This is a genomic window from Marinomonas polaris DSM 16579 (assembly GCF_900129155.1).
GTDB classification, from domain to species: domain Bacteria; phylum Pseudomonadota; class Gammaproteobacteria; order Pseudomonadales; family Marinomonadaceae; genus Marinomonas; species Marinomonas polaris.
Genome location: NZ_FQVF01000005.1, coordinates 1 through 56,380, shown reverse-complemented (window position 1 = coordinate 56,380; position 56,380 = coordinate 1). Strand labels below are relative to the sequence as shown.

62 protein-coding genes are annotated in these 56,380 nt (G+C 42.5%); 23 read left to right on the top strand and 39 right to left on the bottom strand.

Annotation, left to right across the window (positions count from 1 at the left end):
• Positions 1–362: 362 nt before the first annotated feature.
• From BUA59_RS05730 to BUA59_RS05690, 9 genes are all read right to left on the bottom strand, one after another.
• Complete coding sequence (locus BUA59_RS05730) at positions 363–887, bottom strand: hypothetical protein (RefSeq protein WP_072838779.1); 525 nt, start codon at positions 885–887, stop codon at positions 363–365.
• Positions 887–1,417 carry a hypothetical protein gene (locus BUA59_RS05725; protein WP_072838778.1) on the bottom strand — a complete coding sequence of 177 codons (531 nt, stop codon included), beginning with the start codon at positions 1,415–1,417 and terminating at the stop codon, positions 887–889. The genes BUA59_RS05730 and BUA59_RS05725 overlap by 1 nt, the downstream gene beginning before the upstream one ends.
• Before the next feature lie 279 nt (positions 1,418–1,696).
• Positions 1,697–2,065, bottom strand: coding sequence for a cupin domain-containing protein (locus BUA59_RS05720; RefSeq protein WP_072838777.1), 369 nt, complete (start codon positions 2,063–2,065; stop codon positions 1,697–1,699).
• Positions 2,066–2,312: 247 nt separating this feature from the next.
• Positions 2,313–3,539 carry an allantoate amidohydrolase gene (locus BUA59_RS05715; protein ID WP_072838776.1) on the bottom strand — a complete coding sequence of 409 codons (1,227 nt, stop codon included), beginning with the start codon at positions 3,537–3,539 and terminating at the stop codon, positions 2,313–2,315.
• Entirely contained in the window at positions 3,539–4,759 is a 1,221-nt protein-coding gene (locus BUA59_RS05710; protein WP_072838775.1) for a pyridoxal-phosphate-dependent aminotransferase family protein, read from the bottom strand. Before BUA59_RS05710 ends, BUA59_RS05715 begins: the two co-directional genes overlap by 1 nt.
• Before the next feature lie 9 nt (positions 4,760–4,768).
• Positions 4,769–5,587 (bottom strand): sulfite exporter TauE/SafE family protein, encoded by an 819-nt coding sequence (locus BUA59_RS05705; protein ID WP_072838774.1) that lies wholly within the window; start codon positions 5,585–5,587, stop codon positions 4,769–4,771.
• Between the two features lie 61 nt (positions 5,588–5,648).
• A complete protein-coding gene (locus BUA59_RS05700) occupies positions 5,649–7,286 on the bottom strand; it encodes a gamma-glutamyltransferase family protein (RefSeq protein WP_072838773.1) in 1,638 nt (545 codons plus the stop codon).
• Positions 7,283–8,506 carry an amidase gene (locus tag BUA59_RS05695; RefSeq protein ID WP_072838772.1) on the bottom strand — a complete coding sequence of 408 codons (1,224 nt, stop codon included), beginning with the start codon at positions 8,504–8,506 and terminating at the stop codon, positions 7,283–7,285. Before BUA59_RS05695 ends, BUA59_RS05700 begins: the two co-directional genes overlap by 4 nt.
• Positions 8,507–8,632: 126 nt before the next feature.
• The gene (locus BUA59_RS05690; protein ID WP_072838771.1) at positions 8,633–9,451 is read right to left on the bottom strand and encodes a MurR/RpiR family transcriptional regulator; all 819 of its coding nucleotides are present in this window, start codon (positions 9,449–9,451) and stop codon (positions 8,633–8,635) included.
• Between the two features lie 358 nt (positions 9,452–9,809).
• On the opposite strand from BUA59_RS05690, the gene BUA59_RS05685 reads away from it, so the two are divergent.
• Genes BUA59_RS05685 through BUA59_RS05670 form a run of 4 tightly spaced genes read left to right on the top strand, consistent with a single transcriptional unit; the run spans position 9,810 to position 12,675 of the window.
• On the top strand, positions 9,810–10,601 hold the full coding sequence (locus BUA59_RS05685; protein WP_072838770.1) for a transporter substrate-binding domain-containing protein: 792 nt from the start codon (positions 9,810–9,812) through the stop codon (positions 10,599–10,601).
• A gap of 10 nt (positions 10,602–10,611) precedes the next feature.
• Complete coding sequence (locus BUA59_RS05680; protein WP_072838769.1) at positions 10,612–11,274, top strand: amino acid ABC transporter permease; 663 nt, start codon at positions 10,612–10,614, stop codon at positions 11,272–11,274.
• Between the two features lie 35 nt (positions 11,275–11,309).
• Complete coding sequence (locus BUA59_RS05675; protein WP_072838768.1) at positions 11,310–11,960, top strand: amino acid ABC transporter permease; 651 nt, start codon at positions 11,310–11,312, stop codon at positions 11,958–11,960.
• Positions 11,947–12,675, top strand: a complete 729-nt coding sequence (locus tag BUA59_RS05670; protein ID WP_072838767.1) for an amino acid ABC transporter ATP-binding protein — start codon at positions 11,947–11,949, stop codon at positions 12,673–12,675. Before BUA59_RS05675 ends, BUA59_RS05670 begins: the two co-directional genes overlap by 14 nt.
• A gap of 117 nt (positions 12,676–12,792) precedes the next feature.
• Here the strand turns inward: BUA59_RS05670 and BUA59_RS05665 are convergent, their stop codons facing one another.
• From BUA59_RS05665 to BUA59_RS05635, 8 genes are all read right to left on the bottom strand, one after another.
• A complete protein-coding gene (locus tag BUA59_RS05665) occupies positions 12,793–13,407 on the bottom strand; it encodes a hypothetical protein (protein ID WP_072838766.1) in 615 nt (204 codons plus the stop codon).
• Positions 13,408–13,705: 298 nt separating this feature from the next.
• On the bottom strand, positions 13,706–14,242 hold the full coding sequence (locus BUA59_RS05660) for a hypothetical protein (RefSeq protein WP_139248844.1): 537 nt from the start codon (positions 14,240–14,242) through the stop codon (positions 13,706–13,708).
• Positions 14,243–14,419: 177 nt separating this feature from the next.
• Positions 14,420–14,668: a hypothetical protein gene (locus BUA59_RS23805; protein WP_175550752.1), complete on the bottom strand. Its 249-nt coding sequence runs from the start codon at positions 14,666–14,668 to the stop codon at positions 14,420–14,422.
• Positions 14,669–14,737: 69 nt separating this feature from the next.
• Positions 14,738–15,271: a shikimate kinase gene (locus BUA59_RS05655; RefSeq protein WP_072838764.1), complete on the bottom strand. Its 534-nt coding sequence runs from the start codon at positions 15,269–15,271 to the stop codon at positions 14,738–14,740.
• A gap of 133 nt (positions 15,272–15,404) precedes the next feature.
• Positions 15,405–15,830 carry an N-acetyltransferase gene (locus BUA59_RS05650; protein ID WP_072838763.1) on the bottom strand — a complete coding sequence of 142 codons (426 nt, stop codon included), beginning with the start codon at positions 15,828–15,830 and terminating at the stop codon, positions 15,405–15,407.
• A 309-nt stretch (positions 15,831–16,139) separates the two neighbouring features.
• Positions 16,140–16,535 carry a VOC family protein gene (locus BUA59_RS05645; protein WP_072838762.1) on the bottom strand — a complete coding sequence of 132 codons (396 nt, stop codon included), beginning with the start codon at positions 16,533–16,535 and terminating at the stop codon, positions 16,140–16,142.
• Between the two features lie 65 nt (positions 16,536–16,600).
• Positions 16,601–17,167 carry a hypothetical protein gene (locus tag BUA59_RS05640; protein WP_072838761.1) on the bottom strand — a complete coding sequence of 189 codons (567 nt, stop codon included), beginning with the start codon at positions 17,165–17,167 and terminating at the stop codon, positions 16,601–16,603.
• 13 nt (positions 17,168–17,180) lie between these two features.
• Positions 17,181–17,534, bottom strand: coding sequence for a DUF805 domain-containing protein (locus tag BUA59_RS05635; RefSeq protein ID WP_072838760.1), 354 nt, complete (start codon positions 17,532–17,534; stop codon positions 17,181–17,183).
• 220 nt (positions 17,535–17,754) lie between these two features.
• Between BUA59_RS05635 and BUA59_RS05630 the strand changes: the two genes are divergently transcribed.
• Positions 17,755–18,804: a helix-turn-helix domain-containing protein gene (locus BUA59_RS05630; RefSeq protein ID WP_072838759.1), complete on the top strand. Its 1,050-nt coding sequence runs from the start codon at positions 17,755–17,757 to the stop codon at positions 18,802–18,804.
• Here the strand turns inward: BUA59_RS05630 and BUA59_RS05625 are convergent.
• Positions 18,801–19,817, bottom strand: coding sequence for an alpha/beta hydrolase family protein (locus tag BUA59_RS05625; protein ID WP_072838758.1), 1,017 nt, complete (start codon positions 19,815–19,817; stop codon positions 18,801–18,803). The genes BUA59_RS05630 and BUA59_RS05625 overlap by 4 nt on opposite strands.
• A gap of 233 nt (positions 19,818–20,050) precedes the next feature.
• Between BUA59_RS05625 and BUA59_RS05620 the strand changes: the two genes are divergently transcribed.
• Positions 20,051–20,683: a helix-turn-helix transcriptional regulator gene (locus tag BUA59_RS05620; protein WP_084122209.1), complete on the top strand. Its 633-nt coding sequence runs from the start codon at positions 20,051–20,053 to the stop codon at positions 20,681–20,683.
• Between the two features lie 45 nt (positions 20,684–20,728).
• Here BUA59_RS05620 and BUA59_RS05615 read toward each other — a convergent pair whose 3' ends face one another.
• The 3 genes from BUA59_RS05615 to BUA59_RS05605 all read right to left on the bottom strand — a co-directional run bounded on the left by BUA59_RS05615 (position 20,729) and on the right by BUA59_RS05605 (position 22,197).
• The gene (locus tag BUA59_RS05615) at positions 20,729–21,037 is read right to left on the bottom strand and encodes a 4a-hydroxytetrahydrobiopterin dehydratase (RefSeq protein WP_072838757.1); all 309 of its coding nucleotides are present in this window, start codon (positions 21,035–21,037) and stop codon (positions 20,729–20,731) included.
• A gap of 147 nt (positions 21,038–21,184) precedes the next feature.
• Entirely contained in the window at positions 21,185–21,607 is a 423-nt protein-coding gene (locus BUA59_RS05610; protein ID WP_072838756.1) for an organic hydroperoxide resistance protein, read from the bottom strand.
• Positions 21,608–21,744: 137 nt separating this feature from the next.
• Positions 21,745–22,197: a MarR family winged helix-turn-helix transcriptional regulator gene (locus BUA59_RS05605; protein ID WP_072838755.1), complete on the bottom strand. Its 453-nt coding sequence runs from the start codon at positions 22,195–22,197 to the stop codon at positions 21,745–21,747.
• A gap of 206 nt (positions 22,198–22,403) precedes the next feature.
• On the opposite strand from BUA59_RS05605, the gene BUA59_RS05600 reads away from it, so the two are divergent.
• The 5 genes from BUA59_RS05600 to BUA59_RS05580 all read left to right on the top strand — a co-directional run bounded on the left by BUA59_RS05600 (position 22,404) and on the right by BUA59_RS05580 (position 26,016).
• On the top strand, positions 22,404–23,012 hold the full coding sequence (locus BUA59_RS05600) for a PepSY domain-containing protein (protein WP_072838754.1): 609 nt from the start codon (positions 22,404–22,406) through the stop codon (positions 23,010–23,012).
• Between the two features lie 122 nt (positions 23,013–23,134).
• A complete protein-coding gene (locus tag BUA59_RS05595; RefSeq protein ID WP_072838753.1) occupies positions 23,135–23,824 on the top strand; it encodes a response regulator transcription factor in 690 nt (229 codons plus the stop codon).
• Complete coding sequence (locus tag BUA59_RS05590) at positions 23,754–25,154, top strand: sensor histidine kinase (protein ID WP_072838752.1); 1,401 nt, start codon at positions 23,754–23,756, stop codon at positions 25,152–25,154. The genes BUA59_RS05595 and BUA59_RS05590 overlap by 71 nt, the downstream gene beginning before the upstream one ends.
• Before the next feature lie 61 nt (positions 25,155–25,215).
• Positions 25,216–25,728 carry a GNAT family N-acetyltransferase gene (locus tag BUA59_RS05585; protein WP_072838751.1) on the top strand — a complete coding sequence of 171 codons (513 nt, stop codon included), beginning with the start codon at positions 25,216–25,218 and terminating at the stop codon, positions 25,726–25,728.
• Between the two features lie 12 nt (positions 25,729–25,740).
• Complete coding sequence (locus tag BUA59_RS05580) at positions 25,741–26,016, top strand: putative quinol monooxygenase (protein ID WP_072838750.1); 276 nt, start codon at positions 25,741–25,743, stop codon at positions 26,014–26,016.
• 26 nt (positions 26,017–26,042) lie between these two features.
• Here the strand turns inward: BUA59_RS05580 and BUA59_RS05575 are convergent, their stop codons facing one another.
• Both BUA59_RS05575 and BUA59_RS05570 read right to left on the bottom strand, forming a co-directional pair.
• A complete protein-coding gene (locus BUA59_RS05575; protein ID WP_072838749.1) occupies positions 26,043–26,801 on the bottom strand; it encodes a restriction endonuclease in 759 nt (252 codons plus the stop codon).
• A 105-nt stretch (positions 26,802–26,906) separates the two neighbouring features.
• Entirely contained in the window at positions 26,907–27,764 is an 858-nt protein-coding gene (locus BUA59_RS05570) for a LysR family transcriptional regulator (RefSeq protein WP_072838748.1), read from the bottom strand.
• A 228-nt stretch (positions 27,765–27,992) separates the two neighbouring features.
• Here BUA59_RS05570 and BUA59_RS05565 point away from each other — a divergent pair, with 228 nt between their 5' ends.
• The gene (locus tag BUA59_RS05565) at positions 27,993–28,622 is read left to right on the top strand and encodes a glutathione S-transferase family protein (protein ID WP_072838747.1); all 630 of its coding nucleotides are present in this window, start codon (positions 27,993–27,995) and stop codon (positions 28,620–28,622) included.
• Positions 28,623–28,681: 59 nt separating this feature from the next.
• On the opposite strand, the gene BUA59_RS05560 is transcribed toward BUA59_RS05565, so the two are convergent.
• Entirely contained in the window at positions 28,682–29,149 is a 468-nt protein-coding gene (locus BUA59_RS05560; protein WP_072838746.1) for an OsmC family protein, read from the bottom strand.
• A 326-nt stretch (positions 29,150–29,475) separates the two neighbouring features.
• Between BUA59_RS05560 and BUA59_RS05555 the strand changes: the two genes are divergently transcribed.
• A complete protein-coding gene (locus BUA59_RS05555; RefSeq protein WP_072838745.1) occupies positions 29,476–31,092 on the top strand; it encodes a methyl-accepting chemotaxis protein in 1,617 nt (538 codons plus the stop codon).
• A 70-nt stretch (positions 31,093–31,162) separates the two neighbouring features.
• Here the strand turns inward: BUA59_RS05555 and BUA59_RS05550 are convergent, their stop codons facing one another.
• Genes BUA59_RS05550 through pspA form a run of 5 tightly spaced genes read right to left on the bottom strand, consistent with a single transcriptional unit; the run spans position 31,163 to position 33,968 of the window.
• On the bottom strand, positions 31,163–32,272 hold the full coding sequence (locus BUA59_RS05550) for an MbnH family di-heme enzyme (RefSeq protein ID WP_072838744.1): 1,110 nt from the start codon (positions 32,270–32,272) through the stop codon (positions 31,163–31,165).
• Between the two features lie 23 nt (positions 32,273–32,295).
• Positions 32,296–32,478, bottom strand: coding sequence for a hypothetical protein (locus BUA59_RS05545; RefSeq protein ID WP_072838743.1), 183 nt, complete (start codon positions 32,476–32,478; stop codon positions 32,296–32,298).
• 33 nt (positions 32,479–32,511) lie between these two features.
• Complete coding sequence (gene pspC / locus BUA59_RS05540; protein WP_084122207.1) at positions 32,512–32,961, bottom strand: envelope stress response membrane protein PspC; 450 nt, start codon at positions 32,959–32,961, stop codon at positions 32,512–32,514.
• A 48-nt stretch (positions 32,962–33,009) separates the two neighbouring features.
• Complete coding sequence (pspB, locus tag BUA59_RS05535) at positions 33,010–33,258, bottom strand: envelope stress response membrane protein PspB (protein WP_072838742.1); 249 nt, start codon at positions 33,256–33,258, stop codon at positions 33,010–33,012.
• Positions 33,259–33,296: 38 nt separating this feature from the next.
• Positions 33,297–33,968, bottom strand: coding sequence for a phage shock protein PspA (pspA, locus tag BUA59_RS05530; protein ID WP_072838741.1), 672 nt, complete (start codon positions 33,966–33,968; stop codon positions 33,297–33,299).
• A 216-nt stretch (positions 33,969–34,184) separates the two neighbouring features.
• Here pspA and pspF point away from each other — a divergent pair, with 216 nt between their 5' ends.
• The 6 genes from pspF to leuA all read left to right on the top strand — a co-directional run bounded on the left by pspF (position 34,185) and on the right by leuA (position 41,472).
• The gene (pspF, locus tag BUA59_RS05525) at positions 34,185–35,195 is read left to right on the top strand and encodes a phage shock protein operon transcriptional activator (protein ID WP_072838740.1); all 1,011 of its coding nucleotides are present in this window, start codon (positions 34,185–34,187) and stop codon (positions 35,193–35,195) included.
• Between the two features lie 234 nt (positions 35,196–35,429).
• Positions 35,430–36,281, top strand: a complete 852-nt coding sequence (locus BUA59_RS05520) for an ABC transporter ATP-binding protein (protein WP_084122205.1) — start codon at positions 35,430–35,432, stop codon at positions 36,279–36,281.
• Positions 36,282–36,293: 12 nt separating this feature from the next.
• Positions 36,294–37,277: an ABC transporter substrate-binding protein gene (locus BUA59_RS05515; protein WP_072838739.1), complete on the top strand. Its 984-nt coding sequence runs from the start codon at positions 36,294–36,296 to the stop codon at positions 37,275–37,277.
• A complete protein-coding gene (locus BUA59_RS05510) occupies positions 37,274–38,332 on the top strand; it encodes a FecCD family ABC transporter permease (protein ID WP_072838738.1) in 1,059 nt (352 codons plus the stop codon). The genes BUA59_RS05515 and BUA59_RS05510 overlap by 4 nt, the downstream gene beginning before the upstream one ends.
• A gap of 220 nt (positions 38,333–38,552) precedes the next feature.
• Positions 38,553–39,443: a diguanylate cyclase gene (locus BUA59_RS05505; protein ID WP_072838737.1), complete on the top strand. Its 891-nt coding sequence runs from the start codon at positions 38,553–38,555 to the stop codon at positions 39,441–39,443.
• Positions 39,444–39,795: 352 nt separating this feature from the next.
• Positions 39,796–41,472: a 2-isopropylmalate synthase gene (gene leuA / locus BUA59_RS05500; protein WP_072838736.1), complete on the top strand. Its 1,677-nt coding sequence runs from the start codon at positions 39,796–39,798 to the stop codon at positions 41,470–41,472.
• 23 nt (positions 41,473–41,495) lie between these two features.
• Here leuA and BUA59_RS05495 read toward each other — a convergent pair whose 3' ends face one another.
• Positions 41,496–42,257: an AraC family transcriptional regulator gene (locus BUA59_RS05495; RefSeq protein ID WP_072838735.1), complete on the bottom strand. Its 762-nt coding sequence runs from the start codon at positions 42,255–42,257 to the stop codon at positions 41,496–41,498.
• 164 nt (positions 42,258–42,421) lie between these two features.
• Between BUA59_RS05495 and BUA59_RS05490 the strand changes: the two genes are divergently transcribed.
• Complete coding sequence (locus BUA59_RS05490; protein ID WP_072838734.1) at positions 42,422–43,540, top strand: PA0069 family radical SAM protein; 1,119 nt, start codon at positions 42,422–42,424, stop codon at positions 43,538–43,540.
• A gap of 86 nt (positions 43,541–43,626) precedes the next feature.
• On the opposite strand, the gene BUA59_RS05485 is transcribed toward BUA59_RS05490, so the two are convergent.
• From BUA59_RS05485 to BUA59_RS05465, 5 genes are all read right to left on the bottom strand, one after another.
• A complete protein-coding gene (locus tag BUA59_RS05485) occupies positions 43,627–44,943 on the bottom strand; it encodes a methyl-accepting chemotaxis protein (RefSeq protein ID WP_072838733.1) in 1,317 nt (438 codons plus the stop codon).
• A gap of 155 nt (positions 44,944–45,098) precedes the next feature.
• A complete protein-coding gene (locus BUA59_RS05480) occupies positions 45,099–45,377 on the bottom strand; it encodes a putative antibiotic biosynthesis monooxygenase (RefSeq protein WP_072838732.1) in 279 nt (92 codons plus the stop codon).
• On the bottom strand, positions 45,374–46,606 hold the full coding sequence (locus BUA59_RS05475; RefSeq protein ID WP_072838731.1) for an MFS transporter: 1,233 nt from the start codon (positions 46,604–46,606) through the stop codon (positions 45,374–45,376). The genes BUA59_RS05480 and BUA59_RS05475 overlap by 4 nt, the downstream gene beginning before the upstream one ends.
• Complete coding sequence (locus tag BUA59_RS05470) at positions 46,606–47,634, bottom strand: class I SAM-dependent methyltransferase (RefSeq protein WP_072838730.1); 1,029 nt, start codon at positions 47,632–47,634, stop codon at positions 46,606–46,608. The genes BUA59_RS05475 and BUA59_RS05470 overlap by 1 nt, the downstream gene beginning before the upstream one ends.
• 13 nt (positions 47,635–47,647) lie before the next feature.
• Positions 47,648–49,660, bottom strand: coding sequence for a TonB-dependent receptor (locus BUA59_RS05465; RefSeq protein WP_072838729.1), 2,013 nt, complete (start codon positions 49,658–49,660; stop codon positions 47,648–47,650).
• A gap of 158 nt (positions 49,661–49,818) precedes the next feature.
• Here BUA59_RS05465 and BUA59_RS05460 point away from each other — a divergent pair, with 158 nt between their 5' ends.
• Positions 49,819–50,757: a helix-turn-helix domain-containing protein gene (locus BUA59_RS05460; RefSeq protein WP_072838986.1), complete on the top strand. Its 939-nt coding sequence runs from the start codon at positions 49,819–49,821 to the stop codon at positions 50,755–50,757.
• Positions 50,758–50,835: 78 nt separating this feature from the next.
• Entirely contained in the window at positions 50,836–51,885 is a 1,050-nt protein-coding gene (locus BUA59_RS05455) for a peptidase M42 (protein WP_072838728.1), read from the top strand.
• A 103-nt stretch (positions 51,886–51,988) separates the two neighbouring features.
• Here the strand turns inward: BUA59_RS05455 and BUA59_RS05450 are convergent, their stop codons facing one another.
• The 3 genes from BUA59_RS05450 to BUA59_RS05440 all read right to left on the bottom strand — a co-directional run bounded on the left by BUA59_RS05450 (position 51,989) and on the right by BUA59_RS05440 (position 54,876).
• Complete coding sequence (locus BUA59_RS05450) at positions 51,989–53,047, bottom strand: methionine synthase (protein ID WP_072838727.1); 1,059 nt, start codon at positions 53,045–53,047, stop codon at positions 51,989–51,991.
• Positions 53,048–53,104: 57 nt separating this feature from the next.
• Positions 53,105–54,079 carry a DUF1852 domain-containing protein gene (locus BUA59_RS05445; protein WP_072838726.1) on the bottom strand — a complete coding sequence of 325 codons (975 nt, stop codon included), beginning with the start codon at positions 54,077–54,079 and terminating at the stop codon, positions 53,105–53,107.
• A 269-nt stretch (positions 54,080–54,348) separates the two neighbouring features.
• Positions 54,349–54,876 carry a DUF7482 domain-containing protein gene (locus tag BUA59_RS05440; RefSeq protein WP_072838725.1) on the bottom strand — a complete coding sequence of 176 codons (528 nt, stop codon included), beginning with the start codon at positions 54,874–54,876 and terminating at the stop codon, positions 54,349–54,351.
• Positions 54,877–54,987: 111 nt separating this feature from the next.
• On the opposite strand from BUA59_RS05440, the gene BUA59_RS05435 reads away from it, so the two are divergent.
• On the top strand, positions 54,988–55,881 hold the full coding sequence (locus BUA59_RS05435; RefSeq protein WP_072838724.1) for a LysR family transcriptional regulator: 894 nt from the start codon (positions 54,988–54,990) through the stop codon (positions 55,879–55,881).
• Between the two features lie 378 nt (positions 55,882–56,259).
• Here the strand turns inward: BUA59_RS05435 and BUA59_RS05430 are convergent.
• Positions 56,260–56,380, bottom strand: a 121-nt coding sequence (locus BUA59_RS05430; RefSeq protein WP_139248842.1) for a transposase domain-containing protein, incomplete at its 5' end; no start/stop codon positions are given.

Below are 56,380 nucleotides of genomic sequence, written 5' to 3'. Positions count from 1 at the left end.
GTTAACAAATAGCGGCGCTGAAAGATACGGAACAGCCAAAATCGTTATAGTAACAATTATCATCCTCATAAGCATTAAGCGTGACGTAAAAGACTAAATTGAAAGCAATAAAAAAGCCTGAATCATTCGATTCAGGCTTTTAAGAATTACTAATAAATTCAGCTTTATACATGTCCTTTCATATGGATCAAGCAAGCATTGTCTAAATTTCCATACTCCGTAAAGCCTCGTGGTAAGAAACTAACTAAATCAAGAAACATGTGTGGCTGGGTGCCCAACATAGAAATTTGATAAAACTGACTTTGAAAGGGTATATCTTTAATAACAGCAACTACAGTCATACAAACCTTCACTAAAAAAAATTAAAACTGCCTTGAAGGTAAAATACGAATCCCATTAAAGTTATATTTTTGATCACCTACACGTATTTCCAAACCACTAAGAACAAAAGGAGCAACTTTATCAATCTCTATTTCAAAGACTTTTTGCACTTCTTGTTCAACCACAATTTTAGACTTTGTTGTCTTGGTATAGCTTTCTGACTCAAGAAAGATAGGTGTTTGTAAACGACTTGGTTGATCGATCGTCATAGTCTGGCTATTCATAACCAGTGGGGCAGAATCCGTTGATCTCACACCAATAATCAATGAAATTACCCAAGTTTCTCTTTTGGTAGGCATGAAAGGAACAAAGCTCTTCACTCTCTCGACTCGAGTATAACTACTACTTATAGATATAGTAGATTCATCACACAAGATGGTCATCGCGTTGCTTTTTTCACCTATAATTTGGCAGCTTTTCTCTTCTCCACTTTTTTCAAATGAAACTCGAGTGCCGCAAGCGGCCAATAACAAAGCCATCAAGGCAAGCATTAGTGATTTTTTCATTAGCAATTCCACGGATTAAGGAAGACATCCTCGTCCTTCTTAAAAGTAATGTTTTCAATTGGGTATGCCACCCCGTTTATGACAATCTCTAAACCTTGTAGAGTGAAGACTTCTTTATAATCACCTGAGGCTTTAATGCTGATGTCGCTAAAATAAAAACTGTCAGGAACAACTGAATGAAAGTATGAAGAATCCGATTCCTTAACCTCTAAAATTTTTGCTTCGTTTCCATCCTGAAGTATTGAGAATTGATCACTAATGACAGAATGAGACTTTTTAGAGCTAGTATGGACAAGTAATGTTTGACTCTCTTTATCAGAGAGCAAAGTAACCTCTACCTTAGTCTCGCCCAAAAAGAATAACAATAACTCCTCAGGTCCAACTCTATTATGACACCATGATGGAACAACCTTAGCCCCAGACTGATCAGAATAAGGCCGATTAAAGTGTTCGTGAGAAGTGCAACCCACCAAAGGTAAGATAGTGAGCCATAAAAAATGTTTTAAATTACTCAGCCGAGCTAATTGCATAATTAATAAATCCAAACATTAGAGGGGATGCATATATCTGTCACGAGCTAAACCTAAATCTATACTGTCCGCGAACTCAATTTAGCCTCAGTTTATAACCCACTATTGAAATCTCTACCATTAGGATAACGAAGCTTGCATCAACCTCTTACTCAGATACAAGTAAGTAGGCGATTGTCACTACTAAACATTTTGCAGGTAATTACTGGCGAGGAAACTGGTCTATGCTTAGGTGTAAGTCTTAAAACAAAGACATACTTTAAGAAACGGATATTAGATTTAGCCAAACACCACACCATCCGGTAAGGTCACAAAAATCGAGTGCCTGACTTCGTTGAATAATGCCTTACTGCAATGGCCTTCGCCTTCCGTGTCTTCTAACAACACAACATCGCCCGCGCCAAATTGGCGGGTTTCACCGGACGATACCATGAACTCGCAACGGCCTTTGATGATGAACAAAAGCTGGCGCTGTGGCGCTGGATGCCATTTGAAGTCATAGTCGCTTGGCGTTTCACGAAAAATCATATCGCCTACTGGAAAGCGCTCAGACAAAAAGCCAATTGGACCGCCATCGCGGACATCAAGATTTACTTCTCCGAACTGGCTTTTGCCCTGATCGTCGTTAAAAATGCGCGTAAATTTCATCGAATAATCCTCTATTTACCGTAATCATAAGCGTCTATGCAATTCAATTGGCTTGCGCATTGTCTCGTTCCTCGACACGTCAGCGCCAATTAAACGCATGGACGCTTTTAACCGAAGAAGGCTAACTCCCCAGCATAACGTGAAAGCGATTCTTCGAGCTTGCTCGGGGAGCGAAACGTTATACTGGGGAGTCAATTTCACATCCAATCAGAGAGCGAGGCGTTATGCTGAGTAGCCACAAAAACCGTTAGGCCAAACTCTGTAATGTCTGACTCAACACGGCCAAGGTCACCGCCACATCTGGTGTATCAATCGCTTCCGCTGGGTGATGACTAATGCCTTTGTCGCAACGCATAAACAGCATAGCCACAGGGCAAATGTCGGCAATCGCCATAGCGTCGTGTCCCGCACCAGAGAATAGAGTATGTACTGGGATATTCTGTGCTTCGATGGCGTTGCGTAGCACGCTTTGCAATTTGTCATCACAATGCACGGCGTTAGCTGCATGGGTCGCTTTGCGTTCAATACGCACATTACGACGTGCAGCAATGGCTTCTAATTCTAGCAATATTTCGTCGAGTGCTATGTCGCGTTTGTCATCGAATTCGCTGCGAATGTCGAGAGAAAATCCCGTGTTACCAGAAATCACATTAACGCCATTGGGACGATTTTGAATACGTCCAACAGTGGCAACAATGCCATGATTTTGAGCGACTCGTTCTACCGCAAGAATCATCTCACTGCTGGCGCAAAGGGCATCTTGGCGTAGATTCATCGGCACAGTACCAGCGTGCCCAGCCATACCGGTAATATTAAATTCAAAGCGTTTTGCCCCAGCGATTGCGCTAACGACACCCACTGGCAAATCCAATTGTTCTAATACTGGTCCTTGTTCAATATGAAGCTCAAGGTAACCAAGCAGATTGTCGGTTTCGATGGCGGCATTAGGAATACTCGCAAAGTCCGAACCAAAGTCTTTTAATGCTTGTGCTAGGCTAATGCCATCACTGTCTTTTAAATCGGCCCAGCTTGTTGGCCATTGACCTGTTAGCGCGCGACTGCCAAGTAATGTAGAGCTAAAACGCGTGCCTTCTTCGTCACCAAATCCCACCACGTCGAGGTGAAATGGCAGACGAATGCCAGCTTGATTCATCGCTGCGATCAAGGTGACGGGGGTGATCACGCCTAACATGCCATCGTATTGGCCGCCATTTGGCACTGTATCCAAATGACTGCCCATGATAAAACGCGGCGCGCCTGTGTTGGCGGCTTGCCAGCGTCCCCAAAGATTCCCCGCTTCATCCTGCCAAGTTTGCATACCTGCGTCTTGCATCCAGCCGCCCACCAATCCATTGGCTTGTTTATGTTCTTTGGTGAGATAACGACGATCTAGGCAATCATCGCTTTGACTGATTTTGCCAAGTTCGTCACAGCGGTCCATGACCAACTGAGCGAGTTTGCCGTAATCTGTCATTATTTTTCTCCTGCGTAAACCGACATGGCCGCGTCTACCGCAGCGCCGGCTGGTAACGCAAAACCAGCACGACGAAGTACGGTTTCTAGCGACTGCAAGGTATGCAAAACAGCGTCTTGGCGAGCGTTGTAACCCATGGTTCCAATACGCCACACCTTGCCTTTTAATGGACCAAAGCTGGTGCCTATTTCGATGTTAAAGATGGTCAATAAATCATGGCGAATTTTTTCGCCATCGACGTTATCAGGAATATGCACGCCCACTACGTTGGTCATCTTGTGTTTCAAGTTACCAAATGGCTTCAAGCCCATGGCTAGAACGCCTTGTAGCATGGCATCGCCTGCTAACTGATGGCGCTGAATTACCGCATCTTGGCCTTCGTTAAGTAGCTGAATCGCACATTCACGAGAACCAAACAACATGGTTGCGGCTTCCGTATGATGGTTCAAACGCTCGTCGCCCCAATAATCCATGATCATTGGCAAATCAAAATAGTTAGAGCGAATGCGCATACCGGATGACCCTTGGTGATGCGCATCGCGAATGCCTGCTTCCACATGAGCGCGTTTGCGTACACAAGACACAAAGCGATCACTTAGCGTAATTGGTGCGCTGCCTGATGGGCCACCCAAGCACTTCTGTAATCCAACCGACACAGCGTCGATTTTCCACGCGTCAACTTCCAACGGATTACCACCAATAGAAGCTGTCGCATCGGTGTAAAACAACACATCGTGAGCACGACAAATCTCGCCTAGCTCTTCTAATGGTTGGAACATAGTGGTCGAAGTATCGCCCTGTACAATCGCCAATAGTTTTGGCTGTACTTTTTTGATCGCGTCTTCAATTTGCTGCGGATCAAAGACTTCACCCCAAGGCACTTCGATAGTATGAACTTCGGCATCGGCGCGCTCAGCAATCTCAGCCAACAAATGACCAAAGCGACCAAAGATAGGAATCAGCACTTTATCGCCTGGTTCTAAGCAAGACACCAAAGCCGCTTCAATCCCAGCGCGAGAAGTACCATCAATCAAAAAGGTTTGCTGGTTTTTGGTATTAAAAACTCGGCGATACAATTCCATGACTTCGTTCATGTAACTGGTCATGGTTGGATCGTATTGGCCCACTAACTGAGTCGACATAGCCGACAACACGCGTGGATAGCAGTTAATCGGGCCGGGGCCCATTAATAATCTTGGAGGTAATGAAAGTGGCTGCATAATAATCTCCTAACCTAAAACCTGATAAAGCATCTTGATGCCAGTGAATATCAACACAACAGCGAAGACTTTCTTCAACTTAGAAGCATCTAAACGATGAGCTAATCCCGCGCCAACAGGTGCAAACAAAACCGTCAATGGAATGATGCAAATAACGCCAATTAGGTTAACTAAGCCGACTGTGCCATAAGGCGCATCAACAGGGCTTTGACCAAAAATCAGCATAGTTAATGCCGCTGGCAATGAAATGATCAAGCCAACCGCTGCGGCCGTACCAACAGCACGATGCGCGGGGTAGTTGCAAAACGTCAGAGTTGGGACGGTCAATGTGCCGCCGCCGATGCCAACCATTGAGCTAAAAAAGCCTATACACGTCGCCATGACACTTTGACCCGCATTGCCCGGTAAGGATTTGAACACGCCGTCTTTTTTGCCAAGCAACATATTCAATGCTGATAAAGTAGCAATAATACCGAACAGCAAAGATAACCATTGGCCATCAACACGTGTAACAACGAAACTACCGACCATCACACCTAAGAAGATGAAAAAGCCCCAACGTTTTAGCAAGTCGAAATCAACATTGCCCTTGGCATTATGGGAACGGATCGAGCTAATGGAAGTAGGAATAATGGTTGCCAATGAGGTCGCCGTGGCAACTAACATGGCAGAATCCGCACTAACGCCCATACCTTGGTACAAGAAATACAACACAGGCACGATAACAATACCGCCGCCAACACCTAACAAACCGGCTAAAATCCCACCCACCACACCAGTGGCCATCATGGCGAGAATCATGGAATAGTTTTCCATTATGAATGACATTTTTCTGTTTTCTCCTAAGTGAGATGATTACTAACTAAAGTGTTACTAAATCTGACTGTTTCTAAATATCAGTGCTATCGATGGCCAAGCCATCACTTCTTGGGTCCGTTGCAGCTTCGGTATGACCTTCCGGATGAAGCACAACCGCGCCAGCGTGACCCATTAATTCATTACATGAATCGACGATAACCAAATCGTGACCGCGCTTAACCAGCTCATCGGCGACTATATCGGCAAAGTCTCGTTCGATTTTCAGATTATGGCTAACGTCACCCCAAGTCCGACCAAGTAACCAACGACCTTCGCTGATGGCTTGATCTAACGGCATTTGATGATAAACATAACGGCTAAACAAGGCTGCTTGAGTCTGTGGCTGACCTTCGCCCCCCATGGTGCCGTAACTCATACGACGACCATCCTTTAATTCGGCAAAAGCAGGATTCAGTGTATGAAAAGGTTTGAGGTTCGGCCCAAGCTCTTGCAGAGAACCTTTTTCCAACGAAAACGACGAACCACGGTTGTTCCACACAATACCAGTGGAAGGACTGACTACGCCGCAGCCAAATTCCCAATACAAACTCTGAATATAGCTAACCATTCGACCTTCACTATCACAAGCGCCCATCCAAATGGTGTCGCCATGTTTGGCTTGATGTGGCCAAGGTTGCGCTCGCTCTAAAGCGATTTCGTGACACATTTTTTCTAGCTGTTCTTCATCCAATAAAGACGATAAATCCATTGCTAGACGAGATTCGTCAGTCACAAATTGGTTACGAGCGATAAAGGCTTGTTTGGTACATTCAATCAGTAAATGCGCCATGTCTGTGACCGTTTTGCCTTGCGTATAAAGCTTGTCATACAAGGCCAAAATCAATAAAGACGCGATGCCTTGTGTCGGCGCAGGCAGATTATAAAGAGAGCCGACGCTGGTTTTGACCTGCAAAGGTTCTACGCGTTTTGCCTGATAAGAATGAAAATCCGCCAAGCGAATCGGCGAGCCTGCGCTGGCTAAATCTTTCGCCAAACGTGTGGCAATATCACCATGATAAAAATCGTCTAAGCCTTTTTCAGCAAGTTGTTCTAGCGTTCTTGCCAGTACTGGCAAGGCCAACATATCGCCTTGTTCGTAAATGCTACCAGCGTTCAAAAATGCCTCAGCGAAACCCTGCACACTTACCAAGTCAGCAAAGGTTTTATTGCTTGCATCGACGTAGGTTTTTGTCACGTCACTGCCGTTTTTCGCTAATTGAATGGCATCATCAAGCAAGGTCGATAACGGCAATTTTTGTGCATTGGAGGCGGCTTGCCAAGCTTGGCTCACTACCAAGGCTTCTTGCCAACCTGCAACAGCTCCCGCCATCGTCAATGCGGCTTTGCCACCTCGTGCTGGAATGCTGTCGTGGCCTTTATAAAAATCCAGTGTCGCCAGTTGCGCCGCTTTACCAGAAGCATCAATGCCAATTGGTTCTTTACCCGGCTCACTAATCAACCAAAAACCATCGCCACCCAAACCATTCATGTGTGGATAAACCACCGCAATCGTCGCGGCAGCAGCAACCATGGCTTCTATTGCTGTACCACCTTGCTCAAGAATTTTTCGCCCTGTTTCTGTAGCTTTGAAATGCGGCGCGGTAAAAGCAATGTCGTTCTTTTTTATGTTATTCGTGTGTGAGTCATTATTGGGATTCAAAGTACTCATGACGCCGACTCCATTAAGTGTTTTGCGAATTCAATCAGCGCTAAATCTGTGCCTTTTGAACCCACTAAGGACAAGCCACATGGTGCGCCATTTAAGGTACAAACCGGTAAATGCAATTGCGGAAGACCGGCTAATCCTGCAATGGCAGTAATATCCATTAATTGATTACGATAAGCGGCAAGCTCGTCGTCGGCCACATCAAATAAAGGTGCTAAACCGGGGGTGGTCGGAATGATAAGAACTGATCCTTCGATTTCGTTTTCTAGCCAATCCGTAAAGCGCTGTCTTTGCTGTTTTGCCGCAGCAACATCGGCTTCAGAAATAGTTTGGCTCCATTCGAAACGCGACTGAATATCTGGTGCAAAAACGGAGGAAGTGTCAACACCAGCTAGGCCTTTAAGATCATTAATCCACTTGCCATGTTCATGCCAAATTTCCGCACCTTGCAAAGTTCGAAATGTCTCGCTGGTTTTCCACGCTTTGGTGTCAATAACGATAGAGGATTCTTTAGGAAAACGCTTTTGTTCACGCCACGTTTTCAGCTGTGTTTTTAGCTCTTTTACGTGGGCAACTTGATCAATTAAATTATTGGTAATCAATACGTTACTAAATTCTTTAGGGAGCTTACTCTTCAGCAGAACACGGGCTGTTTTTTCTAGTGTGGCTAAGTCTCTCGTGAGCCAACCAACCGTATCGAAAGAGGGTGCAAGGGCAACCATGTTATCGGACGGAATCACGCCATGCGTCGGACGTAATCCAAACAAACCATTGTAACTGGCTGGCACTCGAATCGAGCCGCCCGTATCTGTGCCTAAACCTATATCGGCAAGATCAGATGACACAGCCACCGCCGAACCCGATGACGACCCGCCTGGGAGACGATTTGGTGTCACCGGATTTGAGGGTGTTCCGTAATGAATATTTTGCCCATTGAGACTGTAAGCCAACTCATCAGTAATGGTTTTACCGCAAAAAATTGCCCCGGCATCAAGCAAAGTAGCAACACTAGAAGACGTTTTTGTCGGAATCGGATGAGTAGCAAGCCAAGTTGGATTGCCTGCGGAAGTTGGCAGTCCTGCCATATGAAACAAGTCTTTCACCGCCAAACGTAAACCACTCAGTGGCAAAGTAGGATTAGCTGATGAGCTATCATTCCCAGCCGTTTCGCTCGACGTTGAACCTATAGTCAGAAAGGGATTTTGTACCATGAAATGTTTCATATGTCCTCCGCTTGATTAGCACATATGAAACAATCGTTTCACCACCCTGTCAACTGAAACAAAAAATAATTCTTTTTTTTCTTCAAAAGTGTCGCAAACAGTGTGGGTAAGTTTTCTTTTAAAAACTTATGGTTCAAGCTCATCCAAATCTTCATACAACGCCGAAATCGCCTGCGTCTGACGACTCGCCGCATCGCCCAGAAAACCAAACACTCGGTTACACAACATAGAGATCAGGCTCATTGGTGCGGCGTAACTGTCGAATGGGCTTTCGTTGCCAAGGTGACAAAGTAGCACATGAGACACTTGTTGGTTATAAACCTGCCCCGTTGGATCGGTAATCAATACCGTGGTGCGGCCTTGCAAAGCTTCTACGATTTGTTTGAACTGGCGGGTACGACGTCTAAAGCCCAACAAGACAATCACTTCATCGTCAAGAATGTCGTGTAGATCTTCTCCTAATGTTTGACCCGGTTGAGGCAATAAGCGAACGGAGTGACGCACTTGTTGTAACTGCTGACGAAAATGCAACGCTAACGGATAAGCATTACGAAAACCTATCAAGGTCACTCGGCTTGCTTTGGCTAGGCGCTCACTAATCTCGTTAAGAATTTCAGGTCGCAAACCTTCAAAGGTAAGCGATAGGTTTTTTAGCTCTTGCGCGGTTTGATCCAAAGACGAGCCTTGGGTGAAAATCGGTACGCCGCTTTCACGCAATGCCAATTGCGCTTGTTTTGCACCTTGTTGTGAATCATAACCAAGCTGACGAAAGAAACGACTTACGGTCGCTTTTGACGTATTGGTGTTTTCAGCAATTTCGGCCGACGTTTGACTCACAATCGCCAAGGGATTCTGTTGTAAATAGTTCGCTATTGATCGCGCTGATGGAGACAGAGTCGGGTAGGTCTGCTCGATCAGGGATAGCACATCCTGCTTTGTAGCCACGTGTTAACCTCAGTTCGGGGATATTTTGCTCTACGGTAATTGATTATCGTTGAACTGCCAACTTAGATTATCGCTTTGATGCCTCGTAGTACGCTTTCATCAGAAAAACAGATCAAATCAGACAAAAAAGAGCGCACCAAAATATCAATTTCGCCCCACATTGGCGCACAAAGCAAGGGTAAAGCTCCCTATTTCATCGCAAAGTCTTTTCATTGCCGTACTGAGTAACTGGGGGTTTAAGTCTTATTTGCAGTGATTTGTTACACAAATCAATAGTTAAGAAACTTTTGTTTCATGTTGGCATGGGTGTTGCAAATTGTGTTTCAGGCATTCACAAAACGAAACAGGAACCCCAACCATGAAAAGATTGACCAAACTACTAGGCAAAACATTGATCATCGCTGCAGGCTTTAGCGCATTAAGCGCAAGCGCAGACGTGTTGCAGGATATAAAAGACCGTAACCTTATTCGCATTGCAGTTCCTCAAGACTTCCCTCCATTTGGCTCAGTTGGTACCGATTTAAAACCTCAAGGTATCGATGTGGACATGGCAAATTACATCGCTAAAGAAATGGGCGTGAAAATCGAAATTATCCCAGTGACCAGCGCCAACCGTATTCCTTACCTGCAAACTCAAAAAGTAGACTTGGTTATTTCTAGCCTAGGTAAAAACCCAGAGCGTGAAAAAGCCATCGACTTTTCTACACCTTACGCACCTTTCTTCTTAGGCGTATTTGGTTCTAAAGACGTTGCTGTTACACAAATCAGCCAACTAGCAGACAAAACCGTTGGTGTTACTCGCGGTTCAGTAGAAGATTTAGAGCTTGAGAAAAACGCGCCTAAATCTGTCAACGTACGTCGCTTTGAAGACAACAACACCACGCTAACCGCTTACCTATCTGGTCAAGTGAACTTGATCGCTACCGGTAACTTGGTTGCCGCTGAAATTGCTAAACGTCAGCCACAACGCGCACCAGAAAGTAAATTCATGTTGAAAGACTCCCCTTGCTACATCGGTATGGCAAAAGGCGAAACAGCACTACAAGCCAAAGTTAATGAGCTAATCAAAGGCGCCTTGGCATCTGGTGAACTAAACGACATTTCGATGAAATGGTTAAAAGCACCACTACCTAAAGGCTTCGGCGCATAAGGCTTTCGTTATGTTGTATTTCTCTGATCTATTGCAATACAGCGACGTGTTTCTCAGTGGTTTAAAAACCACTGTTGAACTCACTGTACTGACAACGATCTTGGGAGTGGTATTGGGTACGGTCTGCGCGACCGTACGCCAATACGGCAACCGAGCAAGTCAAAGAGTTGTCAGTGTGTACGTGGAACTTATCCGCAACACGCCGTTTATTGTTCAGCTCTTCTTTATCTTTTTCGGTCTTCCGGCTATTGGCGTGATGTTGTCGCCATGGGAAGCCAGCATGATCGCACTGACTATTAACCTTGGCGCATACAGCACAGAAATCATTCGTGCCGGTCTTGCCAGCATTTCAAAAGGTCAAATAGAAGCAGCAAAAGTGTTAGGTCTGAACTTTCGCCAAACACTGACGCGCGTAATCTTTATTCCGGCATTTGAAAAGATATACCCAGCACTTACCAGCCAATGCATTATTGTCATGCTGGGTTCTGCGGTTATTTCTCAGATTTCGGTGCAAGACTTAACCTACGCAGCCAACCTTGTGCAATCACGTAACTTCCGTGCTTTTGAAAGCTACTTCGTTACCGCCTTGATGTACCTTGGTTTGTCTATACTGTTGAGATTTGCTTTTAACGCATTAGGAAAACGCCTATTTGCTTATCGAACGTCTAATTAAAAGGCATTCAATAAAAGCAAAATGAGGGAAACTCAATGATCGAATTTTCTAACTACGACATTCTGCGCAACCTACTGTTTGCGACACAATGGACGATTTTATTGTCACTCGCCGCGTTTATCGGTGGCACAACCGTCGCGCTGACATTAACCGCTATGCGTTTGACGCGTAATCCTGTGATGCAACGCATCGTAAAAATCTACGTGGAGCTGTTTCAAGGCACGCCATTGCTGATGCAGATGTTCTTGTGCTTCTTTGGCTTATCCATGCTGGGCTATGAAATATCCGCTTGGGGCGCAGCGATTTTATCACTGACGTTTTTCACCAGCGCCTTCTTGGTGGAAATCTGGCGTGGCTGTATCGACACATTGCCAAAAGGCCAATGGGAAGCAAGCCGTTGTTTGGGCTTGAGCTTTTTACAAACCCTAAGACATATTATATTGCCGCAAGCGATTCGCGTGGCAACCGCCCCGACTGTTGGCTTTTCAGTACAAGTCATTAAAGGCACAGCATTGGCATCAGTTATTGGTTTTGTCGAACTGACTAAAGTCGGCACCATGTTAAATAACGCTACTTTTGAGCCGTTCAAAATATTCACGTTAGTTGCGCTGATTTATTTCATGCTCTGTTATCCACTGTCTTTGTACAGCAAGCATCTGGAGAAAAAATTCAATGTCTCTCGTTAACTTACATCAAGTCCATAAATACTATGGCGATAATCATGTGCTGAAAGGCATTGATCTAGACATCAAAGCTGGCGAAGTGGTTTCTATCATCGGCAAAAGTGGTTCTGGTAAAAGTACTCTACTGCGCTGCATCAATGGCTTAGAGCAATACCAAGAAGGCGGCATTACCGTTGACGGTAAAGAAGTCACCACAGAAGACATTCAGGTTCGTCGTCTTGCGCTTAGCGTCGGTATGATTTTCCAAAACTTCAACCTGTTCCCGCACATGACAGTTGGCGAAAACGTCATGCTTGCACCGACTATCGTCTTGAAGAAAAGCAAAGCCGAGGCCGAAACGACGGCTCGCGCCATGCTAGAAAAAGTGGGACTTGCAGAAAAATTCGACAGTTTCCCAGAAAAGCTGTCTGGCGGCCAGCAACAACGTGTCGCCATCGCCCGCGCCTTGGCAATGTCACCAAAAGTCTTGCTGTGTGACGAAATCACATCTGCCCTTGATCCAGAATTGGTCGGCGAAGTATTAAAAGTACTCGAACAACTGGCTAAAGAAGGTATCACCTTGGTTCTAGTTACTCATGAAATGAACTTCGCTCGCGACGTCGGCAGCCGAGTTGTCTTCATGCACCAAGGCAAAGTCTGGGAACAAGGCGATCCAAAAACCATCTTGTCCAACCCACAGACAGATGAACTGAAACAGTTTATGGGGGCAGTGCTTTAGTTTTCGACTTCTTAACATAATTACAAAAAAGCCAGTTTTTTTCTCTTAATGTAAGAGAGACGGACTGGCTTTTTCACTTGAGTAGTTAAAATTTGTAATAGAAAATCAGATTAGTATTCAAACAGAAATCTGTTTTGCTGCCTTAGTAAATTGCATGCCCTTAACAACAATACGTTTAGTAACACCTCTCCATAAAAAGCTTCCATCAATGATATCAACACATTGGAAGTCTGTTTTTGAATTATAACAATGAGGCAATTTAGTTTTAATCTCTTGAGTATCTCTATTAAAAAAATCGGTTGGATTGGGGTATTTTTTTGAATATGTTCTATCTGATGTCCAAACAAAAAATACCCAGCCATGGTAACCAATATATTCATTGAAATTTAGCTGTGATCTTTCAAGTTTATTCACTAATGAGTCAAGCCAATTTACTTTATGGCTTAACAAATATTTAGGATAAACTACTTTCACTTCTATATGCTCAAGCAACTTCTCAGTGCCATTTTTATCCCAATGATAAATAGACAAGTCTCTTTTCTTATCTTCGTTATAAATAAACTCATTCTTTTCACTAGATACACCAGTGCCAGCTTCGAAATTCAAAATTTTACATAATTCATTGCATAACCAAAGCTCGCATGCTGAGAAATTAAACTGGTAAAGATACTGTTCTGAATTTTTCATTATATTTTTAATTGCATCATCAAACGCAACACTTGCATCAGCCATCTTCTATTCCTTTAATATATTCATATCTTTATAAACATTCTCATTTTTTAACCTAAAACTAATAAACATCTCATGCTACATATTGAAAAAGTGTGTATCGATAGCAATAGGATCAAATCTAATATCCATCTAGATGTCTTCCACCGGGCATGATGTATTGGTAAATATTTTCCAAATCCTGTTGAGTGATTGTTGATATGTCTAATACGAATCTATTAACTACGCAGCTTATTCCTTAATTTTAGTGAACAGGGCATCCCACTCTGACTCAAAATTAATGGTTTGGCTTCCACTTGCTTTAGTTATGCCCTTCAACATCAACAGATCCCCTATCAAACAAGGTAATGTAATCACTTTCTGCAGACAGCCTTACAAAGATAGATAGTATAATCTCGTCTTGATCATCAGGTAGTTTTTCAAGTTCGGTATCAATATTCAAACGGTAGCTTTTAGGCTTTTCCAACTGCATTTTTTCTTGTAAAGCTTGAAAGTTGTGAACAGCCTCATCTGATAAAGCAAACTCATATTCCGTAAATTCCATCGCCGATATAAACCAGTTATTGTCATCCTGATGAATATTTTTAATAGAGAGAACCTTCAATGGATAATCAAAAACTAGCCATCCATTCGATGTTTCTAAATTCAATGATAACGCTGTTTTGGATATGTCTATTTCAACCGGTTTATCGATCTGAATTCGACTTCTCAATTCATGTGGGTTTAAGCTTAAAAAACTATTTTCATCAAAGGCACTCAGCTTAAGCATGCTGCCTAATGGAACATGAGAGCAGCCAAAAAGCAGAAGGCAAATCATCACAGCTATTGTCTTTTTCAAATCAATTCCCTTTTAAAATAAATATGTTATCGCTTAAGAAGTCGCCACAAAAGACATTCAGGCTCGTCGTCTTGCGCTTAGTGTCAGTATGATTTTCCAAAACTTCAACCTGTTCCCACACATGACGATGGCGAAGTCTTAAAAGTACTCTAGCAACTGGCGAAAGAAGCCATCACCTTAGTGCTGGTGACCCATGAAGTGAACTTCGCCCGCGACGTCGGCAGCCGAGTTGTCTTCATGCACCAAGGCAAAACCTGGGAACAAGGCGATCCAAAAACAATCTTGCCCAACCCTCAGACTGATGGACTGAAACGATTCGTCGGGGCCGTGCTTCAGTTTTCGACTTCTTAACTTAATTACAAGAAAGCCAGTTTGTTTCTCTTCAATAAAAGGGGAAATAAGCTGGCTTTTGATTGGAGTAGTCAAATCTGACTAGCGATAAAGTTAAATTAATGTAGCTGCAACAACTAACTCATAAAATATAAAAATAATACTCTACGCTTCTATGTTCTTCAAAAATAAATCTGCTTCTTTTGGACTACATAAGCGAATGACATTAATGTGCTTAATTTTTGAAGAATACATTAACTTTGAGTAGCCTTGTTTGTTGTGACTATAATTTTTAAAAAACCAAATAAAAATCGATTTCTTCGATAGAAAGGATTTGGCAAAGGATTCTCTATTTCCTGTTTCTGGCCATAGCTCTTCTCCTGAGATTATCCTTTTGATAGTACGTTTAAATAGTTGAAATAATGTTCTGCAAAATGAGTAATCTATCCATATTATAGTATCTGCGTCACGCCATTTTATAATATTCGTTCTACTATAATTACCGTCTAGAACCCATGTACTTTCAGATAAAACATCTTCAATTCTTTGAAAAAATTCAGAATCTTGAGACTCTTGCCAATTTTGCTTCCAAAAAATTTGGTCCATTTGGATATAAGGTGCATTTATTTTTTTAGCTAAGCGCTGTGAAAATGTTGATTTCCCGCTTCCGGTTGTTCCTATTACATTTACTTTTTTCATGGTAAATACGTCAACTTGTTTCTTACGTCGCCTTAGATAAACTAGCTCATCCTATCGCTACGAAATTAAGACAAAAAGGATTCAAAATACACACATCGTATACTTTGAATCCTTTAGAAATACTTTTATATGTTTATAAAGCCCAAGACATTAAGATCTCTTCATGCCCAGTATGCTCACACAACTTTCGTTCTAGCTCGATAAAACCTTGTCGAATATAGAATGAATGAGCCTGAGTATTTTCAGCATAAACCGTCAGGCTGAGTTGGTTATAATATTGTTTCAGTGTAGTGAGCAATTCAGTACCAATACCTTTAGATTGATCACTTGGGGAAACAAACAGAGCTGGGATGAAGCCTTGATAATAAGAAATAAAGCCTGAAATGCGGTCTTCTAGGTGATAAACCCAAGTTTCACTATTGGGTATATAAACATCACGCATCGGCTCTTTTTGCGAGTGCCAAAATTCTTCAGCAATAAACTCATGAGCTTTCACTGAGGCCGAATACCAAATGGATACGACTTCATTAATATCTTCGGCACACAATTTACGAATCATAATACTTACCTCTGCAATTAATAACCAAGGCAGGGTATGTTGATTTCCAAGTGCTCACACGCCTGCCAAAAAAATGACATTAGTGAAAGCACCTACTGCACAAGTTAACTTGGCTATTCCTTGGACTCTCAAGTTTCGGAAATATAGCGACAATATATAGAAGCTGCAACCGATCTTAGGCGCAAAATAGTGAAAACAAATAAGATCTAAAAAGAAAACGATTTGTATTCTTATTATTTCATCTAGAAATAAAAACTTAACTAATTGATTTTATTTACATTTTTCCAACTTTAAAGTCATCTCCTTATGTCATTCAACCTCATGACACACAACACAAACTTTATTGCCGTCTAAGTCTCTAAAATAAGCGCCAAAGTAACTTTCATGGTATTCGCTACGCAGTCCGGGTTGACCTTCACATGTGGCGCCGTTTTCAATGGCTAAGTTGTAGGCAGCCGTGACGGTGGCTCTATCTTTCGCACTGAAGGCAATCATTTGTCCATTGCCAGCATCGTGTGCTTCACCATTAAAGGGTTTGCCGATAACGAATAAAGGTCGACCGTTTGAGCTATCGCTATTCCAACCAGCCCAAGGATAGTCTCGATCACAAAAACGCTCTTGCATGGCCAAACAAGTCATTAGCTTACTGTAGAAACCATAAGCTCGCTCGAAGTCACTAACGCCGTAATAAATATGCGAAAACATGTTATTCCTTTTGACTAAGTTAAATAAAAACCACCTGCACTGACAACAGCGTTCAGATCAGCATTTTATAACGCTAACCTTTTTAACAGTCCACAATCCACTTCGTCGTGATCCAAACCAAATACCGACGACCAAGACCATTCGCCAGGGTTGAGTACAAAACCATAACTAAGTGTTAAGCCGGATTCAATTTTGATGTCACCAAGTTGAGATTCGATTTGGTCGGTAATGACATAATCTTCGCTGACCACTTCATCACCGGCGATCAATTTTTCTGCGACCTTATCGGAGTAAATAAGCAGTCGAATAGGCTCAACGGATTGAATACCAATACTGTCACCACCGAAGTCACCTGCTGCGAATCGAATCGGTGAAGAAACACAAGTTGTTTGCTCTTCTTGTCGATTGTCTTTTTTGACGATAAGCACACCTTTTCCAGCGATACCTCGCAGCTGCAATAAAGTCCCAACTTTCGGCGATTCGATGTAGACCACAGCTTTTACGTCATCTGAAAATGCCAAGTTACTTTCATTCGTGTTTTTTGCTTCACTGCTGCACGCAGAAACCGACAAAAGTAGCAAAATTGAGCATAACATGGTGGATAAGTGGGGTAAGTTATTAACATCTTTCATGTTTGGCTCCTGTTTATAGCATCGGGGTGTTTTGTGGATAATTAGAAAAATCGCTGTCTGGGTCGCTTGGTAAGGCCAATAACACCAGCAAAACAAGCATGCCTATCGCGGGAACCAAAACCACCAGCAACCACCAAGCGGAGCGGTTAGTGTCATGCAGTCTGCGTATGGTTAAAGACAACATTGGCAAGAAAACGAACAGGCTATAAAGCGCATCTATTTTCCACGTTGCTTGAAAGAAGATTTCCAACAAGACAAACACTACCGAGATCAAAAAATTCGCCAAAAAGAACATCCAAAATGCTTCCTGTGATGCTCTTCCTGAAAATTGCGCATAACGTTTCCACGCATCAAAATACCAGTTCATACTTTTCTCCTTTGATTAGTCCCGAGGGACATTGAAGGCTTAAAAGTACGTGGCGAAGAAAAGATTTGCGTCCTAGATCAGGTTCTAGGACGTCCTTGATGACTTTTTAGGACAGAATGGCTTTCTAAAAAATAATGGCGGGCATGATGCAGATAAAAGTGATACATATACAACGAAGATCAGGTCTGAGCTATTACACAATAAATAAGGCGGAGCCAAGATGATCGCTATTCCATTACCTTTTGTGGTTGCCCTATTGCTGTCTATCTTGGCGATTTTGTTGTTTATTCGCCGAGAAGAAACCACACAATCGGCGTTTGTCTTTATTGCTTTGTGTGCGCTAACGACGACAGTGGTTGGTCTACGCTGGACGTTTGATTATTCGTTATTTCGTTTGATTCAACCTATCTTGGCGTCTTGTATTCCCGTTACTGCTTGGTACTGTTTTTCGAGTGCTCACCAACGCTATAAACTAAAAATCTGGCATTTCTTACCACCTGTTTTTGTCACCTTGGCGTCTTTTACTTATCCATTCTGGCGACCGCCTTTGGACCCAGTTTTAACACTGCTTTATGTTGGTTATGGCGTTGCACTGATTCGAGCGTCTTTAAAAGCGTCGGATCTTCCTGAACAAGTACGCTTATCTGATATCGACAATGCTCTAAAAGCCGAACGTATTGCGGGTGCCATGCTGTTAATGTCTGCCATGATTGATGGCGCTTTGGCGGTCGATTTTACTTTTTTTGCTGGCGAGCATACGCTGATTATCCTCGCCATTGGTCATGCTGTATTACTGCCTATTTTGGCAATCGCCGTCATTATGATGAGCCTAAGCATTGCACCCAGCGTTAACGAATCATCCGATCAAAATGAAAAAACAACGCCTGTAGAAGAATCAAAAGACAAGCCTCATCACCCATTAACCGACGATGAAGTAAAAGACATAGTACACAAAATAGAAGTGCTTCTTAGCACCAAAGAAGCGTTTCTCGATCCAGACCTAACACTCGATAGACTCGCCAGAAAAGCCTGTATTCCAGCGCGTCAAATCTCTGCTGCCATTAACCAAGTTTACGGTCGCAACATTTCGCAAGTAGTGAACGAATATCGTATTGAACGAGCCAAAACACTACTGCTATCAACCGACAAAGCCATCACCCAAATTTATATGGATTCTGGCTTTCAGACGAAATCTAACTTCCATCGAGAGTTTTCTCGCGTGACACAACAGACACCGAGCGCCTTTCGGCGCTCTAATATGAAGAATTAAGGTGCTTGGATAAATCGAATGATGTCCCGATGCATAACCTGGTGAAGTTCGTCCCTAGTACGCCAATTACCATCTTGGCAAACAATGCCATCGCCCGGCTCTTCCTCTTCTATCATTTCAATAGCGCCCGGTTTACAAAGCTGCATAAAGCTAAAGTGCGCTGCGTCTGGGTACACTATGTATTCATAGGTATTTTTTGGTAGATACTGTGCGAGAAAACCAGACTCTTCCGCTTGTGGTAAATCGCCAATATCGACACCTGCCGCAAGGATCAATGTTGGTACCGTTAAGACCTGTAAACTTTGGCGTGACAAGCTTCTCGCCAAACCTAAATCTAACGACACAACTCGCTTGATTCGCTCATCTTTTAAACTGCCAGTCGGCTCGCCTATTTGTGGTTGATCCAAACCAAGTTCAGTCATCAAACCACACACTCGAGGATTATTTTTAAGAACACATTCTTGCTTTAGCTGGTCACGATCAAATTGCGCGCCTGCTAGTAACATCACAGTCCAACCACCCAATGAATGGCCAATAGCGGTGACATTGTTAGCGTCGATATTTGGCAATAGATAAGACTCGTTCAACAACCAATCCAACAAGCGCGATAAGTCTCCAGCGCGTTGCCACCACTGAGCCGCCGCTTGTGGGGAATGATCAAAAGACGTGGTCCCAAGATGATCAAGCGACGCCACGACAAAACCGTCTTGTGCCAACTTCGTAGCGAGCCAATTTTGATTACGCCAGTTACCACGATAACCATGAGAAATCACTACCAGCGGAAACTTACCCGCCAGCGGCGTTCCAACTCGTACCACATCGGTTCCCAAAAACGCCGCGTTTTCCGCGATTCTTTCAATGGGAAATGTCGTCTGGGATGGATACCAAACACTGGCTTTTAACGGTCTATCACTGTCTGTGTACAACTGAACCTGATCAAAACCCACCGAATACGCGGACGCATTCGACGCCCAGCAGGCCACCAATAGAATGAAACTCGCAAATCCTCTCATGATGTAATTCCTCTTCAAGATGCTTTAGAAAGAAATCACTATGAAAGGAAAATACAGGTAAAGCGTCCTAGAACAGGATTAAGGACGTTATATCAAGACAATCAAGTAGCCACACTCAGAAAATAAAATCGTTTTCACCGTTATTGTTACTTATCTGTCATATTAGCTCTGTACTCTCATTTCATTCACGGTACTCAACCTCGCTTTTTTATAAGGCCTACGGAGACGACAAAATGAAGATGAAAGGACAGTTAGACAGCGCTCAACCATTGAAGAAGCATAAAGCCAAATCAAAGAAAAATGAGCAAAAAAAGAAGAAGCAGGACAAACTAGAAACCAAGAAACATTCTAAAGAAAAAAAAGATTCTCAGCCTGAAGTGATCGTATCTACTGAAGTTGTGAAAGTGTCTACCACAGATCCCCAAACGCCGAAGAAAAGCAAAACCCAAAAAGCGATAGAAAGCACTATTGATGACTCTATTAAAAACCTTGCTGAAAGCCCTATTGCTATTGAGGCTGACGCGCCAGAATCTTCAAGCAGCACTCGTCAGCGTGCGTCTAAAAGCTTAGAGCCGATGACAAAAGAAGAACAATTAATTGCGATTAATCAGATCATCAAAAGTTTATTGTTGGATGAAATGACACAAGGCGCCGCACTGCGAGAATTACGCGTTGGCGTTCTGGGTATTAGACAAGATGCTTATACCAAGCTGTGTGGCGTCTCTCGTAAAACCTTGTCAGAAATCGAAAACGACAAAGGTAATTACACCGCAGAAATCATTAATAAGGTGTTCAAACCTTTCGAGATTAAAGTGGGATTAGTGCCGACTTCCAGTCAACTATTGGCAGCTATTCTAACTAATTAGCGAATAATCGAACCCGGAAGCCTGCGTGTTGTGGTGAATTATCTATTACACAGACAATGCAAAGGTTTCCATCTTCTTCGCAAGATCAAAGTCTTTATTGGAAATGCCAGATACATCGTGTGATGTCAGTTGAATGCTAACTTTATTGTAAACATTAAACCATTCAGGATGATGATCTTGCTTTTCAGCGTAGATCGCACACATGGTCATAAAACCAAAAGCGTGTTGAAAGTCTTTGAATTTAAAGGTTTTACTGAGCTTTTCGTCTTCGATCGCCCAGTCTTGTGACGCTTCTGTGTTTAACTGGTTAAGGGCTTGCTCTATCTCATGCTGTTCGAGCTTTCGATGTGTCATGCTGTTTCACCTCTATTTAAATCAGAAAATGTAGCGTATCAATCACCAGTGTAGTCGGTTAAGACTATGATTAAAACGCAACAAAAAATCCCTTCTGCAAATTCATGCAAAAGGGATTCTTGAGACTAACGATTTAATGGAAAACCATTACTTGATAGTGAAGTTCACATCAATGTTGCCACGTGTTGCGTTTGAATATGGGCAAACCTTGTGAGCGGCTTCTACTAATTTTTCTACTACGTCTTTTTCTACGCCAGGAACATTCACTTCTAAATCTGCGCAGATAGTAAAACCTTCACCTTTGGTGTTAGCGCCGATACCAATAGTTGCTGTGACGTTAACGTCATTAGGCACTTTTACTTTCTGTTGAGATGCAACCAACTTCAATGCGCCGATGAAACAAGCAGAATAACCTGCTGCGAAAAGCTGCTCTGGGTTAGTACCTTCACCGCCAGCGCCGCCCAATTCTTTTGGCGTGCTTAGAGCAAGATCCAATTTGTTGTCAGATGTAATAGAACGACCATCACGGCCACCAGTTGATGTTGCTGTTGCGCTATAAATTGCTTGCATAATATTGCTCCTAAAATGTCATTGTTGCATTATGTTATCCGAATAATGATTATCGCGATAACTATATAATTAAATAAAAGCTCAGTTGTCTGAGCTGATGGATTTATGTTATTGCAATAACTATTACTGCGCAAGCATTATTTTACAAGTTTTTGTCTAAGGGCAACTAGCTGCTCACGTAAAGCAACGACTTCATCCATATCGATTCCGCAGGCCTCAGCAACACAGCGGTTCACTTCTAAACCTTGTTCGCGCAGCTTTTTACCTTTTTCAGTCAAGGCAATACTTAAACTACGATCATCATCCACGCCACGCAGCCTCTGAACTAAGCCATCGGCTTCCATGCGCTTTATCACGGGTGTTAGCGCACCAGATTTTTGCCCAAGCGCATCACTGATGTGTTTCAAACTAACCCCGTCTTGCTCCCATAAAATCAACATCACCGTATATTGCGGATATGTCAGACCGATGGCAGAAAGCGGTTCTTTGTAAAACTGCGTCATTGCAAGAGAAGTCGAATACAAGGCAAAACACAATTGACTGTCGAGTAATAATGAGTTGTCGGGGAATATAGAATTGTCAGAAGTCATAAGTTCTCGTTGATGGTTGCGCGAATAGTTATAGCGATAATAATTAGAAATTCTACACTGTTTTACAGGTAACCGTATATCGCTAGATAAAAAGCCTTCACTCAAGATGAACAAAGTTTAATGTTGCGGCCATCTTGTCGTTAATAACTGCCAGCTATAGTGTCGCCATATTCATTCAAACAACCACACTATATAGGTTAATAATCATGACTCTTAAAGCAAAGCTCAGCATTATCTTCACTACCTTTTTTTCGATAAGTACACTTGTCGCCTTATGCTCAAGCGCTCTATTGATGAGCAGTACAGTGCACGCAAAAGACAGCGATGATTATCAAGAAGACCAACTTATGCTACAGGCACTAAAATCTAGCAAAGTTTCTTTGGATAGCCTCCTAGAAAAGTTCCAAGCTGATTTCCCTTCTACAGTGATGGAAATCGAACTGGATGACGAAGACAACATTCTGGTGTATGAAATCAAAGGGATCGACCTAAAAGAAGGTGTAAGATACAAAGCAAAATATGCACTGTACAGCGGTGAAGAAATAGATAGACACTCTAAATCTCTACGTTTCATGGGCTTTAATAAATTAGATGACAATGATCAAGCCGCACTGGAATCACTACAGCAAGGCGTTTCCATTAAAAATGCAATAGCGCTTTCTAATCCGCAGGAAGGTTCTTATATTGAATCCATCGAGCTAGAACACAAACGTGGATTAACATTCTATGAAATCGAATTGCTAGGGCCATCTGGTTCGACAAAAATATTAATGGACGCCAAATCAGGTGAAGTGATTCCCTCACTGCGACGCTAAATGCGTCGCTTTTCTGAAAATGAGCCATCCCTCTATTCCAGCATTGAACAAACTTGCTTAACATAAGAACAGCCGCCGCAATAGCAACAAAAATGGCAGGCTCACAATGATAGGAACAAATAGTGCGAATTTTGGTAGTTGAAGACGATATCGTCACACAAGGTTTTATTAAAAAAGGCCTCACAGAACAGGGCTATCAAGTGGACGTCGCCAGTGATGGACAAGATGCTCTGTTCCAAGCATTAGAAGGGGATTATCAGCTGATTATCCTGGATCGCATGCTTCCAAAATTAGATGGTATGACAGTTCTCAATACATTGCGTAGCGCCCAAAAAACCTTACCCGTTTTAATACTCAGCGCATTAGATTCTGTTGATGAGCGAGTCAAAGGGCTACGCGAAGGCGGAGACGATTACCTTGCCAAACCCTTCGCCTTTGCCGAACTTCTAGCTCGCGTTGAAATACTCATCAGAAGACAACCCATGGCAGCGGTGCAACAAAGTACCTTGTTACAAGTGTCAGACTTGAAAATGGATCTACTTACGAGACAGGTTTGGCGGGCAGGAAGAGAAATCAGCCTACAACCAAAAGAGTTCCAAATCCTACGTTATTTAATGGAACACCCTAAACAAGTCGTTACCCGCACCTTATTATTTGAGGCTGTATGGGATTATGACTTCGACCCACAGACCAATGTCATTGATGTTCACGTGGCACGCTTACGAAAAAAGGTAGAAACCGATGACCTTCCCCCGATCCTTGAAACAATACGCGGCGTTGGTTACCGATTGGTTGAAAAAGCGACGGGGTAGCTTTGCTTGGCGTTTTACTCTGCTTTACACGACCCTATTAATCACCTTAATGGCGGTGGCTTTTTTTGTGCTCTATCAACTCAGCGTAGGGGAGATAAGCCGCAGCTATCAACAGCAAATTCAGCTTATTACGCAGCAACAACGCCTGTTCAACCAACAAATGAACGAAGATGAATACCTGCTTCAATTTACCAGTCAGGCCAAGCAAGTTAACAACCTAGTGCTTGCTTATGAAAATACGCATGCAACATACGGAAACCTTACCCGCTTACCAACCAGCCTCGCAACTTGCCCTGCGCAAACGACCTTTTTTGTTGACAGTGCTAACGATCTGCGCTTTTACATAGGCTGTATTACAACACTCACCCATGGACGCTTATTGGTCGCATTTGATGATGAAAACTTGTATTTCTTGCAAACTCAATTTCTTCGGGCTGGCATATTGGCTTTGCTACTAACCCTCGGGTTAGGTCTGCTATCTGGACGCTACTTATCGACACAACTCCTCAGCCGTATCAAAAACATCAATGACACCGCCAAGGTCATACAAAGCGGTGACCTAAGTGCACGGGTCACCGTTAGCCATCGCCAAGATGAATTCGACCTGCTTGCTAACTACATAAACAGAATGCTCAATCAACTCGAAGATTCGTTCCAAGCCGTCTCAGGCGTAACCGATGCAATCGCCCATGATCTTCGTACGCCACTTGGCAGACTGCGCCTACGCCTCGAAAGCCACCTAAATACCTTAGATGAAGCACCTATCAACGAATTACAGTTACAAGAAATGCTTGAAGAGCTGGATCATATTCTAACGACGTTTAGCGCCATGTTAGAGCTGAGTCGACTAGAACATAAGCAAACCAGCTCCCACTTTGACACCATCAATATTAATCAAATCGCAGAAGATGTTATCGACCTAATACAACCGTTGACTCAAGATAAGCAGCAAACTCTGTCATTTATTGCCACTGCTCAGCCCCACATTAAGGGTGATAAAACGCTTATTTTCCGCGCCATGTTTAATACCCTAGAAAATGCCTGCAAATACACAGATTCTGGTGGCGCTATTGAACTGATTACCACCACCTCAGGCTTCATTGTCAAAGACAACGGCCCAGGCATACCTGATGAATTTAAAGACAAAGCCCTACAGCGTTTATTTCGCCTAGAATCAAGCCGCACAAGCCCCGGATATGGACTAGGCTTCCCATTAATCAAAGCCATCGCACACTTTCATCAAGGGAAGCTAGAACTTCAAGACAATCATCCAGGCCTACAAGTACACGTGACTATTAATATTACTGGCAGTCAGCGCAGTGAAAATTAATTGGGCCCTACCTAAAAAAAGAGCCTAAAAAAGCATCTAAAAAAGCGTAAAGGGAAAAACCATGAGACAGATAAAAGAAGTGTTTTCCGATCAAGCTGATGTTCTCGCAAAGCTAATTCGAGAAGCAAATCGAGCGGTTGCTAAAAGCTTTGGCATCAACCAAGAAAACGGCCCAAAGCATCCATCCTTTTGTGAAAGCAGCTGGGTAGAAAACGATTTTAAACGCGGTGAACGCTACTTTCTCTTAATGGAAAACCAACACCCTATTGCCTGTGTGGCTTACGAAATTCCAGCCAACTCAAATGGCGTTCGCAAAGCCTACTTGAACCGATTATCGGTTTTACCTGAGCAACAAAGCAAAGGCATCGGATCACAACTCGTGGCACACATTATTGAACAGGCTAATGCTGACCAGCTCGACTTCATCAGCATTGGCGTGATCGGTGAACACATTAAATTGCAAGACTGGTATGAACAACTTGGCTTCGTAAAAGGCGATACCAAACACTTCGACCATCTGCCTTTTTCCGTCACTTATATGGTGTATGATCTTGATCAAAGCCTAAATAAATAGAGAGCGCTGACCATGTCAAAAATCACCCTTAGCGGCCACATTGAAGTTCCAAGTGAAGATCTAGACGCAGTATTGGCAGAGCTACCAAATCACATCTCGCTAACTCATCAAGAAGCGGGTTGTATTACCTTTACGGTGACTCGAGATTCAGACAACCCACAACGTTTTTCTGTCTATGAAGAATTTACCGACAGAGCCGCATTTGAAAAACATCAAGCCAGAGTGAAGGCGTCTCATTGGGGTGAAGTGACGAAAAATGTTGAGCGGTTTTATAGTATTGATCTGTAGTACTTTTTTTCCTTAAATTAAGTAATCTAATACCTTCTATAATTCTCCAACCATTCTAACAATTGATCTCTATCAGCTAATGACAAATCAAAATCAGTTGTGGTCTCATTTTTAACGAACTTACGAGCATCAGAAGTAAACGTTGAAGTAGTTACAATAATACCTATATTCCCACCGTTTCTGGAGCTTTTCACTCCGTATAACCCTCTGACAACATCAACTCCTACTTTATTTTTCTCGGAGTAGTGCTTGCATTCGATTATATATTTAGTAGTAAATCCTAATTTATCTTTCGATAAAGCAATAATATCTTTACCTCCATCTCTTGTCCTTTTTGTCAACTCAACTTCAAAACCTTGATCTCTAAAAATCTCAGCTACGACTTCCTCAAACTGCCTAGGGTCTAACTTTTTTGTGAATTCTGGCTGACATTTTAAAGAATATACTAACTCAGATATTGACTCATAAAGTTCAAATAAATCCTCATTCGTATAAATTTCTCTCTTATATTCTATTTCCGGCTCATTTAAAGCTTTTGCACCAAAACAATTATTGATTGTAAAACTTATAAATCCCACTGGGTATTCAGACACTTCAAAACTTAAATCTATTAACCTTAAACATTCATAACAGTTAAATGTATGTGTAAGCTTATAGACAGATGCATCCCCCATTGGCCCCTCAGAACCACCAATATCATCAATATCAAACTCATCTATTGATATTGAATTTGAATCAGAGCAATCATTACAAACATATCCAATTTCTCCGGTGAACTCCCACATAAAAAAAACCTCTAATTAAATATTCATAATCTACAATAAATCTTCCGCAAGAATTAACCTCACTAAAATGCCACAATAACAATTAGCAGTATTTGTTACCGAGTATTAACCTACCCTTTCCGTATCTCTAATCACCCGCCCAATAACCTCTTCAATCCAGGCTACAGTGAGCCAGTCTGGTGCGGAGGCGGAACGAGAAAAAGCGATTTCTACCGCAGGAAGACTAGGTAATAAATCACTTTCGATGATTTCTAGTGAGTCATTCACGCTGATGCTGGCGATGGCGGAGATAGCTTTTTCGGCCATCAACAGGCTTTCAATCAGGGTGAGATTAGCCGTGACGCAATACAGCTGATAATCCGTGCCTTTCTTCTGCAAACCATCCACGGCGCTGGAATGAAATTTACAGCTGGATTCGTATAACGCTAGTGACAAGGGATGCAAACTTGTCCAATCAAAACCCTTTTTTGCGACCCAAACACCTTTGTCTTGGAACAAGGTCAAACCTTCGTCGCTGTCAGGTGTTCGCGTGACTAGAGCTAAATCCACTTCACCTTTGTCCATCAACTCTCGTAGTTCCGCAGAGGTACCAGTGCGAATTCGAAAGCGAATATTCGACAGCATGCTTTCCATGACAGACATAATGACGACCAATAAATTCGCCACGTAATCATTCGGACAGCCAAGATTAAGTAAAACCCCTTGCTGTGGGCCTTTGATGGATTGCAGGGCGCTTTCTTGCAGTTGCAAGATTCGCCTTGCGTAATGAACCAGCTGTTGGCCGTCTTCGGTGAGCACTTGCTCCCGACCTTGCTTGCAAAACAGTTCGGTGCCGACTTGTTCTTCCAGTCGTTTCATCTGCATGCTAATGGCCGACGGAGTACGAAAGGTTTGCATGGCGGCGCGCTGAAAACTGCCGTGATCGACAATAGCCACAAGGGTTTTTAATAATTCCGTATCCAATGCAATCCTCTCTTTAATCTACGCACTTTATTTCTACGCACTTTATTTCTACTCACTTTATTTCTACTAACTTTATTTCTACTAACTTTATTTCTACTCACTTTAATTCAAAGCACTCTAACTTAAATGCATTGATCAAAATGCGTTATGCCAGCCGTCAATTTAATTTGCTTTTTTCTGCTTCTGTCTTATCGCAAGATCAGACCATCAACTAAGAAGGAAAGACTTATGATTCTGCACGATTTTTTACCCTCAGGGAACGGTTATAAAATCCGTTTGTTATGTGCCTGTTTAGATCTGAAAGTGACGTTAAAACAATATGACATTACCAAAGGAGAAACACACACAGAACCCTTCTTAGCGATGAACCCAAATGGTAAAATTCCGGTGTTGGAGTTAGATGACGGACAATGCTTGAGCGAAAGTAATGCTGTGCTTCTCTATCTGGCTGAGCAGTACAATCTTGCAGAACAACACAAATCCGCCTTGTTACCGACCGATGCAATCCTTAGAACCAAGGTCTATAAATGGTTATTCTGGGAGCAATACAGCCACGAGCCCAACATTGCCTCGCCACGTTTTTGGCTAACTCACAACGCCATGACAGATCTAAAAAAACAAATGTTGCCAGATCGTATTCAGCAAGGTCATGCTGCGTTAAAACAAATGGAAGAAACATTGGCAACACAAGCGTTTCTAGTGGGCGATTTCATGACACTTGCGGATATTTGCTTGTTCCCTTACACCCATGTGGCGGAGGAAGGCGGCTCTTATCAACTGTCCGAGTATCCAAATATTCAACGCTGGATTAAAAATATTGAAGCTTTGGATTGGTTTATACCGATTACCCAAGCGTGATTCACTTTTTATTCAAACGAGAGAAGGCACTTGATTAAAAGTGCCTTTAAGGTTACCAATCAAACACAAAAAGTCTCATCCACTCGAACTTCGGTCAGTACCGAGTTGGCGATAAAGCAAGCTTCGTGGGATTGATGATGAAGTGCTTTTAACACCTCTGAACTGGGTCTTTCACCAACAAAAGTGACGGTTGGACGTAATACGACTTCGGTCATCATTTGCTTGCCATTGGGGCCAATTGCTAAGGTGCCGATAGCCTTGTCTGTGTATTGTTCGACGATGAGCTTTTTGCGAGAAGCAAAGTCCAAAAAGAACAACATGTGACAGCTGGAAATAGAGGCTACAAATGCTTCTTCAGGGTCTACATTTTCTGCAACGGACATGGGTAAAGGTACAATATGCGGCGAAGACGAGGCTGGCACGACTACGCCGCCTTCGAACTGCCATTCATGGGCACGACTGTATTTTTTATCCAAAAATAACTGTGAACCACGCTTCCATTCAACAGTTGCAAAGTATTCTGACATATTCCATTTCCCCTTTTTGTTTGCCTTAGATACTTGTTTGTCTCAAATAACAGATATAACAAATTTCCCCAATGTTTTGAGCCCGTAAGGTTAACTTATTGTCACTATTTCCAAAGTAGATTTTTTATCTAAATATCTCTCTTTTCAAAAAATTACAATTTGTTCGAAAAACAACCTAAACACAACTTGCACACATTCATCCCAAGTGCCATTTTTAATATAACGCTATTGTCCAATTGATGTAGTTTCTTTGAGAGAAGACAGCTGTATAGCAGGGAACGTTTACCATTTTGGTTTTCAAAGGCTTCAACAACAGGGATATTTTCATGAAGATGCTAAAGACGATAAGAGGTCGCTATACATTAATTTTTGGCGGCTTAGCGTTGGTTTTCCTACTGGTTATAATCTCTACAGAAACATTGGTTAATTACTTACAAAATAGTATGGGTAAATACTCCTCTGGCACTTCGCTAATTCAGAATGCCGATAGAGATTTGTATCAATCTCGTCTCGCACTGGCCACGTTAGTATTTGAGCACAACGCAAACAATGCCAAAGAATTAGAGGAAGCTACGCTATCTAATGCCAAGCAAGCATTGGATCGCATGCAGCAATTTCGACTACTCACAACGGATATAGATGAAATCTCTAGCCTATTAGCGAACTTCGATAGTCTCTATAAAGATTGGTCTGCTACCAATCTCGACATTATCCAATCAATGAAAGATAACCCCGATGCAGCAATAATCCTGTTTGTTAGTGATAACCAAACAAATTTCATCAAACTTCGCAGTTTGTACGATCATTCGGAAGAACTGATCAGCAAATACTCTGCACTTGAAAACAAAGCAATCAATGAATTCACTGACACCTTTAAACTGACAGTCGGCATATTCGCGATTTTCGCCTTACTTTTGAGTGTCATACTGGCTTGGTTTGCCCCTCGAAACATTTCAAAAGCTATCCAATTGGTCACTTTCGGAGTTCGTCAAATCAGCTCTGGTGATGGCGATTTAACACGCCGTATAAACAGCACAAAGCCAGATGAAACTGGCGAATTGAGTCGAGAATTAGACAGCTTTGTCGCTCGTCTCGGCAGCTTGATTGGGCAGGTTCGTAACGGGTGTGAGCATATTCGCCAAGAGATGTTTAATTTGGGGGAATCCGCCTCTGAGTCTGCTAACCTAAGCGAACGCCAAAACCAATCACTTGATTTTGTGGTCACCGCCGTTGAAGAAATGGGTGGTGCAACTCGTGAAGTTGCGCAAAATGCCGCTGACACGGTGGCTGAAGTGGAAGCATTAAACCGTTCTGCAGATGATGGCGTTAAACAATTAGACAATGCCATTTCTCAGCTTGATAACCTTGCAGAGCAAATCCAAGGTGCTGCAGGCGTCATCAATCAACTTTCTGAACGATCCGATAAAATTGCTTCTGTATTGGATGTCATCCTTGGCATTTCCGAGCAAACCAATTTACTCGCGTTAAACGCTGCGATAGAAGCCGCGAGAGCTGGTGAGCAAGGTCGAGGCTTTGCGGTTGTTGCTGACGAAGTGCGTGAACTAGCCAGCAAAACTCAAGCCTCTACTGAAGACATTCAAAAGATGATCAATGACTTACAGTCTGGCGTGAGCAATGCAGTAAGCTCGATTACTCAAAGTGTTGATATGGCTGGCACCAGCGTCTCTCTTTCACGTAAAACTATGGAATCTATTGCAGTTGTAAAAACATCCGCCGGACGAATCTATGACTTTACTGCTCAAACCGCCAGTGCAACAGAAGAGCAAAGCAAGGTCACTGACGAGATAAACGAGAACCTATCGAATCTTGCCAGTATGTCGAAAGACGTCATGGAAATATCCAAACGCATCAGCCATTCGGTTCATCAAACGCTAAGCAATTCTGATGAGCTTGCTAGTCAGGTTAAACGCTTCACGGTTTAATAAAACACTTATTAAAAGCCCCAAAAAACCGTCTTAATCATTGATTTCGGCGGTTTTTGTCTATTTCATGCTATCTAAATGGGGTCGTAAAGTGAGGATTGTCTATAAATTTGCTGTCCGTAAGACTCGTTAAAAACGCCATGAGTTGACGCTTTTCATCGTCGGTTAATAAAAACGGATGTAACTTATCAGACCTTAATGGAGACGCTTTACCTTGCTGTGCTGCACGTCCACCAGCTGCATAATGCTCTATCACCTTTTCTAATGTGGCGATAGAGCCATCATGCATATAAGGCGCTGTTTGAGCGATATTGCGCAGCGTTGGTGTTCTAAATCGTCCTTTGTCTGCCTCTTTCCCTGTATGTTCAAACAATCCTTGGTTGCCTTCTGGGTAAGCACCTTTGCCATCCAAGTTATAAAGCCCTGTGTTATGGAAGGCTGACGCTTGCGTCGCATCGGAAAAATGCACACCAGTATGACAGCTAGAACACCCCAATCTCGCACTAAAAAATAATGCCTCACCAAGCTTAGCATCCTCACTGATGGCACTGTCATTATGATTGTATTTGTAATCGTCATAAGGTGACTGATAACTAATTAAAGTACGTTCAAAAGAAGCCAACGCTTTGGTAATCGTGTCAAAGCTAATAGGGTTGTCTTGATCAGGAAAGGCTTTATGAAATAAATTTGGATAAATAGGGTCCCGTTGTAGAAACAAAATTACTTTTTCTTCTTGCCCTTTGGTGTCCATTTCAATGGGATGAGTACCGAAAATAGGCACATTTGCTTGGTCTTCTAAACGTACCTCGTTAGGATTCGCCCAAGTCAGTGTTTTCATATAAGCCACATTGACAATCGACATGGCATTACGACTATGAAACTGCCCTGTGACACCGACAGAAACGGGTCTTGGCTCTGAAAATGAATGTTCAGGCATATGACAGGTCGAACAGGACATGTAACCTGGACCAGACAAATTGGCATCGTAAAAAAGCCGCTGACCTAACGTGACTTTTTCCTCGCTCATTGGATTATCTACAGGCACGATAGGTGCTGGCATCCATGCAGGCAATGCCCAAATATAATCACCTGCATATAGGTAGGGAGTACAAACTAGCAATATTGACCCCAAAGCAAGATGCCCAACGAGGGATGAAAGATAAGTACATTTGACCCTCATCAAACCTCCCAAGGTCTTTTATTTTAAATATAAAACCGTTTTGATAGTAAACGTCCTAGGCCGTATAAAATAACAGCAACAGGAATATTCAATAACAAAACCAGTAGGCAATCCATCGTCACAGCCAAAACAAAAGCGAATGCGGCATCTAGATATAGGCAGGTGTTTCCCAACAATAAGAGGAAAAAAGAAGTTTTTATCTGCATTTACCAACCCTCCTTATTTGCACAGATTAAAGATTAGTCCCTAATTTTTGAGAATTCACGGTCTAGATCAAATTTTTTAGACGTGACATGACGTTCCATCTCTGTCACTCGTCTCGTTACGTTATCCAATTTTTCTTTAGCGCGACGTAACCTTGAGTTCGCACTATCAGCGTACTTGAACATTTTCTTTGGCCGATAACTTTGTTGACGCTCATCATATTCGTATTCGTAGCCATCTTCTCCTTTTGGGCGAACATCCAAAAACCACCAAAGCGCGATATAAGCAATCACTACAAAGCTACCAAGAAATAAAAAGCCACCAAAGGTGAAAAGCCGCACGACCCATGCATCGACATCAAAATGATCTGCTAAGCCAGCACATACTCCACCCAAGTAACCTTTTTTCTTATTACGATATAGGTTCAAATCCCACCCATGAGACTTTTTGGATTTGATACTTTCTTTTATTTTATCGTTCATCATTTTATTCCTCTTAACTGGCTAATCTTCTATCACTCAACTATCCGAAGATTATCGGTACTCATCATTATCTCGACTACGCCAATCTGGGCTTTCCACATCTAAAATTTTTTCTAATGCTTGTACGCGATCGGTCAATTTATCAGCCTGCATTAATAGAGACTCTAACTCCCGCTTATCACCTTCATCCAATCCCTTTACCGCACGGTTCTTACTTCGGTAATGCAATAGCAACCAAATAGGCGCCACTACCGACATAAAAATGATGGTGGGAACAAACAAAAATACAGCCATACTCATAGCGCAATTCCTTTTTTATAAACTGATACAAATTCAGCTTAGTTGGTCTTAGTCATTTTCTCTTTCAAACGAGCCAACTCATCATTGATATCGTCATCTTCCGCCAGAGCGTCAATTTGTGATTTCAAGTCTGCTTTTGGTTGCATACCGATATCCATAGATTCAAGTTGGCCTTCTAAACTATCAACACGACGCTCAAAACGTTCAAATTTCTCAAAAGCATCGTCTAATGCTTCTTTATGATTCTGGCGCTTCACACGCATACGGCTTTCTACGCTGGATTGACGTAACAACATGGCTTTTTGCTTGGCTTTGGCATCATTCAATTTAATTTGTAACTGTCCTACTTCTTCATTCAAATGCTCAAGGTGTTCATCCAAAGCAGACAATTCTTTATCAATGGCTGCTATTTCTTTTTCTATTTGCTGCTTTTCTGAAAGGGCTGCTCGAGCTAGGTCTTCACGCCCTTTATTGATTGCCAGCATGGCTTTTCCTTCCCACTCTGCTGCTTCACTGCGCATACGCTCCAAACGGCGTCCTGTGGTTTTACGATCGGCAATCACGCGAGCAGAGCTAGAGCGTACTTCGACTAATGTTTCTTCCATCTCTTGAATCATCATTCGAATCATTTTTTTTGGGTCTTCGGCTTTATCCAGCAACGAAGTTAAGTTGCTATTAATAATGTCCGTCATTCTTGAAAAAATACCCATGGTTTTATCTCCTGTTTCATATGCAATTGATGAGCTTCTTCTCTTGCTATTACAGCATTCGTGCCAAAACCGATAACCTTATGATTATTATGAATTTATTGTTTATACAGTGTAATTGACTAATTTTTTAATGGCTTAAAAAACCATTTTTTAGTACTTTTAACCAAATACAATTAGCAAATTTCACCAATCACATTAAGAACAATCGATAATCTTATGAAAAATAACCAAAGAGTCATTGGTAGCTCTCAAGCACTGGCTGATGCACTTGATCATGCATCGATTCTGGCAGAAATTAATCGACCTATCTTGATCTGTGGTGAACGAGGCAGCGGCAAAGAACTCATCGCAGAACGATTGCATTATTTATCACCTCGTTGGGATCAGCCTTTTATTAGCATCAACTGCGCAGCCATTAGTGATAGCTTGATGGAAAGCGAATTGTTTGGTCATGAAGCAGGGGCTTTTACTGGCGCCACCAAAGGATATCAAGGTCGCTTCGAACGTGCAGACGGCGGTACCTTATTCCTCGACGAACTTGGCACCATGTCATTACGAGTACAAGAAAAGCTGTTACGACTAATTGAATATGGTGAGTTCGAACGCCTCGGCAGCGCTAAAACTCAACGAGTTGACGTTCGAATTGTCGCGGCAACTAACGCAAATTTACCGACACTGAGCGAACAAGGCGAATTTCGTGCAGACCTACTCGACCGTCTTACGTTTGATGTCATTCAAGTTCCTCCATTACGAGATAGAAAAGAAGACATAGAAGAATTAGCTAATTTCTTTGCCGTGAAACTTAGCACTGAACTGGGCTGGGAATATTTTCAAGGATTTAGCCCTAAAGCCCTAACGTCATTAAAAAATTATGATTGGCCAGGCAACATCCGAGAATTAAAAAATGTTATTGAACGCTCGGTTTATCGCTGCGGCTTCCAAGCCGATCCCGTTGAGAAAATCGTAATCAATCCTTTTACTCGTGCAAATGAAGAAGCAAGCGACAGTCTCATCAATAAACAAGCCGCACAGGCAATCACAATAGATTCAAAACCGTCTGGCTTTTCCCTTAATTCGTCTTTGAGCTTGAAAGAGCAGACCTTTCAGCTGCAACAACACTTAATTCAGCAAGCTCTTAATGAAAATCAACACAACCAGCGACTCGCCGCTCAATCACTGGGACTCACTTATGATCAATTTAGAGGTTTGCTCAAGAAGCTAAAATAGCCTCTTAGTTATTTGAGCAAACCCTCTTGTTTCACTGTATTCAATTCACACATGTGAAGATGAAAATTCACCAGCCAACAAGCCTTGTTGAGCTAAACGCCCTTCCGTATAGTCTGTGCTTTCTAATACAAGCAACTTTTTGATGCTATTTATCCTCCGCAACAAGAAGGATTTACTGTATTTATAATATAAAATGTTATTATGTAACAAATATTCAACGGAACCTGACTAGCCTTGATTAGTGCAACACCTTCAACCTCTCCAAATGACAAGCAAAAAGACGATGCTTCTTACGCGTTTTTTTCTGGCTGCCAGCCCGCTGGCATGCAGCTGAAGGACGTCGCTTGGTCTCCTTATCGGGACAAGGCGTTACTGAAACCAATCACGGTGAATATCCAGCCAGGTGAGTTTCTTGCGATTGTCGGACCAAATGGTTCAGGAAAAACCAGTCTATTACGCTGTCTTTATCGTACCAATAAACCGACCAACGGCACTGTCTTGCTTGATGGTAAAGATCTATGGTCGTTGTCACCTCGCCAATGTGCCCAACGCATTGCGACGGTTTTACAAGACACTGGCGGCGAATTTGGTCTAAGCGTTTTCGAAATGGTGGAAATCGGCCTGACACCAAAGTCTCTAGTCTGGGGACGCTCCGAAGAAGACAGTCACATTATTGAAAGCTCATTGGCCTTGCTTGATGTGGCGCATTTAGCAGAACGATCTTTTGATTCTTTGTCCGGCGGTGAACGCCAGCGGGTTATGATAGCCAGAGCCTTGGCACAACGCCCCGACATATTGATTCTAGACGAGCCAACCAATCATCTAGACATTCGCCACCAGCTCGATGTACTTGCCTTATTATCAAAATTGCCTTGTACGCTGATCGTGTCCTTACATGATTTAGCACTTGCTTCAGCGTATGCCGACCGAGTTTTAGTAATGCTGAAAGGTGAAATGCAAGCCTGCGCGCCACCTAGCCATGTGTTTACCAAACAACGCATAAAACAAGTATTTGATGTGGAAACCATCATTGATGAGCATCCCGTCACACAAAGACCCAGATTTTCTTTCTATATCAATGATTAATAGGACAGACACATGACAGCGAACGTCAACATAGCCATCAAACACACTTCATTACTTATCAGCGGCGCATTACTTGGGCTTTTACACGCAGGTTTAGCCAACGCTTCTGGCTATCCTGTGACGGTACAAAGCTGCGACCGTCAGGTCACTTTTGATCATGCTCCCAAAGCGGCGGTCTCAAACGATGTGAACTTAACTGAGATGATGTTGGCCCTTGGCCTGCAAGATCACATGGCTGGATTTACTGGTGTTTCTGGCTGGAAAACACTTGATCCAACGCTGCGCAATGGCATCGGCGAGTTAAAAGAATTGTCACCAAAATACCCAAGCAAAGAAGTGCTGCTTGGCGCCGATGCGGACTTTTATTTTGCTGGCTGGAACTACGGCATGCGAGTCGGTGGTGGCGTCACACCAGACACCTTGGCGCCGCTTGGTATCAAGGTTTACGAGTTAACCGAAAGCTGTATTCACATCATGGACAAACCGAAAGTCTCCATGGATGATCTTTATATAGATTTACTCAATCTAGGTCGTATCTTTGACAAAGAAGAGCAAGCCCAATCCTTGGTAAAAGGCTATCAAGAAGATCTAACCAATTTCCAAGCGAATCTAACGCCATTAAAAACAATACCTAAAGTCTTCGTTTATGATTCAGGTGAAGAACAGCCTTTTACTTCTGGCCGCTATGGCATGCCAACGGCATTGATAGAAGCTGCGGGCGGAAAAAACATCGTCGATGACGTGCAAAAAAGCTGGACACAAATTGGCTGGGAGGCAGTTATTGACCGAGCACCAGAGTTTATTATTATCGTTAATTATGGTGACGTTACCGCAGAGCAGAAGATCAACTTCTTGCGCAGCAACCCAGCCTTTAAAAACATTCCAGCGGTGAAAAATAATCACTTTGTGATATTGGAATACATCGAGGCCACGCCGGGACCGCGTAATATTAATGCGATCAAACGCTTAGCTGAGGCTTTTAGAACAGCGTTATGAAACCAACCAATAAAAAGCTCACCATCATGGGACGAGTTCCATTGCCTGTTTTGTTAATCATGCTGAGCATCCTTCTGCTGTTATTAATGGGCGTGGCGATTGGTGTAGGCTCTGTGTCGATTAGCCAGTCGACTGTGTGGAACGTAATCGGTCATAAATTATCGATTACCAATATGCAGCCTAACTGGTCGATGGGACGCGAAAACATCATCTGGTCTGTGCGTTTACCAAGAACGCTACTCGCAGCCATGGTCGGCGCAGCGTTAGCGATTGTTGGCGCGGCGTTGCAATCTGTTACTCGCAATCCTTTGGCCGATCCACATTTATTAGGCGTGTCTTCTGGAGCGGCGTTAGGGGCGATTATCGCCTTACTGCATACTGGCATGGTGTTAGGTGTGGTTACCGTACCAGTGTTTGCATTTCTAGGTGCTTTGTTGGCGATGTTTCTAGTCTTGGCGGTAGCAAACTTTTCCTCGGCACACAGCGCGGGGCGTTTGATTCTAGCGGGTGTGGCGGTAGCCTTTGTGCTGACTGCCTTAGGGAATTTATTCATCTTTATGGGCGATCATCGCTCGTCTCATACGGTAATATTCTGGATGCTCGGCGGCTTGGGCCTGGCTCAGTGGGGACAGCTTTGGTTTCCGCTGGTGACTCTCTTACTAGGTTCCGGCTATCTGATCTACAATGCTCGTTACCTTAATGCCATGACTCTTGGCGATGAAAGCGCCAGTACCTTAGGCGTTCCGGTCGAACGATTCCGCCTAGTTGTGATTGTGGTTTGTGCGCTGCTGACTGGCGCGGCGGTCGCCTTTTCTGGTGTCATCGGCTTTGTCGGCCTGATGGTGCCGCACATTGTGCGTTTGTTGGTGGGCGGCGATTACCGTAAAGTCTTGCCTTTATCGGCGCTATTCGGCGCCTTGTTTCTCGTCGCAGCAGACATTGCTTCTAGAATCATCATGCCACCGGAAGACATGCCAATCGGTATTCTTACTGGCCTAGTCGGCGGCATCGCCTTTGTCTTCCTAATGCGACAAAAACGTAACGTCTCTTTGTAAGCTGCCAACCTAAAAATCATATGAAGTAATAATATATAGAACTCGTAATATCCATAATATTATGAGTTCAAACCTTATATAAACATCTCGGGTTTAGCAAATAAATTTATTATAAGATAAGATTTAAAGTATTAGCTTAAATTAGCAATGGCTGACGTAAAAACACTATATTTTTTCCGCAAACCACTCAAAGCATTAAGCACAGAGATAAATAATTAGTATGGCTTCTTTTACCAATCAGCAATTGCAGTTGATTATTGCACAACTTGATCAAGCTATTTTCAGTCATGATCAATGGTACAAGCATATTCTACGAACTTTGATCTTACGTATCCCTCCGGAGAAGGCAGACATAGCGCCAGAATCACATCGTCATTGTCATTTTGGTCAATGGTATGAAAGTTCTCAAGCATTTTTTATTAGAGAGAATCCAGCATTTATCTCCCTTGGATATGCACACAAAAAGATGCATATTAGTGCACAAAACCTGCTTCAGAAAATATGTGATGGTTCACTTATTCTATCTATAGATTGGGATAGTTTCGATAAAGATATTGATAAAATGCGTTTAGCTTTTCAGAACTTGCGACATGAGTTTGCTGCAATCGAAAAAAATCGTGACCCTCTTACAGAAGCTCAAACAAGGGACGGAATGCTTGCCGAAATTCGTGATCAGAATGCTTTAGTTCAAAGAGAACAGCAAAACTGTGCTCTGGTAATGTTTGATCTTGACCATTTCAAGCAAGTAAATGACACATATGGCCATCTTGCAGGTGATCTTGTACTTGTTTCAACCGTACAACGTATAAAGGCTCTCCTTCGACCATATGACCGAATTTACCGGTATGGGGGTGAGGAATTTATTATTTGCATGCCAAGAACAACCTTAGCTCAAGCCCATATAGTGGCAGAACGAATGCGTGAAGCAATTGCTGAGCAGAATATCCAATTTAATAACTCTAGAGAATTACTGCGAGTAACAGCATCTTTTGGTGTAACGATACTTACACAACTTCGATCAGTTGAAGAATCTATAGATTATGTGGACAAAGCAATGTACGAAGCAAAAAGGGCTGGTCGCAATCGTGTAGTGGACGATGTTAACTTATAGCAGCACAAGATATATTCTGCTAACCGCCACTGTATTCAAAGCTTTTTTCGTCAAGTTCAGTTGTTGCTAGTGATTATAAATGGTGTAACGAAACTAAGTACATTTACTTATCTGGCACCAGTGGCTCCCTTCTTTTTCTGTCTATCATTGTAGTGACCAAAAATATTTAATAGCACTTTTATATAATAACTCGACAAAAATATAACGTCTCTTTGTAAGCTGCTTTTTGTGGATTGCTTTTTGTAGGTGGCTCTGTCCATTTAGCGACGATAGTTGTCAATTACAGCTCAGACAGCCAAAAGACTTCTCTTTAGCATAAGGATTCAATTTCTAATGCTAAAGAGAAAACATCATGCTAACCCAGCCTTCTATAAAATATCACCCTGCTCAAATTATCGATTTTCCTGCCCGCACTTGGCCTTCAAAGCAGTTGAAGGCTCCGCCTCGTTGGTGCTCAACAGACTTACGCGACGGCAATCAAGCGCTTGCTAATCCGATGGATCACGCGAAGAAAATGGCTTTCTTTAAGCATTTAATTGAATGTGGTTTTAAAGAAATTGAAATTGCCTTTCCTGCTGCGTCACAAACGGATTTTGATTTTGTTCGCTTGCTTATCGAAGGCGACTACATCCCTGGCGATGTGACGATTCAAGTAATGACGCAATCTCGTGTGGATTTAATTGAACGCACAATACAGTCTCTCGTTGGCGCAAAAAAAGCCATAGTGCATATTTACAACGCCACAGCACCCGTATTTCGTGAAGTCGTCTTTTGCCAAGACAAAGCCGCGACGCTTGAATTAGCCGTGCAAGGCGTTAAACACATTCGCCAATTGTGCGAGCAAAATCCAGATACTCAGTGGACTCTTCAATATTCGCCAGAAACCTTTTGTTTTACCGAACCTGACTTTGCCTTAGAAGTGTGCGAAGCAGTGAAAAAAACATGGCAGCCAAGCCAAGAACGCCCGATGATTTTGAACCTACCAACTACGGTAGAAGTAAACACGCCCAATGTGTTTGCAGATCAAATTGAATATTTCATGACGTCTTTTTCTTCTCTAGAACACATTACCATCAGCGTGCACCCTCACAACGACAGAGGCACAGGCGTTGCCACAGCAGAAATGGCGATACTCGCTGGCGCGCAGAGAGTCGAAGGCTGTTTATTTGGTAATGGGGAACGAACTGGCAATGTGGATCTCGTCACTTTGGCGATGAATCTTTATAGCCAAGGCGTTCATCCTAATTTGAATTTTTCAGACATACGCCGCACAGTGGAGTTGGTCGAAGAATGCAATGAACTTCCCGTTCATCCTCGGCATCCTTATGCTGGCTCATTGGCTTTTACGGCGTTTTCAGGTTCACACCAAGATGCGATCAAAAAAGGCTTTGCCGCACAAAAATCAACCTCATCGACTGTTTGGCAAATCCCTTATTTACCATTAGACCCGAAAGATATTGGCTGCACTTATGAAGAAGTCATTCGAGTAAATAGCCAATCTGGCAAAAGCGGTGCCGCTTGGTTATTACAGGAAAATCATGGACTGTTTTTACCACGCAAACTACAAATAGACTTTAGCAAGAAAGTCAAAAATCATACGGATCAAACTGGTCACGAAATGCCTCTAGCCGATGTTTGGCGTTTATTCAGAGAATCCTACAGGCTGAACCCAGATGACAAAGGCCAAATGACATTAATGGATTATCGCAGCCATAGCTCAAACGGATTACAGGAAATTCGCGCTACCTTACGCTACCAGGAAAAAACATGGCAACTGGTTGGCGAAGGCAAAGGATTGTTGTCCGCCATGCTTGATGCGTTAAGAAAGCGTTTTAACTGGCAGATAAACATCAGCGACTTTCATGAACACACCTTAGGACAACAGACGAAAAGCAAAGCGGTGAGCTATGTTCAAATTGAGTCCGATCAGGTTACACCAAGTTTTGGTGTTGCTATTGATGAAGATTCGACCAAGGCCTCGCTACAAGCACTAATCAACGCTTGCCATCCTTTATACAAAGAAGCTTAGCGAGACGGTAACTTTCATTACGTCTATTGAGATTGCAGTAAATAGTCAGTCGGTGAAACGCCGACTCGACTTTTAAACATCGCACTAAAAGCACTAGGACTATCGTAACCAATCAGAATCGCGGTATCTAAGACGCTTTTTCCGCTGGCAAGATACTCCAGGGCCAAAAGTAAACGCTTCCGCCGCAGCCATTCTGCAAATGTTAGCGACATTTCTTGCTGGAACTTTCGAGTTACAGAACGCTCGCTTATGCCCAAAATATGAGCACCATCGGCATTTTTCCAATCATGAGCAATACGCTGACTGACATGCTCACACAAAGAAACCAAAGAGTCGGAGGTTGGCAATGGCACATAGAAAGACACGCTCGATAAACGACGTAATTCGTCCAAAATCAATTCAATAATTCGCTCATCACGACCTCCTGAAACAATGTCGTTAGGAAGCTCTAACGCTTCAATAATAAGTGCCTTTAACAACATGGATACGTCAATGACAGAGCAATCATGGGGCAAATCGGCACGAGCAAGAGGATCAATAAATAGCGTTCTGACTTTTACCAATCCTGTCATATGGAGACTGTGTTCAATTCCTGCAGGAATCCACATTCCCCGATTTGGAGGAATCACCCAACTACCAAAACGAGTCTCCACACGTATCACACCACTTAGTGTGTGAATCAGCTGTGCGCAGTTATGAGCATGATAAGGCTCAAATTTACCATGTTCATAATCTTGCGCGTAAGCCACAACTCTATTTGGTAAATGATTGTTTTGAAACAACACGCAGCTCTCCTAGAACCCCATAGATAGTTCGATTGAGTTTACCTATCAAGAAGCAGATCTCAACACACTACACGAGCAAACTTAAAAACCTACAATAACAAGCTTGCTTTATTGAAATCTAACGACCAAAATGCTGTTTATACATACAGTATTTTAGGTGTTTTATGTCTACTTCTTTTATCTATAACAGCGATCAAAAAGGCGAAAAATCTCCTTTCAACAATCCTATCAAGGGACGTGGTACCGCCAATAATATGGCGGGGCGTTTTGCCATTACATTGGTTGAAATAGATGAAAACGACGAAGCCATTGCCTTGTTGGAAACCTCGTCCCCCAAGACAGAGATTCGCTACGAACGCGCCAAAAGCATCATTAGTCGCAATTCGTCTCCTGATATTCCTTTTCGCCTGTCGGTGAATCCTTATAAAGGCTGCGAGCATGGCTGTGTATATTGCTTTGCTCGCCCTACTCATGCGTATTTAGATTTGTCGCCAGGGTTGGATTTTGAGACCAAGCTGGTTGCCAAAACCAATGCGGCATTTTTGTTTGAAGAAGAACTGGCGCACCCAAACTATCGTTGTGAACCCATTGCATTAGGCATTAATACCGATGCTTATCAGCCAATAGAAAAACAGCTCAAGATCACTCGGCAATTATTGGAAATCGCCTTGGCGCATCATCAGCCAATCTCGCTAATAACCAAAAGCACCTTAATACTCAGAGATATAGATTTACTCACTCAAATGGCAGCAAAAAAGCTTATTCATGTAGCAATCAGTGTGACGACGCTCAATAACGATTTAAAGCGTATTTTGGAACCCAGAACAGCGTCTGGAAAAACACGTTTACAAGTCATTAAAACCTTACGCGATGCTGGGATTCCTGTATCGGTTTTGGTTGCACCGGTGATTCCTTTTATCAACGATAACGAGCTAGAAGAAATCGTCGCTGCTTGCTCTGAGGTTGGCGCGCAATCCGTTAACTACATAATGTTGCGTTTGCCTCACGAGGTTGCGCCTTTGTTTTCGGATTGGCTCCACCAGCATTATCCAGATCGAGCTGAGCATGTTTTGCAGCGCATTATGGATATGCGCGGTGGCAAGCTCTACAACAGTCAATTTGGCAAACGCATGACAGGTGAAGGCATCTTTGCAGATTTGATTAACCAACGCTTTCACGTAGCGCGACGCAAATATGGATTGGATGACAACAGACTGAGCTATCTCGATTGCCGCCATTTTGCTGTTCCACCAAAGGAAGGCGATCAGATGGCGTTGTTTTAGTAACTTAAGCGGTCTGCTTAACGCAAAATTCCCTAAGAGCAAAACTCTTAGGGAATTTGAATGTCGAGTCTTTGTTTCAAGAACAACTATAGTTTGTTGTTAAATTGGCCCACCGCATCAACGACTTGTCTTGCACCGATCTGAATATCATTCATCACATTACCTGCTTCGGTAGAAAGGTCTAATGCCTTATGAGCTTTATCCATGCTTTCTTCAATAAGAGATACAGCTTTTTCGGTGAGGTTTTTATTTTCCCCAACCACCTTGATAATTTCTTCGGTGGCCGAGCTTGTTCTAGAAGCAAGTTGTCTAACTTCATCAGCCACTACAGCGAAGCCTCGGCCTTGCTCGCCTGCTCGCGCCGCTTCTATTGCAGCGTTCAGAGCAAGCAAGTTGGTCTGATCTGCAATACCGCGGATACTTTCTACCAAAGCAGCCACTTTTAATGACTGAGTATTGAGCTCGATTATTCCTTTGCTAGCACTACTCATTTGCACTGAAAGTTCATCCATGGTCTGAATCGTCGACTCGATGACTTTTTTACCTGTAATAGCGTCCGCATCACTTTTCTTGGAGATGTCATAGGCGATCTCAGAGGTTTCCGAAATAGCGAACTCTCGATTCATTTGCTCGGTAATAACCGTCGCGAATTTAACAACTTTATATAACTCGCCACTTTCATCGTGTATTGGGTTATATGAAGCTTCCAACCACACCGCATTTCCATGGCTATCAAAACGTTTGAAACGTTCAGAAACAAATTTACCCGACCTAAGTTGACGCCAAAAATCCTGATATTTTGAAGACTCAACTTCTTTCGAATCACAAAACATTTTGTGATGTTTACCAATAATTTGGCTTTTTGAATACCCCATACTTTTAAGGAAGTTGTCGTTAGCATTTAAGATGATGCCATCTAGACTAAATTCGATCACTGCAGACGAGCGGTTCAATGCAGCTAACATGTCTTCAACTTCTTTAGATTGAGAAATCGTTCGCGTAAGCTCAGCAGAGTAGACTTCTAATATCACGCGCCCATCTTCTGCTTGTTTTCTTGGCTGGATAATCGAACGATACCATGCTTCTTGACCTTTTTTGGTCTCTATCTGTAAAGCGCCATGCCAGTGCTTTTTCTCGCTAATCGCAGACAACATTTTTTGGCAATGCTCTTTTTCTAAAGACTTTTTAAGTATCAAGTCTTTAATATTTTTGCCTTTTAATTCTGCTTTCTCAAATCCACAGGACTTTATGAAAAGCGAGTTTGCATCTACTATTTTTCCTTCTAGGGTCATAGAGAAATACAACATTTCTTGCCTAAGGTCGGCTTGAGTCTCTTGAAATGAGGCTAACTCTCTTTCCAATTCAGTAATTCGAGTTAATAGCTTATTATTACCAAACAACATTCGCTTCTTCCTTAAAAGTAATTCTAATCTATTCAGAGTAGCGGATGTTTTGCATGAACACGATAATATTTTTTCCGCATAAAGAAAAAAACAATCCTATTTGGACTAATACATTATGTACGTCTGCTAATTTAGTTCATAACCAAGCCTTTACTCTATTTACGCAACCAGAAAAAGAAGCGTTTTTGTAAACTTCCCAAAATAAAGCTCATAATTGGCACTATAACAATCGTCATGATCAAGAGTCTAATTGGTAAAGAAAAGTCGCTAATATAAGGAGTTAGTAAGGGGAAAAAAATGTTTAATAGTGGGTAGATAGATACCCAAACGAGTAACATCATCTTCCATTTTTTAGGGGCAACTTTCATTGACTCTTGCCTTGTTGGTTCATTAAGCATCAATGAGTCTAATTGACTATTTTTATCGTTTATCATGATTTTTCCTTTTTAAACATCCAATAAAATGACAGGCAGCAAGCTACCAATGCCCCAGCTACAAGCCAGGCAAACATGCCAACATACCCCGTGCGATCGAGAATTATGCCAGCAGAGATAGGCACCAAAATACGAGACAAAGAAAACAAGCTGGTCTGTAAGCCATAATCGCTGGCAGACAAATGCGGACGACTGTGAATCATAATCAAGCCAAACAACACGCCAGATGAAAGACCAAGCGCAATTGCCACAACAAACACAGCACATATAAGACGCCAATCCGACCACTCCATAGCGACAGCAAGACACATTCCTAACAATGCAATCACATTCATCACAGAAAAGGCGAATAAGGCTCGATAAGGCGATATACGAGCAATACAAAGGCTATAACAAAAACCAGATATCGCTGCGAACACACCGCTGCAACTAGCAATCCATGCAATGTTATCTATGCTCAGTCCAAGATCTAACATAACGGGTTTAAGATACAGCCAAGCAGCACCAATAAAAGGAAAGTAGAGCACAAGGATAATGTTCCACATCACCATATCGGGTCGTTGAAAATAGCCTTTCCACATGACAAAAAGCGACCCTCGTGATGTAACTGTTGAGGGATTTTCTGAATTAAAACTTTCGCTTTCTATCAGCGGATAACGAGCATGGGCTATATACAACAGAACACCGCAAAGCAAAGCCATTAAGCCGAATATATAAAAAGGCCACGCCCAACCAAAACGTGCGTACACCAATAGCATGGCACCCCCACCAACAACCGAAGCTAGTGCCGTCACAGCCGAACGTATAGCGCCCGTTTTAGGACGTTCATTTTCTGGGAAACACTGAATAGAAAACGCGTTAATAGGTACATCCAGCCAAGACGTTATCAAGGTGGTACACACGGCAATAATAAATAGTGTCTTAAAAGTTGTTATTTCAATGTCTGCTAGAGATAGCATCGTCAGGCAACAAATGAAGCCGCCACCAAGCAATGCACTCCATTTAAGATAGTTCGACTGCCGAAAACGAAAAAGATCGATCGGCGATGCCATTAAAAATTTAAGCATGACTGGCAGACCGGATACTTGAAACAAACCAATATCTGTACCACTCCAACCATATTCTCTCATCATCAATGGCACACCAAGATAGAGGTAAATTGATGAAGCCGTCAGAGTGAAATTACACCATCCAATAACCCAATGGAGATAAAAGTAAGGGGATTTCATCACTGTACTTTTCTCCCACAATAAAGCCACACAGACGACATTGGGAAGTCTGTTATTTCCTCTGATTGCAGAACGTCTAACCCGTTTTGATCTAACAACGCAGCAATTTCACCTTGCTTTGGTAGATAGTTGCCTTTCATAACCATAGGTAAATAAAAGGGTAAAACACCTTCACACTGTTTCTTTTCAGCGGTTTGCTCGGCATGAAGAATCAATAAGATGCCATTCGGTTTAAGTAACGCCGAGATCCGTTTTATCGCTGCATTAGCATCGTCTAAAAAATGCAATACAGAAGAACACCAAATCAAATCAAATTGCCCATTTGGTGATTGCTTATTCAAATCACCCGACTGCACTTCAATACGATGTTCCAACTTCTCTGCTATGACATTTTTGTATGCTACTTTTGCCGTTTCAGGGAAATCAAATAACACGCCAGTGGAGTTTGGAAAGCGTCGTGCAAGCGACAGAGCAACCAATCCAGGTCCGCCACCTAAATCTAAAAAATGCAGTGGTGTTTCTGCAGCAATAGTCACGTTTAGCACACGATCAAGGATACGGTCGAGCGCTGGCACAGTCACCGCACGCTGCTCTTGAAAAATCTGCGCTTTAGCAGCTTTTGCCCATAATGGCGCCATCGCTGAAGATAAAGCTGTATGATTCTTTGACACATACAGTAGTGCTTCAAATTGTTCAGTAAAGTGTCTTAACGTTTGAAAGCGAAATTGCAAAGCTTGCGAACAATCCATTGCTGAAACACTCGTCATATAACGTTTTGCTAAAGCACTCGTTATATATTTATTATCAACAGCTGTATCAACGCAGCCCATACTCCATAAGAGATCTATCCATCCCTTGATATTTGCTGATGGTATCGCCAATTTATGGGCTATCTCTTCTATCGAGCAAGGCTCTAGCAATACATCAAACAAAGATCGAGATAACGCAACTTCAAGCGCTTTTATCTTCACTTGGGAACCGGCCAGATCCCAAAATGTTTGTAACTCATGACAATCCAACTTAGTCATATTCATATCTCCGTTAAAGCTCTAAGGTGAATTTCACGCCATATTCTCTTGGCGGGCTGTAAACTGTCACGTAGCCATTTTGATAACCAACAGCATCAAATTGACGGTCTTGTAGATTATTAACATACGCTGACAAAGACGCTTTATCAGTCAGTGGATAACTTGCGGAGACATGGACAAGCTCATAACCTTTTTGTTGATACTTGTTCGCCGCATCAAGATAGACCGCGCTGCTTCCAACTAGACTAGCTGCTACAGACCAACCACCTACATCCTCATAACGCAGCGATAAATGGCCATTCATTTCAGGAGCAAAAGGATTTCGATTACCTGAATAGTCATTGTTACCATCAATAAAACGATCGAATCGTGTTTTATTCCAAGCCACACCAATTTCCGTGCTCCAGCTTTCATTGAAGTAATACTCAAGAGAGGTTTCCAAACCATCTGAAGTGGCATCAGCTGCGTTAGTCAAATAAATCAAACCTACGGTTGGCATCTGACTAACTTGCATATTTTTTATATCCATATGATAGGCAGACAGGGCGTAACGTAGCGGTTTATCTGATAGATCGCCTTTTAACCCGAGCTCAAAACTTTGGTTTTTTTCTGGATCATAAGATGAATAATTAACGGCTGGAGAAACAGTATTAAAACCACCAGAGCGAATCCCTTCTGCATAGCTGGCGTAAAGCATATGGTCAGAATTAATATCGTATTTTAGAGTTAACTGAGGCGTTAGATCAGTCCAACTTTCAGACTTTTCTTGTGCGATAGAAGGATTTAGCTTTACCTCGTCTCGCGAAGCTCGAATACCCGCAATAACAGAAATATCCGAGCTGATCGGCATTGTCCAATTAGTGAAAAGCGCATAAGAATTACCCGTTTGCTGGGCTTGTAAATCACTCAAACTAAAAAAAGTTTTGGAAAGCGTACGCAAATCATGATCTTGGCGTTCTAAATAAGCACCGAATAACCAGTCTGCTTCTCCTAAGTTTCCCTCTAGACGAAACTCTTGGGATAAGGTCCGAAGATGATGATCTCGACCAATATAAGTGCTTTCTGCTGGTTGGAAATCCGTATCTTGCTGTACTTTATCTCTATAATCGTTATACGCCGTGACCGAATTAAGACGCACTCCTGATGGCAATTCATGATTGGCATTAATCGAGAACGTTTGACCTACAGAGTGATTCCAGCTGTCCGTTGCTGATGCTACCGTGGCCCGTTTTCCACTAGGTGAACCCCATAACATCGCACCATCGTCATAGGCTTGTCGGCGATAACGAACAACCACGTCTGTTTTGTTAGAGATTAACCAACGTAATCCTGCATTTAAGTTCTGCCGTTTTTTATCGTCCGCCTTATTTCCCGTCGTGGCATTATCAATAAAACCATCTTGCTCTAGAAACTCCCCTGACAAGCTGATATAGACCTCATCTTCAACCAAGGTCTGGCTAGTTGAAAGCTGTACTCTTTGTTTGTCTCGGCTACCAACTTCAACGCCCAATATTGTCTTGTCTTCCCCGACTAGATCATTACTAAAAATAGAAACCACACCAACTTCAGCATTGCGGCCATATACAGTTGATTGCGGGCCACGCAGCACCTCAACCCGATCGATATCAACAAGATTATTTTCGAACCCCTGAGCGGTTAACGTGGGTACACCATCAACCATTAGCAAAGTAGAACTAGACAGCGCATTAAAATTTGCCGTCAAGCCTCTAATAACAGGAGAGTTAATACCAGACTGCCCAAATGGTTGAAAGCTCAAACCAGCAACTCGACCTTCCAGTTTCGCTAAGCTATCTACGCCATCTTGCTGCAATACTTCGGTATCGTAGACAGTTGCATGCGATGTTGCTTTCGATAAGGTTTGCTGCTTTTTATCCGCTGTCACCATCAATTCAGGTAACAAAGTCGTACTTTTTTGTCCAGTATCTTCTTGAGCAAGAACAGATACAGGAAGCAGTGCTAAAGCACCGATCATTAATTCAGTCTTAGATAACGTTATTCGTTTCATCTCACTCTCTCTTTCTCGTAATTAATTCTTTACGCTATAGAGAAAAATGATAATATTAATTGAGATTGATTATCATTTGATTACTTATTCATTTCGTTTAAATTCATATTCAATACGTTCAAATCGCATAAAGAGCGAGAAAAATCATGGCCTTTCTAGTGAATAAAAATGCATTAACAGCTGTCAAAAACCTTCAATCTGGTTGGCAAAGACAGGCTATTTCTTCTCAACTAGGAGAATGTTATATAGACCGGTTTGTTATAGAACCTGGGCTATCTATTGCTTATTCACGTTACACACCAACGCAAGATTTAATTGAAGAAAGCACCATAGAAAAAGACTCATCAACGCTTAGTCTTACTTATGGTTTAGAAGGGTATTCTCGTTATCAGGCAAAGCAGAACAATACTGAAGATTTCATTTTTGAACCTAATTACACCACCATCACCACCTTTGGTAACAGCTCTGGAAAACGCGTATACGCCGCGAATAAAACCACCAGCCAATTAAGAATATTAGTGGACGGCAGTGTCTTTAAACGCTACCAAATCCCATTCGAGTTTCAAGCAGACAAAATTCCTTTACCTCGCCAACATCAACATATAAAAACGTCTAAAAATACCCAACACTATATCAATAGACTGATGCATCTAGCGTTATCTGATCATACTGAACGTCCTTTAGAAAAAAATATTCTGGTGCTCAACTTACTTAGCGAACAGCTTGAGCGACTTCAAACAAACACTATGCTCGAGCCCCAAAGTCTAGGTATTAGCCTTGGGGATGAACATAAAATCGCGCAAGCTCGGCTGTTCATGATTCAACATATGAGCCAACCTTTGAGTATTGCTTTTGTCTGTCAAAAAATTGGAATTAGTGAAAGCAAACTTAAACAAGGGTTTAATGCCATTTACAATACCAGCCCGTATAAATTGTTATTAGAAGCAAGAATGCACAAGGCATGGGAATTGCTCACATCAGGCCATCAGGTAGCTCAAACAGCCTATGCAGTAGGTTACGAACATCCATCCAATTTCAGCGCGGCTTTTAATCGTTTTTATGGCTGCCCACCAAAGTCTATAACTTCATCAAAATAAATAAAAAAACGTTATGTAAATCACACATTAACGTTTATAAACTAAGCTATATGCCCTCTTTTATTGGAACCTATTTGCATGCCTAGTGATGACTTTATCGATCTGCTCAAACTGCTTATTCGCGCGCCCAGTGTGGTTGGCGCAGAGCATTCATTTTTCCGCGTGTTACAACGCGAACTGGAAGAGCGAGGGGCAAAAGTCACTTGGTACGAAGGTTTGTTGGTTGCCCAAGGCAGCGATCCGTTTAGCACCATGTTTTCGGCGCATATAGATCGTCATGGTTTGGTGTGTACTGGCCCGAATGAATTCCAATACGCAGCGTTTGTTTCGGCAAACCGCACCGATTTATTGAACAACTCGGTTTCAGAAGAGTTGATGACCAAAGTCACAGAGCGTTTCAACCATGAAGAAATATACGCTTACGAACCTTGGTCTGGCGTATACCGTGGCAAAGGAACCATTAAAAGCTCTTACGTTTGTGAATTCCGTAACAACTTAATTTTCGAAACCGAAGGATTAGAAGGTGTTGTGGCCGGAACACCAATCGCCTTTAAAGACCAATTACATGTGGTCGACAATCGCTTGGAAGGCCAGCTAGATAACGTCATTTCAGCCGCGGCTTTGGTGCATCTTTTTGATCATGGCTTTAAAGGCACAGCCTTTTTTACCGCGCAAGAAGAAGCAGGGAAAAGCTGGCGCTATTTGCTTGAGTGGTTCCGTCGCTTTGGTGGCTCGACCAACCGTTTATTCGTAGTTGATACCAGCCCGTTCCCGAATATCGATGCCGCCAATGAACAACTGCTTGTACTTAGGGAAAAAGACGCCAACGCCACATTTAATAAAGACAGCACAAAACTCCTCGAAGAATTGTGTGAAAAAAATAACATCAGTTACTTGTATAAAAACCGTTACGTAGAAAATGAAAACGCGAAACGTGCTGAGCAAGGCTTGCCGCCAAGCTCCCTTGGTAGTACAGAGCTTGGCCGCATTATCGCCGCATCAAATGGCTTGGTAGATGGCACGACCATTCAAATTCCAACTATTGGTTACCACACCATGCACGAATCCGCTGCAGTGGAATCCGTGGATGCGTTTCTGGATATGCTAAAAGTTGTATCAAATATTTAGGTTCGCCAACCTCTATTAATTTCTATTATTAGCAACGCATAAAAATCCCGTTTCGATGCATGAACTCGAAGCGGGATTTTTTATAGATTAAGACAAATCAATACTACAAAGAGAGCTCTTTTCGGACGATTTCTGCACCTGCCGTTAAGGCATTTAGCTTGCCTCTTGCCACGGCACGAGGCAGCGGAGCCATACCACAGTTAGTACAAGGATAGAGCTTGTCTGCATCGACAAACTGCAGTGCTTTTCGTAGGGTATTGGCCACTTCTTCCGGTGTCTCAATAGCATGGTTTGCCACGTCAATTGCACCGACCATAACTTTTTTACCGCGAATCAGCTCGAGTAATTCCATTGGCACATGAGAGTTATGACACTCCAGTGAAATGATATCGATATTGGACTTTTGCAGCTTAGGAAAGGCTTCTTCATATTGTCGCCATTCAGACCCAAGCGTCTTTTTCCAATCGGTATTGGCTTTAATGCCGTAACCATAACAAATATGTACTGCGGTTTCGCACTTAAGACCTTCAATGGCTCTTTCTAACGTCGCAATACCCCAATCATTAACCTCATCAAAAAACACATTAAATGCTGGCTCATCAAATTGGATAATATCCACACCAGCCGCTTCTAACTCTTTGGCTTCTTGGTTGAGAATTTTGGCAAATTCCCACGCGAGCTTTTCGCGGCTTTTATAATGATCATCATAAAGCGTATCAATCATGGTCATTGGACCTGGCAATGCCCATTTAATCGGTTGCTTGGTTTGCTGACGTAAAAACTTAGCATCCTCAACAAAAACAGGCTTTATGCGAGCAACAGGACCGACGACAGTAGGCACACTCGCGTCATAACGATCACGAATTCTTACCGTCTGACGGTTCTCAAAATCAACGCCGCTGAGGTGTTCAATAAATGTGGTAACGAAGTGTTGGCGAGTTTGTTCACCATCACTGACAATATCAATACCCGCTTGCTGTTGCTCTTGTAGTGAAATACGCAGCGCATCATGTTTACCGTCAATTAATTCATCGCCTTCCAGTTTCCAAGGTGACCAAAGTGTCTCAGGTTCTGCAAGCCATGTGGGTTTAGGCAAACTGCCAGCCGTTGAAGTGGGTAGTAGTGTGTTTTTAGTACCTGTTTTTTCAATAACTGTTTTCATAATAAAAGATGCCGTCTATTAAATATAATGTTGGAAAATAACCATCAATGATCGCGTTTATGCGTAATTAGCAGACCACTGCTCAAGTACCTTTTGGTAGGGTTTTATAAAGTGCTGTTCAGCAAATTTGCCTTGTTCACTGGCTAATTGACTGCGTTCTTCACGGTCATAAACTATTTGCGTTAATGAATGATCAAGGTTCTTTAAATTAGGCTGATAGCTCTTTCCAGCAACCGCGTTGGCATTATAAATTTCTGGACGGTAGATTTTCTGGAAGGTTTCCATCGTACTGATGGTGCCAATAAGCTCAAGATTGGTGTAATCATTAAGCAAATCACCCACAAAATAAAAAGCCAACGGCGCAGCGCTGTTTGCAGGCATAAAGTATCGAACCTGTAAGCCCATCTTCTGAAAATATTGCTCGGTCAAAGAAGTGCTATTTGGCTGATATTCAACCCCCAATACTGGATGCTGATTTCCTGTTCGCTGGTAAATTTTGTTGTCTGAAACACTCAGACAGATAACTGGCGGCTTGGTAAACTTTTCTTTAAAGCTGTCTGACTTCGCAAAACTTTTAAAGAGCTTTCCATGTAGATCGCCAAAGTTGTCAGGAATACTAAATTGCGTTTGGTTTTTGTTATGGTTTGGTAGTAATACGCTGAAGTCATAATCACGCACATAGGAAGAGAAGTTGTTTCCTACAATTCCCTCGATACGCTGCTCAGTGTGGTGATCAAGAATATTCGTCTTCAGGATTTCAATGGTCGGGAAGGACTGGCCCTTTCCTTCAATATCGACATCGACCGAAACGATTTCAAGTTCAACAGAATAACGATCTCCCTTTGCGTTATCCCAATGCGCCAAGGCATTAAAACGATTGTTAATCATCCTTAATGCGTCGCGTAAATTCTCTTGTCGTCTCTCTCCCCTAGCCAAATTCGCAAAGTTCGTTGTGATACGGGTATTGTCAGATGGGCGATAGTTTTCATCGAGACAAATGCTCTTAATGGTAAAGGTAAAGTTGTTGTTCATGGTGATCTGGTATCCTATTTTCTGAAGTGAAATAGGGATTTATTCCTTGTTTTCACTTGCCAGTTTTCGATTGGCGGCGATCAGCCTAGTTACTATGTGAGTACAGTTATACGCAATCATAATCATGAACAAAAATGAATTAATCTTAACCATCATGAATATTATTCATAAAAAATAGACAAACTTCTGGGGTAGGAGTTTTCAATCAAGAGTAAGAGAGGCTGTTGGAAAATAATAACGCCCTAGGTAGAGCGCTATTTTGTCGGACGCTAATCGACAAGAGAGAATGGAATAACCGGACAATTGAGCACGATATCGGTTCGTTCAATAGTGACCATACCCTGATCTTCTGCAGTAAGAATAGCTTCTTCTGAAGTCAGTTCTTTTGCCTTACTTGGGTCTTTCCACACCACGACGTACATCAACCAAAGCGGCGAGTAATGCGTATTTTGACTCTCATAGCCCAATGGCTCAGGAACGGAAGCAAATACGCTCCACGCTTGTTCTTGATTTGGAAAAGCATACACACGCTCTAGCACGGTTTTGACTTGCGGTGGTTTCGGATAATGAGGAACAGCGTCACGCAGCCGAGGCGCATAATTGGCATTTTTTGCTTTTGCTACAGCCTGATCAGACACATCTGTCGTAATGTAGCGAACTTCTTTGCCCTCGTGCCAACCGTGTAACAAAGGCATACTTATCGTAGCCTGCTGAGACTTTGTGTCTTGAATAGAATGAAGGCTGCACGAAGCCAATAAAAAAACACTAACAAGTCCTAAGAAACATTGACGCATCATGTCATCCACTCCAGAGTGTTTTAAATATAAAGAGTCTTGAAAACTACCATTTACCAACTATTAATAACATCTATGTAACTATCTGTACCACTAATGGCCAACGAGACGCGCATGATAGATAAACTTGAAATAAATCATCTTAGAACATTAAGTGCGCTCTATCAGTTCGGCAATATTTCAGCAGCGGCAGAACATCTAAGCGTTTCTCAACAGGCTATCAGTCTTCAACTTAAAAATATAAGAGCCATCCTTGGTGACCAACTCTTTGTTAGAACTGGCCACGGAATGATTCCAACGTCCTATGCCAAAGAGATTGAGTCACACATTCAACAAATATTGATTCAAATAAATAGCATCCCTCTGGCAAATACGTTTTCACCACAGGAAGTAGAAAGAACACTGGTTATCTGTGCAACAGACTACACACAAGAAGTGATAGTAACCGACCTAATTAGAGAGCTTAGACAGTACGCACCTAAAGTCAAAGTGATCATAACCAATATTGAACACGCCAATCTAACCAAAAAAATTCATCAAGGCTCAATAGATATTGTTTTTACCACCAGCGCCTATGCTCCCGAAGGGTTGATTTCTACACCATTATTTATAGAGAAATACTTATGCGTAACGGCAAATAAAACCATTGAGTGTGATAGTGAATTACCATTAGAGGATTTAACTGAGCACGACTTTGTCATCGTTTCTCCAGGCATTGGCAGCTTTATAGGTTCTGCTGATACTTGGTTCGAACAACAAGGCTTTCCACGTCAAGTAACCATATCCGCTCCTTCTTTTTATATAGCCAAAGAAATCTTAAAACATTCAGATATGGTGGGATTCATTCCTTCTAGACTTCTACCGTGCGAAGGATTATTTGAGCTTCCCTTGGAAAAATACCCACCGGGTTATCAAGTCGTAGCAGCCTACCACCCAAGCACAAAACATGATCCGTTAATTAGCTGGTTACTGGATATCATCCATAAGAGGTTTGCCACTCAAAGATAGACTAGCTTGTATCAGTAACAAGGTTGGCTTGATCGTCAAACGCCCAACGCATCTCTACTCTAGCGTCACTTTAAACACTATGTAGAGGTCATTATGTCCATTAAACGCATTAACCCACCACCTTTGTATGACGGTACGGCTACTGGCATGTCACAAGCCACAATCGATACAGATACTGGTTTGATTTTTATTTCGTAAGCGTGTGGTAAACCACACATAGATCGTGTTGCTTTACTTTAGTAAATGATTGTTATAACTTTATTATCAGACAGAGGGCAATGGATTTGTCCACGCCTCCAGGACGGAGGCTCTGTCACTTTTCAGGAAGATTCAAGGCTGCATGGATGCAGCGGGAAGACTCACCCTTTATTCTCAAACTTAAGTCAGCTTGATATTCCACGGCAATAAATCGTCTACGTCATCGTTTTCCTTTCTTCTCGGCAGCTCTTCAAACAATCTTACTAAGTAATCATACGGGATAAGCCCATTGGCTTTGGCC

Excerpts from the sequence above, each read along its gene's own strand:
- BUA59_RS05545 (WP_072838743.1), bottom strand. The coding sequence starts at position 32,478 with ATGCAGATAAAAACTTCTTTTTTCCTCTTATTGTTGGGAAACACCTGC.
- BUA59_RS05680 (WP_072838769.1), top strand. The coding sequence starts at position 10,612 with ATGTTGTATTTCTCTGATCTATTGCAATACAGCGACGTGTTTCTCAGT.
- BUA59_RS05555 (WP_072838745.1), top strand. The coding sequence starts at position 29,476 with ATGAAGATGCTAAAGACGATAAGAGGTCGCTATACATTAATTTTTGGC.
- BUA59_RS05685 (WP_072838770.1), top strand. The coding sequence starts at position 9,810 with ATGAAAAGATTGACCAAACTACTAGGCAAAACATTGATCATCGCTGCA.
- BUA59_RS05650 (WP_072838763.1), bottom strand. The coding sequence starts at position 15,830 with ATGATTCGTAAATTGTGTGCCGAAGATATTAATGAAGTCGTATCCATT.
- BUA59_RS05505 (WP_072838737.1), top strand. The coding sequence starts at position 38,553 with ATGGCTTCTTTTACCAATCAGCAATTGCAGTTGATTATTGCACAACTT.
- BUA59_RS05605 (WP_072838755.1), bottom strand. The coding sequence starts at position 22,197 with ATGACTTCTGACAATTCTATATTCCCCGACAACTCATTATTACTCGAC.
- BUA59_RS05600 (WP_072838754.1), top strand. The coding sequence starts at position 22,404 with ATGACTCTTAAAGCAAAGCTCAGCATTATCTTCACTACCTTTTTTTCG.
- BUA59_RS05575 (WP_072838749.1), bottom strand. The coding sequence starts at position 26,801 with ATGTGGGAGTTCACCGGAGAAATTGGATATGTTTGTAATGATTGCTCT.
- BUA59_RS05700 (WP_072838773.1), bottom strand. The coding sequence starts at position 7,286 with ATGAGTACTTTGAATCCCAATAATGACTCACACACGAATAACATAAAA.
- BUA59_RS05465 (WP_072838729.1), bottom strand. The coding sequence starts at position 49,660 with ATGAAACGAATAACGTTATCTAAGACTGAATTAATGATCGGTGCTTTA.
- BUA59_RS05445 (WP_072838726.1), bottom strand. The coding sequence starts at position 54,079 with ATGAACAACAACTTTACCTTTACCATTAAGAGCATTTGTCTCGATGAA.
- leuA (WP_072838736.1), top strand. The coding sequence starts at position 39,796 with ATGCTAACCCAGCCTTCTATAAAATATCACCCTGCTCAAATTATCGAT.
- BUA59_RS05635 (WP_072838760.1), bottom strand. The coding sequence starts at position 17,534 with ATGAACTGGTATTTTGATGCGTGGAAACGTTATGCGCAATTTTCAGGA.
- pspB (WP_072838742.1), bottom strand. The coding sequence starts at position 33,258 with ATGAGTATGGCTGTATTTTTGTTTGTTCCCACCATCATTTTTATGTCG.
- BUA59_RS05580 (WP_072838750.1), top strand. The coding sequence starts at position 25,741 with ATGTCAAAAATCACCCTTAGCGGCCACATTGAAGTTCCAAGTGAAGAT.
- BUA59_RS05645 (WP_072838762.1), bottom strand. The coding sequence starts at position 16,535 with ATGTTTTCGCATATTTATTACGGCGTTAGTGACTTCGAGCGAGCTTAT.
- BUA59_RS05565 (WP_072838747.1), top strand. The coding sequence starts at position 27,993 with ATGATTCTGCACGATTTTTTACCCTCAGGGAACGGTTATAAAATCCGT.
- BUA59_RS05675 (WP_072838768.1), top strand. The coding sequence starts at position 11,310 with ATGATCGAATTTTCTAACTACGACATTCTGCGCAACCTACTGTTTGCG.
- BUA59_RS05435 (WP_072838724.1), top strand. The coding sequence starts at position 54,988 with ATGATAGATAAACTTGAAATAAATCATCTTAGAACATTAAGTGCGCTC.
- BUA59_RS05695 (WP_072838772.1), bottom strand. The coding sequence starts at position 8,506 with ATGAAACATTTCATGGTACAAAATCCCTTTCTGACTATAGGTTCAACG.
- BUA59_RS05450 (WP_072838727.1), bottom strand. The coding sequence starts at position 53,047 with ATGAAAACAGTTATTGAAAAAACAGGTACTAAAAACACACTACTACCC.
- BUA59_RS05640 (WP_072838761.1), bottom strand. The coding sequence starts at position 17,167 with ATGAAAGATGTTAATAACTTACCCCACTTATCCACCATGTTATGCTCA.
- BUA59_RS05705 (WP_072838774.1), bottom strand. The coding sequence starts at position 5,587 with ATGTCATTCATAATGGAAAACTATTCCATGATTCTCGCCATGATGGCC.
- BUA59_RS05480 (WP_072838732.1), bottom strand. The coding sequence starts at position 45,377 with ATGATAAACGATAAAAATAGTCAATTAGACTCATTGATGCTTAATGAA.
- BUA59_RS05625 (WP_072838758.1), bottom strand. The coding sequence starts at position 19,817 with ATGAGAGGATTTGCGAGTTTCATTCTATTGGTGGCCTGCTGGGCGTCG.
- BUA59_RS05615 (WP_072838757.1), bottom strand. The coding sequence starts at position 21,037 with ATGACACATCGAAAGCTCGAACAGCATGAGATAGAGCAAGCCCTTAAC.
- BUA59_RS05710 (WP_072838775.1), bottom strand. The coding sequence starts at position 4,759 with ATGCAGCCACTTTCATTACCTCCAAGATTATTAATGGGCCCCGGCCCG.
- pspF (WP_072838740.1), top strand. The coding sequence starts at position 34,185 with ATGAAAAATAACCAAAGAGTCATTGGTAGCTCTCAAGCACTGGCTGAT.
- BUA59_RS05725 (WP_072838778.1), bottom strand. The coding sequence starts at position 1,417 with ATGCAATTAGCTCGGCTGAGTAATTTAAAACATTTTTTATGGCTCACT.
- BUA59_RS05620 (WP_084122209.1), top strand. The coding sequence starts at position 20,051 with ATGAAGATGAAAGGACAGTTAGACAGCGCTCAACCATTGAAGAAGCAT.
- BUA59_RS05510 (WP_072838738.1), top strand. The coding sequence starts at position 37,274 with ATGAAACCAACCAATAAAAAGCTCACCATCATGGGACGAGTTCCATTG.
- BUA59_RS05490 (WP_072838734.1), top strand. The coding sequence starts at position 42,422 with ATGTCTACTTCTTTTATCTATAACAGCGATCAAAAAGGCGAAAAATCT.
- BUA59_RS05720 (WP_072838777.1), bottom strand. The coding sequence starts at position 2,065 with ATGAAATTTACGCGCATTTTTAACGACGATCAGGGCAAAAGCCAGTTC.
- BUA59_RS05560 (WP_072838746.1), bottom strand. The coding sequence starts at position 29,149 with ATGTCAGAATACTTTGCAACTGTTGAATGGAAGCGTGGTTCACAGTTA.
- pspC (WP_084122207.1), bottom strand. The coding sequence starts at position 32,961 with ATGATGAACGATAAAATAAAAGAAAGTATCAAATCCAAAAAGTCTCAT.
- pspA (WP_072838741.1), bottom strand. The coding sequence starts at position 33,968 with ATGGGTATTTTTTCAAGAATGACGGACATTATTAATAGCAACTTAACT.
- BUA59_RS05715 (WP_072838776.1), bottom strand. The coding sequence starts at position 3,539 with ATGACAGATTACGGCAAACTCGCTCAGTTGGTCATGGACCGCTGTGAC.
- BUA59_RS05515 (WP_072838739.1), top strand. The coding sequence starts at position 36,294 with ATGACAGCGAACGTCAACATAGCCATCAAACACACTTCATTACTTATC.
- BUA59_RS05590 (WP_072838752.1), top strand. The coding sequence starts at position 23,754 with ATGACCTTCCCCCGATCCTTGAAACAATACGCGGCGTTGGTTACCGAT.
- BUA59_RS05440 (WP_072838725.1), bottom strand. The coding sequence starts at position 54,876 with ATGATGCGTCAATGTTTCTTAGGACTTGTTAGTGTTTTTTTATTGGCT.
- BUA59_RS05655 (WP_072838764.1), bottom strand. The coding sequence starts at position 15,271 with ATGAAAAAAGTAAATGTAATAGGAACAACCGGAAGCGGGAAATCAACA.
- BUA59_RS05475 (WP_072838731.1), bottom strand. The coding sequence starts at position 46,606 with ATGAAATCCCCTTACTTTTATCTCCATTGGGTTATTGGATGGTGTAAT.
- BUA59_RS05730 (WP_072838779.1), bottom strand. The coding sequence starts at position 887 with ATGAAAAAATCACTAATGCTTGCCTTGATGGCTTTGTTATTGGCCGCT.
- BUA59_RS05585 (WP_072838751.1), top strand. The coding sequence starts at position 25,216 with ATGAGACAGATAAAAGAAGTGTTTTCCGATCAAGCTGATGTTCTCGCA.
- BUA59_RS05455 (WP_072838728.1), top strand. The coding sequence starts at position 50,836 with ATGCCTAGTGATGACTTTATCGATCTGCTCAAACTGCTTATTCGCGCG.
- BUA59_RS05670 (WP_072838767.1), top strand. The coding sequence starts at position 11,947 with ATGTCTCTCGTTAACTTACATCAAGTCCATAAATACTATGGCGATAAT.
- BUA59_RS05485 (WP_072838733.1), bottom strand. The coding sequence starts at position 44,943 with ATGTTGTTTGGTAATAATAAGCTATTAACTCGAATTACTGAATTGGAA.
- BUA59_RS05665 (WP_072838766.1), bottom strand. The coding sequence starts at position 13,407 with ATGGCTGATGCAAGTGTTGCGTTTGATGATGCAATTAAAAATATAATG.
- BUA59_RS05550 (WP_072838744.1), bottom strand. The coding sequence starts at position 32,272 with ATGAGGGTCAAATGTACTTATCTTTCATCCCTCGTTGGGCATCTTGCT.
- BUA59_RS05610 (WP_072838756.1), bottom strand. The coding sequence starts at position 21,607 with ATGCAAGCAATTTATAGCGCAACAGCAACATCAACTGGTGGCCGTGAT.
- BUA59_RS05470 (WP_072838730.1), bottom strand. The coding sequence starts at position 47,634 with ATGACTAAGTTGGATTGTCATGAGTTACAAACATTTTGGGATCTGGCC.
- BUA59_RS05630 (WP_072838759.1), top strand. The coding sequence starts at position 17,755 with ATGATCGCTATTCCATTACCTTTTGTGGTTGCCCTATTGCTGTCTATC.